General features: G+C 57.7%; 37 protein-coding genes (1 of these 37 cut by a window edge). 11 read left to right on the top strand and 26 right to left on the bottom strand.

Annotation, left to right across the window (positions count from 1 at the left end; genetic code table 11):
- Window positions 1-1,829, bottom strand: partial view of a TonB-dependent receptor gene (locus G547_RS0110515; RefSeq protein WP_027329826.1) — the 5' portion only. Its footprint begins 1,057 nt before the window's first position; the window shows 1,829 of its 2,886 coding nt (coding positions 1-1,829); the start codon lies at window positions 1,827-1,829; its stop codon lies beyond the left edge, outside the window.
- A 167-nt stretch (window positions 1,830-1,996) separates the two neighbouring features.
- Entirely contained in the window at window positions 1,997-4,330 is a 2,334-nt protein-coding gene (locus G547_RS20955) for a glycoside hydrolase family 2 protein (protein WP_051235227.1), read from the bottom strand.
- 531 nt (window positions 4,331-4,861) lie between these two features.
- Between G547_RS20955 and G547_RS20950 the strand changes: the two genes are divergently transcribed.
- Both G547_RS20950 and G547_RS0110495 read left to right on the top strand, forming a co-directional pair.
- Window positions 4,862-6,226 (top strand): MFS transporter, encoded by a 1,365-nt coding sequence (locus G547_RS20950; protein ID WP_051235226.1) that lies wholly within the window; start codon window positions 4,862-4,864, stop codon window positions 6,224-6,226.
- Between the two features lie 2 nt (window positions 6,227-6,228).
- The gene (locus G547_RS0110495) at window positions 6,229-7,266 is read left to right on the top strand and encodes a LacI family DNA-binding transcriptional regulator (RefSeq protein WP_027329825.1); all 1,038 of its coding nucleotides are present in this window, start codon (window positions 6,229-6,231) and stop codon (window positions 7,264-7,266) included.
- A gap of 29 nt (window positions 7,267-7,295) precedes the next feature.
- On the opposite strand, the gene G547_RS0110490 is transcribed toward G547_RS0110495, so the two are convergent.
- The 7 genes from G547_RS0110490 to hemF form a co-directional block, all read right to left on the bottom strand.
- Window positions 7,296-8,192 (bottom strand): SMP-30/gluconolactonase/LRE family protein, encoded by an 897-nt coding sequence (locus G547_RS0110490; RefSeq protein ID WP_027329824.1) that lies wholly within the window; start codon window positions 8,190-8,192, stop codon window positions 7,296-7,298.
- A 4-nt stretch (window positions 8,193-8,196) separates the two neighbouring features.
- A complete protein-coding gene (locus G547_RS0110485; RefSeq protein WP_027329823.1) occupies window positions 8,197-9,771 on the bottom strand; it encodes a sodium/sugar symporter in 1,575 nt (524 codons plus the stop codon).
- 380 nt (window positions 9,772-10,151) lie between these two features.
- On the bottom strand, window positions 10,152-10,922 hold the full coding sequence (locus G547_RS0110480; RefSeq protein WP_027329822.1) for an SDR family NAD(P)-dependent oxidoreductase: 771 nt from the start codon (window positions 10,920-10,922) through the stop codon (window positions 10,152-10,154).
- Window position 10,923: 1 nt separating this feature from the next.
- A complete protein-coding gene (locus G547_RS0110475; RefSeq protein WP_027329821.1) occupies window positions 10,924-12,663 on the bottom strand; it encodes an IlvD/Edd family dehydratase in 1,740 nt (579 codons plus the stop codon).
- Between the two features lie 25 nt (window positions 12,664-12,688).
- Window positions 12,689-13,414 carry a FadR/GntR family transcriptional regulator gene (locus G547_RS0110470; RefSeq protein WP_027329820.1) on the bottom strand — a complete coding sequence of 242 codons (726 nt, stop codon included), beginning with the start codon at window positions 13,412-13,414 and terminating at the stop codon, window positions 12,689-12,691.
- Window positions 13,415-13,524: 110 nt separating this feature from the next.
- Window positions 13,525-14,364, bottom strand: coding sequence for a shikimate dehydrogenase (aroE, locus tag G547_RS0110465; protein WP_027329819.1), 840 nt, complete (start codon window positions 14,362-14,364; stop codon window positions 13,525-13,527).
- A gap of 18 nt (window positions 14,365-14,382) precedes the next feature.
- Window positions 14,383-15,321 (bottom strand): oxygen-dependent coproporphyrinogen oxidase, encoded by a 939-nt coding sequence (hemF, locus tag G547_RS0110460; protein ID WP_027329818.1) that lies wholly within the window; start codon window positions 15,319-15,321, stop codon window positions 14,383-14,385.
- A 385-nt stretch (window positions 15,322-15,706) separates the two neighbouring features.
- Here hemF and G547_RS0110455 point away from each other — a divergent pair, with 385 nt between their 5' ends.
- On the top strand, window positions 15,707-16,810 hold the full coding sequence (locus G547_RS0110455) for a Gfo/Idh/MocA family protein (RefSeq protein WP_027329817.1): 1,104 nt from the start codon (window positions 15,707-15,709) through the stop codon (window positions 16,808-16,810).
- A 255-nt stretch (window positions 16,811-17,065) separates the two neighbouring features.
- On the opposite strand, the gene G547_RS0110450 is transcribed toward G547_RS0110455, so the two are convergent.
- The 5 genes from G547_RS0110450 to G547_RS0110430 form a co-directional block, all read right to left on the bottom strand.
- Window positions 17,066-20,704 (bottom strand): 3-keto-alpha-glucoside-1,2-lyase-like domain-containing protein, encoded by a 3,639-nt coding sequence (locus G547_RS0110450; RefSeq protein ID WP_245573460.1) that lies wholly within the window; start codon window positions 20,702-20,704, stop codon window positions 17,066-17,068.
- Window positions 20,705-20,985: 281 nt separating this feature from the next.
- Window positions 20,986-21,555 carry an L-threonylcarbamoyladenylate synthase type 1 TsaC gene (tsaC, locus tag G547_RS0110445; RefSeq protein ID WP_027329815.1) on the bottom strand — a complete coding sequence of 190 codons (570 nt, stop codon included), beginning with the start codon at window positions 21,553-21,555 and terminating at the stop codon, window positions 20,986-20,988.
- Between the two features lie 94 nt (window positions 21,556-21,649).
- On the bottom strand, window positions 21,650-22,117 hold the full coding sequence (locus tag G547_RS0110440; protein ID WP_027329814.1) for a DUF6174 domain-containing protein: 468 nt from the start codon (window positions 22,115-22,117) through the stop codon (window positions 21,650-21,652).
- A gap of 113 nt (window positions 22,118-22,230) precedes the next feature.
- Window positions 22,231-23,379 carry a DNA-processing protein DprA gene (dprA, locus tag G547_RS0110435; protein WP_027329813.1) on the bottom strand — a complete coding sequence of 383 codons (1,149 nt, stop codon included), beginning with the start codon at window positions 23,377-23,379 and terminating at the stop codon, window positions 22,231-22,233.
- A gap of 125 nt (window positions 23,380-23,504) precedes the next feature.
- Window positions 23,505-24,539, bottom strand: coding sequence for a LysM peptidoglycan-binding domain-containing protein (locus G547_RS0110430; protein ID WP_027329812.1), 1,035 nt, complete (start codon window positions 24,537-24,539; stop codon window positions 23,505-23,507).
- Window positions 24,540-24,808: 269 nt separating this feature from the next.
- On the opposite strand from G547_RS0110430, the gene def reads away from it, so the two are divergent.
- Genes def through G547_RS0110405 form a run of 5 tightly spaced genes read left to right on the top strand, consistent with a single transcriptional unit; the run spans window position 24,809 to window position 30,540 of the window.
- The gene (gene def, locus G547_RS0110425) at window positions 24,809-25,318 is read left to right on the top strand and encodes a peptide deformylase (RefSeq protein WP_027329811.1); all 510 of its coding nucleotides are present in this window, start codon (window positions 24,809-24,811) and stop codon (window positions 25,316-25,318) included.
- Between the two features lie 29 nt (window positions 25,319-25,347).
- A complete protein-coding gene (gene fmt / locus G547_RS0110420; RefSeq protein ID WP_036188017.1) occupies window positions 25,348-26,334 on the top strand; it encodes a methionyl-tRNA formyltransferase in 987 nt (328 codons plus the stop codon).
- Window positions 26,331-27,647, top strand: coding sequence for a 16S rRNA (cytosine(967)-C(5))-methyltransferase RsmB (rsmB, locus tag G547_RS0110415; protein ID WP_027329809.1), 1,317 nt, complete (start codon window positions 26,331-26,333; stop codon window positions 27,645-27,647). Before fmt ends, rsmB begins: the two co-directional genes overlap by 4 nt.
- Before the next feature lie 45 nt (window positions 27,648-27,692).
- On the top strand, window positions 27,693-29,081 hold the full coding sequence (trkA, locus tag G547_RS0110410) for a Trk system potassium transporter TrkA (protein WP_027329808.1): 1,389 nt from the start codon (window positions 27,693-27,695) through the stop codon (window positions 29,079-29,081).
- Between the two features lie 13 nt (window positions 29,082-29,094).
- A complete protein-coding gene (locus G547_RS0110405) occupies window positions 29,095-30,540 on the top strand; it encodes a TrkH family potassium uptake protein (RefSeq protein WP_027329807.1) in 1,446 nt (481 codons plus the stop codon).
- A 44-nt stretch (window positions 30,541-30,584) separates the two neighbouring features.
- Here the strand turns inward: G547_RS0110405 and G547_RS0110400 are convergent, their stop codons facing one another.
- The 4 genes from G547_RS0110400 to G547_RS20940 form a co-directional block, all read right to left on the bottom strand.
- On the bottom strand, window positions 30,585-31,709 hold the full coding sequence (locus G547_RS0110400; protein ID WP_027329806.1) for a pectate lyase family protein: 1,125 nt from the start codon (window positions 31,707-31,709) through the stop codon (window positions 30,585-30,587).
- A 69-nt stretch (window positions 31,710-31,778) separates the two neighbouring features.
- Window positions 31,779-34,280: a pectinesterase family protein gene (locus tag G547_RS20945; protein WP_051235224.1), complete on the bottom strand. Its 2,502-nt coding sequence runs from the start codon at window positions 34,278-34,280 to the stop codon at window positions 31,779-31,781.
- Between the two features lie 251 nt (window positions 34,281-34,531).
- On the bottom strand, window positions 34,532-37,354 hold the full coding sequence (locus G547_RS0110390) for an insulinase family protein (protein ID WP_027329805.1): 2,823 nt from the start codon (window positions 37,352-37,354) through the stop codon (window positions 34,532-34,534).
- A 105-nt stretch (window positions 37,355-37,459) separates the two neighbouring features.
- Window positions 37,460-38,776 carry a GGDEF domain-containing protein gene (locus G547_RS20940; RefSeq protein WP_051235222.1) on the bottom strand — a complete coding sequence of 439 codons (1,317 nt, stop codon included), beginning with the start codon at window positions 38,774-38,776 and terminating at the stop codon, window positions 37,460-37,462.
- Window positions 38,777-39,085: 309 nt separating this feature from the next.
- Here G547_RS20940 and G547_RS0110380 point away from each other — a divergent pair, with 309 nt between their 5' ends.
- Complete coding sequence (locus G547_RS0110380) at window positions 39,086-40,009, top strand: sugar phosphate isomerase/epimerase family protein (RefSeq protein WP_027329804.1); 924 nt, start codon at window positions 39,086-39,088, stop codon at window positions 40,007-40,009.
- A 78-nt stretch (window positions 40,010-40,087) separates the two neighbouring features.
- On the opposite strand, the gene G547_RS0110375 is transcribed toward G547_RS0110380, so the two are convergent.
- The 6 genes from G547_RS0110375 to leuA form a co-directional block, all read right to left on the bottom strand.
- A complete protein-coding gene (locus G547_RS0110375; RefSeq protein ID WP_027329803.1) occupies window positions 40,088-41,158 on the bottom strand; it encodes a M12 family metallo-peptidase in 1,071 nt (356 codons plus the stop codon).
- A gap of 130 nt (window positions 41,159-41,288) precedes the next feature.
- The gene (locus tag G547_RS0110370; protein ID WP_027329802.1) at window positions 41,289-43,388 is read right to left on the bottom strand and encodes a hypothetical protein; all 2,100 of its coding nucleotides are present in this window, start codon (window positions 43,386-43,388) and stop codon (window positions 41,289-41,291) included.
- Between the two features lie 92 nt (window positions 43,389-43,480).
- Window positions 43,481-46,657 (bottom strand): TonB-dependent receptor, encoded by a 3,177-nt coding sequence (locus tag G547_RS0110365; RefSeq protein WP_027329801.1) that lies wholly within the window; start codon window positions 46,655-46,657, stop codon window positions 43,481-43,483.
- A gap of 813 nt (window positions 46,658-47,470) precedes the next feature.
- Window positions 47,471-47,725 (bottom strand): YidH family protein, encoded by a 255-nt coding sequence (locus G547_RS0110355; RefSeq protein ID WP_036188013.1) that lies wholly within the window; start codon window positions 47,723-47,725, stop codon window positions 47,471-47,473.
- A 25-nt stretch (window positions 47,726-47,750) separates the two neighbouring features.
- Entirely contained in the window at window positions 47,751-49,532 is a 1,782-nt protein-coding gene (locus tag G547_RS20935; RefSeq protein WP_084645875.1) for a sensor domain-containing diguanylate cyclase, read from the bottom strand.
- 90 nt (window positions 49,533-49,622) lie between these two features.
- A complete protein-coding gene (gene leuA, locus G547_RS0110345; protein WP_027329798.1) occupies window positions 49,623-51,290 on the bottom strand; it encodes a 2-isopropylmalate synthase in 1,668 nt (555 codons plus the stop codon).
- 283 nt (window positions 51,291-51,573) lie between these two features.
- Here leuA and G547_RS0110340 point away from each other — a divergent pair, with 283 nt between their 5' ends.
- The gene (locus tag G547_RS0110340; RefSeq protein WP_027329797.1) at window positions 51,574-52,044 is read left to right on the top strand and encodes an Lrp/AsnC family transcriptional regulator; all 471 of its coding nucleotides are present in this window, start codon (window positions 51,574-51,576) and stop codon (window positions 52,042-52,044) included.
- An 8-nt stretch (window positions 52,045-52,052) separates the two neighbouring features.
- On the opposite strand, the gene G547_RS0110335 is transcribed toward G547_RS0110340, so the two are convergent.
- Entirely contained in the window at window positions 52,053-53,984 is a 1,932-nt protein-coding gene (locus tag G547_RS0110335; RefSeq protein WP_084645873.1) for a sialate O-acetylesterase, read from the bottom strand.
- A 227-nt stretch (window positions 53,985-54,211) separates the two neighbouring features.
- On the opposite strand from G547_RS0110335, the gene G547_RS22660 reads away from it, so the two are divergent.
- Complete coding sequence (locus G547_RS22660) at window positions 54,212-56,263, top strand: carboxypeptidase-like regulatory domain-containing protein (protein WP_157209837.1); 2,052 nt, start codon at window positions 54,212-54,214, stop codon at window positions 56,261-56,263.
- A gap of 140 nt (window positions 56,264-56,403) precedes the next feature.
- Here the strand turns inward: G547_RS22660 and G547_RS23965 are convergent.
- On the bottom strand, window positions 56,404-57,671 hold a 1,268-nt coding region (locus G547_RS23965), incomplete at its 5' end, for a S8 family serine peptidase (RefSeq protein WP_281167766.1).

The raw sequence follows: 57,671 nt of genomic DNA, 5'->3' as shown, positions 1-57,671 counted from the left end.
ACTTCACCCAGATCGCCTTCGAAATTGGCCATGGCATAGACGGAAAGGTTTTCCTCGCTGTTGGCGTAGGTACCCGCAGCGTCCCGGTTGACGGTATCCCAGCCAGCTTCAACGACAGGCGCGCGGTAGGCCTGGGAGGGGTCGTTGGCAATGAGCTCTTCCAGGTAGGTCTGGGTAGCCTCGCGATACGCCTGATGGTCTGTGAGTTGGACCCACTGGCGGGGAAAGTTACCCCCTTGACCATCCATAAAGTTGCTGTCGCTCAGGGTCAGCACGTTGCTGGGCAATACACCAATGTCGGAGGCGCCGCCCCAAGTGCTGCCATCACCAATCCACATACCGGCACCGTTCCAACTTGCCAGACCGGTTTCCGCATCAAACTCGGTACCGTACCCATTGAAGGCCACAGTGCGATCCTGGTAGGCCACGCCCGCCTTGACCGATTTAACGATCCCGGCGTCAATCTCGTACAGTGCATCCAGTTTCACTTCCGAAATTTCATCCTCAACGTCGCTTGCCGCATAACGCTGCCAGGCGGCGCGTACCTTTGAGATGTCCGTGACATCCAGCCCCCCAGAGGTCGTCATGCCGGGCACGTCGGTACGGTAGTCGAGATGGATTTCACTCGGGACAATGTTGCCGTTGTCGTCGTACATAGTGTAGTGAAGCGCGGTCGTATTGTCCCCTTCCCAATCACTTTCAGCCTTCGAGTAAGCAACATCGAACTCAAGCGTCAGGGCACCTTCGGTGAACACGCTGTTAAAGCCCGCAGCAGAGGTGATCGACTCCGACAACGCATAGTCCACGTTCATCTCAAGGTCGGTATTGGCCACCGTGGCTTCCAACATTGTACCGGCGTCACTGACAACCACGTCGGTATATTTGCTCTCGTGCTGCAGCGGAACCTGCAGACCAGAACCCAAAGCTTCCCGGTCAAGCTTTGTGTAGAGCAAATCCAGTGTGTGTGAGAAATTACTGTTGGGCTCCCATTGAAGTACTGTCGTGAAACCGGTGCGCTCACGTTTCTCATCCAGCATACTGTAAATTGAACGGCCCGGGCCGCGGCTGCCTTCCAAGTCGGTGGGCTGGCCATCTTCGCCCATTACCTGATCGGCGGGCAACGGGAAACCGAAGCCACTACCAGAGTATTCGTTCCAGTGACTGGCGCGATAGAGGTCGATACGCCCCTCTGTCTCCTTATGAGTCACACCCAACAAAACCCCAATCGTGTCATTGGCGAAAGTGTTGCTGATCAGACCGTTGACCTCCGGGCTGATTTCCTCGGACATATCATGGTAGTGAGCTTTGACCGCCCCAACAGCGTTGAAGCCCGGGTCATCCAGCGGGCGGGCGGTACGTACGTTGACATAGGCACCGATACTGCCAGCACTCAGATCTGCGGTGGGAGATTTGATCACGTCGGCACCGCCAATCAGCTCCGATGGCAGTAGCTGGAAGTCGAAGCTGCGACCACCCGTGGTAGTAGCCAGGGTGCGATGGTTGAGCTTCACAATATTGAACTCCGGCCCGAAGCTGCGAACGCTGATCTGGGAGCCTTCACCGCCGGCTCTTGAAATGGTGACACCGGTGATGCGCTGCAGGGATTCGGCGACGTTCTGGTCGGGGAATTTACCGATGTCTTCTGCGACAATGCTATCCTGGATAACATCAGCGTTGCGCTTCAGGTCCGTTGCCTGATTCAGGCTCGCACGGATACCGGTTACCACGATTTCCTCGAGCATGGGCTCTTCTTGGGCGTAGGCGCTCGTGGCTCCGAGCGCGGTGCTCGATGCCAGGATCACGGCAGACAGTGTTTTTTGCTTAAACATATCGTGCTTCCTCGTTCTCTAATGCATTATTGTTAAATTGATTTGAGGAGATGTGCTGCTCCTCCCAACAGCTCTTCTTTTATTATTTTCCACTTCCCTTACGGTCTTTTGATAACTACCAATTACACCCTCAAGCAGACAGACCTCCTTCTGTCAGGCTCTGATCGCTAGAACGTTTTCACAGTACGCTGGGCACTTTGCCCTTTGGTGATCGCCGCCTCGACAGAGAGCGGTGTCGATGTATCGGTGCGTAACAGTATGCTGGCGGTCCCCAACTTGCTGTCGACTGTGGCAGGGCCGACAATTTCGCCACCGTTGACCGTGAAGCTCACCGACACCTGATTTTGGCGCGTGTTGTTTCCCCTCTGATCAACCAGATCCGCGTAAACAAACTGGTAATCCCCGTCGTTGCCGTAATGATGTGTCGGGCTTTTTTCTTTACGCAGACTGAGGGCATGCACCGGACCCGGAGTGGCTACGCGGTGCTCCGCCACCGGATCGCCGTCCACATAAGCCACCGCTTTCAGGGTCCCCGCCTCAAATGCTTCGGCAGTGAAATAGTGCGGCGGGTACTTCAAATGTTCGTAGTGCTCATCGGCGCGCTCACCCTTCAGTTCCCGGCCATTGAGGAACAGCTTCACCTCATCGGCGTTGCTCAACACCGGCACCTCAAGGGCGGACTGCTCCGACCAATGGCTGGCAATGAACACCATGGGCCCGCACTCATTCAGTTCGCCACACTCATCCGGTGCCCGTTGGCTGCGGAAAAAGTGATAGGAAAATTTTGGGCGCCGATCGATGCTCATGACCCCGGAGGCTTCCAGGTCATCGGCGTAGCCCCGGTTGTAGTCGTACATGACCCAGTAGCCATCGCCGATGGCGGGCGTGTTGAAATTGTCGTTGTGCGCTTCCATGACGTTGTGCAGCTGTTGCTGCAGGCGCTTCTCACCGAACTCAAGCAGCTGTCGGCTGGAGCGCTCTTCCTGTAGCAGGTCGGACCAGCTGTCCTGCTCCAGACCGGCGTTCATCGCGTAGTATTCCCAATCACCGTACTCTGAAACGATGTAGGGTTTGCTCGGCGTTTCGTAGTGCTCCAGCCGGTGCTGGCGGGCCTGCAGGAAGATGTCGTAGTCATCCACCCAGCCGGCGGCGTAGACGTTGTCCCCGGGGTACTCCCGGTGAACGGTTTGCTTGAACCGCTCGATCAGCGCCTCTGACATGGCGGACTCGTTGAGCGAGCACTCCCAGGCAAAAATGGAGGCGTGATTTCGGTCCCGACGGATCATGTCTTCACAGGTGTCGAGCACCTGCTCGGTAAAGGCCGGATCCTCCGAGCTGTACTGCCAGCCGAGAATCGCGTCAATCAGTACCAGGCCCAGTTCATCGGCCGCCTCTATAAAGGATTTGGAATGCGGGTAGTGGGAAAGGCGAACGTAATCGAAACCGGCCTGCTTGATCCGTTCCGCATCCCGATAGTTCGCTTCGTCCGATAGCGCATAGCCGATGTAAGGGTATTCCTGGTGGCGATTCACGCCGCGCAAAAAAAGTGGTTCGCCGTTAATGGTCAAAGAACCGGGCTTGGCCTCGAAACGGCGAATGCCGATGCGCGTCGTTTCCTGATCGACAATGGTGTCCTCCACCAGAACGTAAGTGTTCAGGTCATAGAGGTTCGGATGCTCGGGGTGCCACAACGCCGGGTCGCTCACTGACAAGGTGCTTTCGAATTCCCCTTCACGCTGGAGACGTCGGGCGCGGGTTTGGGCGCGGGCAATGACAGTACCGTCGCGTGAGAGCTCATTCACCACCACCACTTTTTCCGTGCCCGCCCGGTTGAAGACATGGGTTTTTACCGTGACCTGCGCCTGTTCCTTGCTGACTTGGGGGTAGGTGATGAAGACACCCCCCGACGCCGGACGATCGGCGGCGACCGCCGGGGCCATGTGAATAGGGTTTTCCACCCGCAACCAGACATTGCGGTAAATACCGCCGTAGGTGCTGAAATCCAGAATTTCCAGAGGCTTGGGACCGGTGACCGGATTGTCGCGATTGTCCAACCGAACCCAAACGGTATTGGCGCCCTTGCGCAGGTGGTCGGTGAGCTCTGCGGTGAACGGCAGGTAACCGCCCAGATGACGCGCCACTTGCTCGCCGTTGATCCAGACGGTGGCGACACGCATGGCGCCTTCGAAGTCGAGGAAAACCAGCTTGTTCTCCCAGGCGGGATCGTAGTTCAACTCATACCGGTACCAGGCATCGCCCTGCCACTGGTCATTTACTAACAGGGGCTCGATATTCGGAGTATGGGGTAGATCGACGGGGGCCCATTCTGTTTGAGCTTTTGCGTCGGCCAATGTGGTATGACTGTCAGTTTTGTAAAACTGCCAGTTCTCATTGAGCTTGACCGGCGCCCGATAATCGCTGGTCAGCACCGCGCTATGGGCAAGCGCCGCCCAGAGAGTGAGGATCGTTACTACGGTGTACTTGGCGCCACTACGGATCATTCGGATGGTTACTCGCTATTATTGGTATTGTCTGTTCCTTCAACCGATCCAATGGCCTCAGAACCGAGGGTCGAGAAGGAAACCGTTTACCCTTATGAGGTTAAAGTTTCCCTGAATCAATGTAAAGTAGATTCTTGCCCCTTCTGATAAGCATTTTTTCTTAAACGGACGTCTGTTATATCTTCGGGTTTCTAATACATCAGCCCAATTTTCTATTTTTACCTTATATTACAATGAGTTACAAAAATATTATTAATGCTATATAAAATGTTTGCGCTTTTCAGCCGGGGCGTTCGCGTACGACCGCAAACCCAAGAAGTCCCCGCCATTTACGACGCAACCTTTGCCCTCAAATTCAGCGAGCGGGTGGCACTTCAAGCGCTTCCGGGGTAAACTGTAGGTAAACGTTTTCCTTTGTTTGGCCCTGGCTGGAACCGCGAGGAGCTCCCGGAGGAACTAAAGACTTGGGGGCAGGCGGGCTTGTTATACTCACGGTGTTCTATCAAAGCAATAACAAGGGCACAGGACTAGATGGTTACCAATCAGAGGGTTGTCCTCGGCGCGGGCTTTTTCGCCATTTTCTTTACCAGCCATGGTATCGGGGCCCTGGCGATTCCCTACTACCAGATGACACTCGGTGTGGATCCGTTTTATCTGGGCATCGTACTCACCCTGCCGGTCTTGCTCTCCGCACTGATCAGCCCCTGGGCCGGCGCGGTAATCGAGCGCTACCAGATCAGCGGGGTTCGACGGAAGCTGTTCATCCTCATATCGGCCTGGTTGTGTGCCTTCAGTTTTGGCGCCATATGGATGGCACCGCGAAGCTGGAACAGCGACCTGATTGTGCTCTACCTTTTGTTGTCGTCCGCGTTGTTTTTTGTGGCCGCCACGTTTTTAACCATCAGCGTGCGCTGCCTGGCGTACGAGGCCAGTAGTGACAGCCGGGAAATTACCCACGTCATGGGGTACACCACGGTGTTTGAAAAGCTTGGGTCCATTTTCTACTACTGGATGTTTCCCATCGCCCAATGGTCGTTGTTCCAGAACGTGCATCAGGGTATTCGCTACGTGGGTTGGATCGTCGCGATCGGGCTGATCGGCGGTCTGGCCAGCATTGCCGGACTGTTCGGGCGCGCCCCTCTGAGCCAAAGCAAACCCTCTCAGCTACCACCTGAAAAAAGCAGCTCCGAGCCGGTCACCCGGCCACTTCTGCCGGTGTATCAACGCCAGTTGAACTTGTTGCTGGTGCTGGTCGGTTTGCAGTTCGGTGTGGTCGGGTTGTGCGTCAGCATGGACTTTTATGTACTGGTTTATTATGTGGGCGCCGGCGACATTGCCTCCGGCGCAAACTGGAAGGGAGTGCTCTCCACCGCCTACGCCCTGGTCGGCCTGTTGACCATACCGGTACTGGTCAAAGCCAGTGACCATTTTGGCAAAAAGAGAACGCTGGCCGCGGTGTATTTGATCAGCGCAATTGGCGGCGGCGCCAAGTGGTTTATTTATCAGCCCGGCAACGAATACTGGTTGGTGCTCGATGCCTTTCTCGGCGCCTGGATATGGACCGCCATGAGTACCATCGTGCCATCTCTGCTGGCCGATCTGTGTTATCTTAATCGGCAGAAAACCGGCGAGTTTCACGACGGTGTGGTGGTGGCCCGACACAATTGGGCGATGAATTTAAGCCTGGTGTTTGCCTTTCTTTTATCCGGCTTGGTGCTGAAAGCCATCGGGTTTGAGTCCACCGAGCGTGGGGATCAACCGGAAGGCACACTGTACTTTATGCGTGCTCTACTCTCGGTCGGCAGCGTGGTGTTCAGCCTGCTTCCGCTGTGGATCATGCGCCACATCGACGTGACGAGAACCGAAACGCCTTCACACGGCGTCCAGAGGGTATGACTGTGGTTACCATTAAAGATGTCGCAAAAGTCGCAGGCGTGTCCACCGCCACGGTCTCCCGTGTGGTGAACGGTCAGGGAAAAGTCGGCGAGCAGTGTCGCAAGCGCGTTCAGAAAGTGATCGAACAGCTGGGCTACCGGCCCAACGGTTCCGCGCAGGCCCTGGTAAGGCGCGAACTCAAAATGGTGGGTGTCATCACGCCAAAGCTGTCCATGACGTTTTTTGGGACCCTGGCCGCCGGCGCGGAAGAGATGGCGCGGGAACAGGGTTACAGCCTGATCATGTGCAACTCACTGTATGAAACCCAATCCGAACTGGATGCCATTGATTCCCTGAGGCGTCAGGGCTGCCAATCGATCATTCTGCACAGCGAGTATTCCGACGACGCGCAGCTGATCGCACTGGCCGAGGAGATTTCCGGTCTGGTGCTCATTAACCGGTTTATCCCCCAGATCGCGCAACGCTGTGTGTGGTTTGATAACTTGTCCGCCTCACAGCAGGCAACCCGCTATCTGGTCGAGCGGGGCCACACCGAGATCGCGGTCATCAGCAGTATTTATCAAAACGGGGACCCGGCCGACCGGGTGGTCGGCACCCGTCAGGCGTTGCAACAACATGGGCTGGAGCTCAACAGCAACAAGGTGATCGAGTCCACCGCCAATATCGATGGTGGCAAAGAAGCCACTGAGCAACTGATCGCCTCGGGACAACACTTTACCGCCATTGTGGCCTACAACGACCTGATGGCCATCGGCGCCATGCAGGCGTTGCATCAACATGGCATCCGGGTGCCTCACGATGTATCGATCATCGGGTTTGATAACCTGCCGATCGCCCGGGCCTGTATTCCCAGCCTCACCACCATGAACTACCCGGTGGAGGAGATGGCGCGTTACGCCGTTGAGCTCTCGCTGATTCTCGCACGCAAAGAGCATCCCCATACCAAACAGACCCACCTGTTCATCTCTGAACTGATTGAGCGGGAAACCGTCAGGAACCTTCGTGTCGTGCAATCCGAAGATAAATCCGTGGGAGAATAAGCTGAAAGCGCATCCGCCTTTACAGAACGCTATCCCTCAAAGAAATCCACGGGCAACCCTTTCGCACCGGTCTGGTAAATCAGCAGGTTCCCCGCTTCCGGTTCCAGGGCCAACTGTTCGTCCGAGAGGTTTTCTCTGGCTGTGCTGACAAATAGCCAGGAGAGGTCCGGCCCTCCGAAGGCAACGCAGGTGGGCTGGCTGACCGGCACCGTCAATTCCAGCAATATCTCTCCTTCGGGCGAGTAACAGACAACCTTGCCGCCCCCAAAGCGGGCATTCCAGAGATTGCCGTCGGCATCGACGCAACTGCCATCATGTCCCGTCCCCTCGTCGGCCAGCGCGAACACCCGACGGTTACTGAAGCTGCCACTGTGGGGGTCGAAATCGTATGCGTAATAAACGCCCCGGGCGGAGTCGGAAAGATAAGCGGTGCGGCCGTCGGGACTCCAACACAGGCCATTGCTGATACCGATGCCTTTGAGCTGGGGTTCGACGTGAGCGTCGCCCTTCCAACAATAAAGTGACCCCCCCGCCTCATCCGATAGTGGATCACCCGCCTCTACCATGGTACCCGCCCAGAACCGGCCCTGACGATCGACCTTGCCGTCGTTGAAGCGGTTGGCGGGCCGGTGAATCTCCGGTTGTGCCAGCCAGTGGCAGGCGTCGGTATCGGGCGTATAGAGGGCGAAGCCTTTGTCGAAGGCCGCGATCAAGGTTTGAGGGGAGGTGTCTTTCACAAAACCGAAGGTGGCCAACCGCTCGGGGGTTGGCCACTGGGTCAAGGTCTCGCTTTCAAGGTGATAGCGGTACAGCCGGCAGCCGTGAATATCCGTCCACCAGAGGGCCTGCTGGTGAGGGTGCCACAAAACCCCCTCCCCCAGCTCGTTGCCCACCGGCAGGCTTTTTATCCATTCCGGCTGCCGCATGGGGTTACCACCAAACGCTGTACAGAACGATCAGGATCAACACCACACCCAGGCTCAGGATGTTGAAGCTGGTGCGGGTACTGAAGTCGATATTGTCCAGGTGGATCGCATTGCTCTGCTCTTTAGCGCCGCTGATCAAGGTCACGATCACCGCCAATACGACACAGGCGATAAAGACGATACCGACCCGGTCAATAAACGGCAGGCCGGGCCAGAACTTCCAGAACAGCGCAGACAGCACTACCGAGGCAATCGCCGCCACCAAGGCGGAGGTCGCGGTCGCGCGCTTCCAGAAGAAGCCGAGCAGGAAGATGGTCACGATGCCCGGGGTAAAGAAGCCGGTGAATTCCTGAATAAACTGGAACGCCTGGGGGAAGTTACCCAGCAGCGGACGGGCGATGATCACGGCGATCAGCATGGCCAGGCAGGCCACGGTACGACCGACAATGACCTTCTTATGCTCCGTGGCATTCTGGTTGATCATCTTGCTATAGATGTCCATGGTGAAGATGGTGGAGATACTGTTCACCATGGAGCCCAGAGACGAGGCAATGGCCGCCACCAGGGCCGCGAAGGTAATCCCCAGCAAACCCTGGGGAACCAGCTTCATCATTTCCGGGTAGGCCTGGTCCGGCTGAGCCAGATCCGGCTTGAGCATCGCCGCCGCCATACCGGGCAATACCACAATCAGGGGCATCAGGATTTTCAGGTAAGCGGCGAAGGCGATACCTTTCTGCGCTTCCGCCAGGCTCTTGGCGGCCAGAGTGCGCTGGGTGATGTACTGGTTAAAGCCCCAATAGGACAGGTTCATGATCCAGAGGCCGCCGACCAGCACGGAAATACCCGGCAGGCTGATGTAGTGGGGGCTGCTCGGATCCAGAATCATATCGAACTTCTCGGGAATCTCCGCCAGCATGATGGAGAAGCCCTGGAAGGCACCGGCGCCGCCGGCGTTCTCGGCAATCTGGTCCAGTGCCAGATACGACACCAAGAGACCGCCAATGATCAGTAGCACCACCTGGATGATATCGGTCAGCGCCACGGCTTTCAGACCACCGTAGATGGAGTAGCCGATGGAGAACACCGCCAGGAACGTCAAACCGTAGACCAGATCCAGCCCGGTGATGGCATTGATCGCCAGCGCGCCCAGCCAGAGGATGGAGGTGAGGTTGACGAAGGTGTACAACGCCAGCCAGAAGATGGCCATGACCGTGCGCACCCGGCTGTCGTAGCGCTGCTCCAGGAACTGGGGCATGGTGCTGATGCCTTTCTCCAGAAAGATCGGCAGGAAGTATTTGCCGATAATCAGCAGGGTGACGGCCGCCATCCATTCATAGGAGGCGATGCCCAGGCCGATGGCAAAGCCGGAGCCGGACATGCCGATGATCTGTTCGGCGGAGATGTTGGCGGCGATCAACGAGGCGCCGATGGCCCACCAGGGCAGGGACTTACTGGCGAGGAAGTAGTCCTCGGAGTTTTTCTCATGCCCGGCTTTTTCCCGGGAGACCCACCAGGCGATGCCGACAAGCAGCACGCAGTAGATGGCGAACGTGGTGATATCAAGTGGTGACAGACTCATGTTGCACTCCATGTTATGTGATTATTATCCGGGGGATGCGAATGGGCGCCCTTTCCTCGCCCCTCGGTCTCTGTTTGTTGTTGGGTGAGTACCGAGTTGGTATTGCCGATGTTGCACGGGTCCCGCCGGAGTTTTTGGCGTGCCTATTATGCGTAGAAATACCTTGGACTGCGAGTGCCGATAGTGGTTTTCAGGCGGGAAAAGTGGGAATTCGAACGTTTTTTCAGTGCTTCGAGTCCGGTCCGCTGTGAGGTGCACTATCCCCGGACACGCCGTGAATACATCCCTGTAGGCTCGAATCGCGGGTCCCCCGCTCCACGGTCCGGGGATAGTGCACCTCACATCGGCCCTCAGTGCCACTAACAACAACGGAAAATCGACTAAAGCCGCCCGCCATCGATCACAAATTTCTGGCCGGTGATCATGCGGGCATCATCCGAGGCGAGGAACAGTGTCAGCTTGGCCACGTCCTCAGGAAGAATGCGCTCTTTCAGGCAGACCTGATCCATCCACCAGGCCTCCGCCTCCGGCGTGAGCCACTTGTTCAACTGACGCTCGGTAATCACCCAGCCCGGCACAATCGCATTCACCCGGATCTTGTCCGTACCGTAATCCCGCGCCAGAGACTTCGTCAGACCCAGCAGCGCCGCCTTGGCCGTATTGTAACTGGGCAGTTTGCTCGGCCCGAACAGCGCGTTGATTGAGCTGAAATTGATGATCACCCCGCCCCCCTGGCGGGCCATCAAAGGCTGAACCGTCTGAGCAGCGAAAAACGCCGGATGCAGGTTCACCGCCAGGCTGTTGTACCAGGCCTGCTCTGACAAGTAGCGAGGATCGTAGCGCTGGTCGTTGGCGACGTTATTGATCAGGACGGTGAAATCCCCGCAGGTTTCCGCCAGGGAGCGGATCGCCGAGCGCAGCTCATCGATACGGGTGACGTCGCAGGGTTTGAACGCCGCTTTGCAGTCGTAGCGGGCCTCGACCCGTTTGACCAGCTCATAGCCGGCGTCTTCATTGATATCCACGAATGCCACGGAGCTGCCTTGGGAGGCGAACGCCTCCACCAGGCAAGCGCCGATCCCGGTCGCGCCGCCGGTGATAAATACCGAACGGTGCGCGAGGCTGGCATAACGGGTGTAGTCTGAGTTCATATCAATGCGATTCCCGATCCACCTGGTCGCCGCTGGCGCCCCTGAGAAAGTCCAGGTCGACACCCTCGTCGGCCTGGAGCACGGTATCAATGTAGAGCTTCGCGTAGCCGCGAGTGTAGGTCGGCTTCGGTCGCTCTTGTTGCCACTGGTCCAATCGTTGAGCCAGTTCGGCGTCGCTGATGTTCAATGACAGCGTGCGCTGGCGGCCACTGAACACGATTTCGTCGCCGTCGCGTACCACCGCCAGCGGGCCGCCGGCGCTCGATTCCGGCGCCACGTGCAGTATGACCGAACCGAAAGCGGTGCCGCTCATGCGCGCATCGGAAATGCGCAGCATATCCCGCACACCACGTTCCAACAGTTTCTTGGGGAGTGCCATATTGCCCACCTCCGGCATCCCCGGATAGCCCTTGGGGCCGCAGCCCTTGAGTACCAGCACCGAGTGTTCGTCGACGTCCAGCGTGGGGTCGTCGATACGCTCTTTATAGTCCTCAATGCTTTCAAATACCACCGCCCGGCCGGTGTGCTCCATCAGCTCGGGGCTGGCCGCACTGGGTTTTATAAGCGCCCCGCGCGGACAGAGGTTGCCTTTGAGCACCCAAATGCCCGAATGGTCGTTCACCGGCCGGTCCAGGGGGCGAATGACTTCATCATTGTAGCATTCCCCCTCGCCGATCTGGTCTCCCAGAGTGACGCCGGAGACCGTGACCGCCCCGGTATGCAGGCGCTCGCGCAGCCGGCCCATCACCGCGGGCAGCCCCCCGGCATAGTGGAAATCTTCCATCAGGAAACGCCCCGAGGGCATTAAGTCTACGAGCAACGGGACGTTTCGGCTCAGTCGATCGAAGTCATCCAGCGTCAGGTCGATGCCCAGGCGCCCGGCGATGGCCAGCAAATGGACCACCGCATTGGTGGAACCGCCGATGGCGGCGTTGACCACAATGGCGTTTTCCAGCGCCTCACGGGTGAGGATATCCGCCAGGCGCACATCCTGCCGCACCAGCTCGACGATGCGACCACCGGTCAGGTGCGAGAGTGCCTGGCGGCGGGCGTCCACGGCGGGCAGCGAGCCGTTGTAGGGCAGGCACAGGCCCATGGCTTCGGTCAGGTTGGAGACAGTGGAGGCCGTGCCCATAGTCATGCACACCCCCCGGCTGCGGGACATGCCGCCCTCGGCCGCAATGAAATTCTCGATGCTCATCTCGCCGGCGCGCACCGCCTCGGAGTATTTCCAGACGTCGGTGCCGGAACCGATGTTCCGGCCCTGGAACTTGCCGTTGAGCATCGGGCCGGAGGAGACCACCATGGTGGGCAGGTTGACGCTGGCCGCGCCCATGATCTGGGCCGGCGTGGTCTTGTCACAGCCCCCGAGCAGCACCACCCCGTCGATGGGGTTGGCGCGAATGGACTCTTCCACCTCCATGGCCAGCAGGTTGCGAAACAGCATCGCGGTGGGCCGCATCTGGGTTTCGCCCAGACTCATGGCGGGAAATTCCAGCGGCAGGCCACCGGCTTCCCAGACGCCGCGCTTGACGTATTCCGCCAATTCCCGAAGGTTACCGTTGCAGGGGGTGATTTCTGACCAGGTATTACAGATGCCGATGACCGGACGACCGTCGAAGACATGGTCCGGCAGGCCCTGGTTCTTCATCCAGGAGCGGTGGATAAAGCCGTCTTTATCACGCTTGCCGTAACTATTGGCGCTGCGAAGCGGGCGCCTGGGCTGCTTGGGGTCAGACATAGGGAAAACTCGAATGAAGCCGGGCTCAGGCCGTCGCGGCCCGCCGGGCTTTCATGGATGCCTCGATCAGCGTCAGCGCCTCTTCCAACAACGCCACCACCGCCTTGCGCGCGCCCTCGCCATCACCGGCGGCTATCGCCTCGTACACGGTGCGGTGGTCCGCTTCACTGGCCACGTCCACTCCCTTGAGCTGGTTGGTGGAGGTAATGCTCACCCGCAGCGCGGTCTGGATGAAGCTGCGCAGTTGAATGAAAAAACGGTTTTCGCTGGCGAGCAATACCGCCGTGTGGAAGGCGATGTCCGCCTCCAGGGGGTCATCATTGCCGCGCTCGGCGGCATCCATGCGCAGCAGCGCTTTTTCGATGTCGGCGATGCGCTCACGGTTCTGCTTGCGGGCCGCCAGGATGGCGGCTTCGGGCTCAATGCCCATGCGCAACTCGGTGAACTCGCGCAGCAGCTCCAGAGAGGGTCGGCTGCTCAGCGTCCACTCGAGCACGTCCTCATCGAACATGTTCCAGCGGTTGTTGGGCTGGACCCGGATACCCTGGCGCGGACGCGAAGAAATCAGCCCTTTGGCGGTGAGCATTTTCACCGCTTCGCGGATGACGCTGCGGCTGATGTCGAACGCTTCGCACAGTTCGGCTTCGGTCGGCAGGGGATCGTTGATGCCGTACTCCCCGCGCACGATCGCAGCCCCCAGCTGGTAGGTGACCTGATGGGTCAGGTTGCGACCACCCTCTAGTCTGCTCATTGCATTGCTCGCGATGGTATGAATGTTCGTTATCACTGGCGGGCCTGGCCGATGTTTCTAAAACCACCCCGCCTTATATGTTATTTATCTTACATCAAAGAAGGGGTTGATTACGCGCCTTTTTTCGCACTCAAAGTGTGCCGCATGGCGGTAATGACCGGTATCACTTCGGGGCGAACCTGACGCCAGACATAAAAGGATTCCGCCGCCTGCCCCACCAGCATACCCAACCCGTCGGCCCTTTGTTCGGCGCCGTGGGATTCGGCCCAGGCCAGAAAGGGAGTGGGTTCGGCGGCATACATCATGTCGTAACAGGCCGCGCCCTCGGCGAGCAGGTCATCCGGCAGCGGCGGCAGCTCACCCGAGAGGCTGGCGGAGGTGCCATTAATGACCAGATCAAACGGCTCTTTCTGGCTCAGGTTCTCGTAGCCCACCGGTTCAATGACGCCCAGATCGGCGAAGCCCTTGGACAGCTGCTCCGCTTTGTGCACCGTGCGGTTGGCGATGGTGACCGAGGCGGGTTCCTGCTCCATCAGCGGCTGCAGAACGCCTCGCACCGCACCGCCAGCGCCCAGCAACAACACCCGCTTGCCGGCGATTTCCCAACCCAGGTTGTGCATGTCGTTGACCATGCCGATGCCGTCGGTGTTGTCCCCCAGCAAGGTGCCGTCGGGCTGCTTGGCCAGGGTGTTGACCGCGCCGGCCCGGCGCGCCCGGGGAGTCAGGCGGGCCGCATAGCCGTAGGCGTCCAGCTTGAAGGGCACGGTGACGTTCAGGCCCTTGCCGCCGCCAGCGAAAAAGGCGTCCGCGGCCTGTTCGAATTCGCCTTCGTTCACCTGCTGTTTGGTGTAGGCCAGCTCCTGCCCGGTCTGCTCAGCGAACTGGCGGTGAATATAGGGGGATTTGCTGTGCGCAATAGGGTTGCCAAACACGGCGTAAGAATCAGTCATAAAACCATCCAGCTATTGTTATTCGATCCAGTCCCGGGGCTGCAGGTAGTACTCGGTGAGCACCGCTTCTGCGCTGCCCGGCTCCGGATGCCAGTCGTAATCCCAGCGCACCAGAGGCGGCAGGGACATCAGAATGGACTCGGTGCGCCCCCCGGTCTGCAGGCCAAAGAGCGTGCCGCGATCATACACCAAATTGAATTCGACATAACGCCCGCGCCGGTAGAGCTGGAAGTCACGCTCCCGCTGACCGTAGTCGGCGCTCTTGCGCCGCGCCAGGATCGGGCGGTAGGCGGGCACATAACTGTCGCCCACCGCGCGCATCAGGGCGAAGCTGCGCTCGAAGCCCAGTTCATTGAAATCGTCGAAGAATAACCCCCCCACACCCCGGGGCTCCTGGCGGTGCTTGAGGTAGAAGTAGTCGTCGCACCACTGTTTGAAGAAGGGGTAGATGTTCTCGCCAAAGGGGGCGCAGGCGTCCCGGGCGGTGCGGTGCCAGTGGCGGCAGTCGTCTTCATTCCCGTAGTAGGGGGTCAGGTCGTAGCCGCCGCCGAACCACCAGACGGGGTCGGCGCCGGGCTTTTCGGCGATGAAGAAGCGCACGTTGGCGTGGCTGGTGGGGGCGTGGGGGTTGTTGGGGTGGATGACCAGAGAGACGCCCATGGCTTCGAAGGAGCGCCCGGCCAGCTCGGGCCGGTGGGCGGTGGCGGAGGCGGGCATTTGCTCGCCGAAGACGTGGGAGAAGTTGACGCCGCCTTTTTCGATGGCGTTGCCTTCGGTGAGTACGCGGGAGCGCCCGCCCCCGCCCTGTTCGCGGTCCCAGGCGTCTTCAATGAATTCGGCGCCGCCATCTTCTGCCTGGAGTTGTTGGCAGATGTGGTCCTGGAGGTTTAGGAGGTAGTCTTTGACGGCCTGTTTGTCGGCTTGGGTGTCCTGGGGCCCTGGGTTGTCTTGGGGCATTGGGGGGTTCCTCTGGGCTCGACGTTGGGTTTTGGGGGATTGCGGGTATTGTACTCGCCCTGTGTAAATGAGGCGAAATTCATAGAGCTGTGATCCAAATTCCGTTATGGTCGAATGATACTTAACGAATCGATTTAGTCTGTTGGGTCGGCAGGTCCGGGCGGGAGCGGGGCCTAGCCTTTCAAGACACGCCGTTAACCCATCCATGGGGGCTCGAATCGCGGGTCCCCCGCTCCACGGTCTTGAAAGGCTAGGCCCCGCTCCCGCCCTCAGTGCCACAACTGGACCTGCGTAGGGTTGGTAAGCTCGCGAAGCGAGCGCCACCTACCAAACCCAACGCCAATATGACCACCCAACACTGTTTCTCAACCCGGAGGCCCAAACCATGCCCACCCCACACTTCAACCGCCGTCGCTTTCTCCAGGCCATGGGCGCCTCCACCGCCCTACTCTCTTCCAGCTGGGCCTCTCATGCGTTCGGCAAACCGCCCCGCAAGATCGGGGTGGCGCTATTGGGGCTCGGGGGTTATTCCTCCGGCCAGCTGGCGCCGGGTTTGCAGTTGACGCAGTATTGCGAGTTGAGAGGCATTGTGACCGGAAGCCCGGAGAAGGTTCCGGTGTGGCAGGAGAAGTACGGCATCAAGGATGCCAATGTGTATAACTACGAGAATCTGCACACGATTGCGGATAACCCGGATATTGATGTGGTGTATGTGGTGACGCCGACGTCGTTGCATAAGAAGTTTTCGGTGATTGCGGCGAACGCCGGTAAGCATGTGTGGTGTGAAAAGCCGATGGCGATGGATGAGGCGGAGTGTCAGGAAATTATTGATGCCTGCACTAAGAATAAGGTGAAGTTGAGTATCGGCTACCGCATGCAGCATGAGCCGAATACCCAGACGGTGATGCGTTTTGCGAAGGAGAAGCCGTTTGGGGCGATTGAGAAGGTGGAGTCGATTGCGGCTTATTCCGGTGGGGAGAATCGCTCGCCGGATAATTGGCGGATGCAGAGGGAGATGGGCGGCGGTGCGCTCTACGATATGGGGGTTTATCCCATTAACGGGTCGCGTTATGCGATGGGGATTGAACCGGTGGCGGTGAGTGGCCGTCATGAGGTGACGCATCCGGAGGTGTTTACGCAGGTGGATTCAACCACGCATTTTCAGTTGGAGTTTCCTAACGGGGCCACGGCGGATTGCATGACGAGTTTTGTGAAGCCGGGGAATAAGTTGGATGTGACCTGTGAGGATGGTTGGTATTATTTGCGGCCGATGTCGAATTATACGGGTGTGCAGGGGAAGACGAGTGATGGGCGTTTGTTGAATAAGCCGATTGCGGATCAGCAGGCGCAGCAGATGGATGATGATGCGTTGGCGATTTTGCAGGATAAGCCGGTGATGGTGCCAGGCGAGGAGGGCCTGCGGGATATTCATATTGTGCAGTCGATTTTTAAATCGGCTTCGGAGAATGGAAAGCGGATTGAATTGTAGTTAGGTCATTGCATCACGTCCGGTGAGGTGTGGGGACCATCATTCCAAGACACGCCGTAAATACATCCCTGTAGGCTCGAATCGCGGGTCCCCCGCTCCACGGTCTTGGAATGATGGTCCCCACACCTCACCTCAGTGCCATCTTCACCGATGTTTACGTAGGTCATGGTAAGCGCGAAGCGCGCCACCTGACATAAGCAGCTAGCGGACGCGATTAGTTACGTATAATGAGGCCGCATCCGCCACCACCCAACGCTAACGCAACTTCCGCAGCTTAATATTCCGAAACCACACCGCGTCCCCATGATCCTGTAATACGATGTGCCCTTCCTGCGTCGCGGCGAAGGCGTCCCATTGGGCGAATTTGCTGTTGGCGATCAAGGTGTTCCATTCGTCTGAACCCATTTGGATGTCGACGAGTTTGTAGCCGTTGAGCCAGTGTTGGATGTGGCCGTCGTTGACGACCAAGCGGGTGCGGTTCCATTCGCCGACGGGGTTGACGGTGACGGGTGTGCCGGCGATGAGGTCGTAGAGGTCGCCCGCTCTGTGGGTATAAATTTCGCTGTCGGGATGGCCGATGTTGTCGAGCAGTTGGTATTCCGGGCCGCTCATGTAGGCGTGCTCGTGACCTTCGTCGACGCTGCAGAGGATGCCGCTGTTGCCGTTTTGGGAGAGTTTCCATTCGAGGTAGAGCTCGAAGTCTTTCACCGGGGCTTCGGTCAACACCAGGTCGCCGCCCTGTTCGGATTTCCACCCTTCACCGTCGCTGGCGTCGCGGCCCTGGAAGTGTAGGGTGCCGTTGTCGACGGTCCAACGTTTGCCCAGGGTCTGGGCGTTGTAGTTGCGCAGCCCTTCCAGGGTTTCACCGTTGAACAATCGTTGCCAGCCGTCCGCTTTTTCCATCTCGGTCAGTTCGTTGTGTTGGGGGGTGTGCCCTTCCAGCTTCACCGGTTTGTTCTCGGGGATGGCGTTCAACGTGTACCAGGCTTCGGTGCTCCACAGGCTGCTGTCGGTGGCGCTCACGAAGGGGTGTTTGATGCGGAAGTAGACCACGTGGTCCGGTTTGAGGCCGCCCAGTTTGAAGCGCACCTGGGTGCGGTCTTCAGACAGCGCGAAGCCTTCGATCGGGAGTTCTTCGAGGTCCTTTTTCGGGCCGCCGTATTCTTCGGTGGGCTCGTAGTACCACTGTTGAATCTGGAAGTCGTCCGGGCCGATGTGCTGGCCGGCTTTGATGGGTTGGGTGAACTCAGCAACAAAGCCGTCGGAGCGGGCGCTGACGCTGAGCATTTCGAACGCGGTTTCACCGTTGTAGACCAGGCGCTGCAGACCGTACCACTGTTTATCTTCGTCGGCCCAGTTGCCCGGGTTGCCCACGCCGCCGACGATCAGGGAGCCGTCCGGTGCCCAGTCCAGGCGGTTAACGCCGGCTTCCAGTCCCTGCATGAAGCGGAACACCGCGCCCTGCAGGCGGCCATTGATCCGCTCGGCGAATACCCGCTTGATACCGCCGTGGGTGACTTCGCCGTGAATCATCTGATTCTGGTAGGGGCCGACATTGAGCGGCGCCGGCTCACTCGGAGAGTTGCCGATTTCGTCCTGGGGCAGCCAGACCACCGGTTTGGTTTCGGTCAGGTCGGCGGTGCCTTCGTAATCCACGGAGCGGGAGCCGTACCAGGCACCCGGCGTGAGTTCGACGATTTTGCTGGCGGGTAGCCAGTCACCTTGGTTGTCGGCGATAAACAGCTGATCATCGATGCCATAACCGATGCCATTGGGTGTGCGCAGGCCGTGGGCGACGAAGGTTACCTTGCCGTCGGACGCGCGGATTTTGATGGCCTTGCCCCGGTCCGGTGCCTGGGGCTGGGCGCTGGCACCGCCGGCGAGAATGGCGGTGGCGAGGGCGCCGTAGAAGTGGCCGTCTTCGTATTCGAGCCCGAAGGCGAATTCGTGGAAGTTGTCGGTCACGGTCCAGTCGGCGGAAACGGTGCGGTAGACGTCGATCACCTCGTCGCCGTTCAGATCCCGCAGGTGGGTCAGCTCCTGTTTCTGGAGCACGTAGATTTCGCCGTCGACCACCTGAACGCCGAGTGGCTCAGCCAGGCCTCGGGCGATACGCTTGACCTCAATCTGATCCGGGTTTTCAGTGTAATTGCTTACGAGGTAAACGGAGCCTTCCGGGTCCCAGGTGGAGACCACCATGCGACCATCGGGCAGAAAATCGATGCCGCCCACCATGGGTTCAAACGCTTCGGGGCGGGCCTGGTGCAGATCGAACGCGGGGTGAATGCCGGCGACCTTGTGCTGATCTCCGGGAATGGTTTTGATCCGCTTCGGGTCGGTGACAACTGGCGTTACCGCCAGACGATCCTCCGGCTCAATGCGCAACATAGACTCAGGGAGAATTTCGAACTCGCCGGTTTCGGGGTTGCGCCACTGCAGCGACAGGGACGCGCCCGCACTGCTCTGGAAATAGAAGATATCCAGTGGGTAGAGCCCCGGTGACAAAGATACCTCGGCGTCCACCGGTTGGGGACCGTGGAAGCCCCAATTGTCGATCAGCGGTTCACCGTTCAGGTAAAGAAAGCCGCCGTCATCGCTCACCAGTCGCAGTTCGGTTTCCAGCGGTTTTTCAACCTGCAAGTGAGCTTTCACTTGCATGGCAAAGCGGGTATTGAGCGGGGCAAAGGCGGCTTTGGTCGGCAGATGGACGCGGGCCACTCGGGCGGCATCGACCGGGTCCGACGCGCGCATGGCATCGATATTGGGCTGGTCTCCGCTGTATTGATACAGGTAGAGCATCGCCCCACTGCCGGCCGCCATGGAGGGTTCCTCCACCACTTCGTAGGCCTCGGCGGGTTGGTCCAGCAACCAACGAGTTTCCTCGGCACCCTCTTCTTCCACTAAAGAGAAGATATAACCGACCATTTGCGCGGCATCGTCTTCGCTCAGATCGGGGTGGGGGCTCATGGGAACCTGGCCCCAATTACCCGCACCGCCCCGGATGATTTTGTCGGCAAGCTGCGCGACCACCTCCGGCGTATTCTCATAGCGTTGGGCAATATCGATATAGGCGGGGCCCACGGTTTGAGTCTCAGGGTTGTGACAGGCGGCGCAATCACTGTTGGCCACCAGCGCCTCTCCCGGGTGTTGGTCCGGGTCGACTTCCTCTTCCACTTCAATGGGTTCGGCATCGGTATAGGTGAGGGCCAGAGTCGAGGAGCCATTGCTCAGGGCCAATCCCCCCGCCTCGGTCCACTGGGCGGCACCCTCCAAGCTTTTTTCGTCGGGCCACACCTGGCCGGTCAGAGTCAGACCGGCGCCGTCGGGCAGGCCATGCACGAGAAACTCGCGACGCAGTGTCACCACATCGCCATTACGATTTGTTCGGGGCGTTTCCGAGACGTAGGCCGTCCAGTCGTCGCCTCGCACCTCGTACAGAAGCACGACCTGTTCGCCTTCAAAACGGTGGCCAGCGTAGCGCCAGTCGGCGCCCTGAACCTGCCACTCGGCATCAGGCTGGGTGACATACACGGCGCCTTTACTGGTGGGCTGAGGACCGTGGCGAGTATCGAACACCGCCCCTTTGAGGTCGACATCGCCACGCCACAGACGATAGAGGTTGCCGCTTTCGGTGTCATAGGCCACGCGAATGTCGCTGCCCATCTGCAGGGTGAGAATCCGGGCCCTGCCATCGAGGACCGAGCGGAACGCCGTCATCTCACCGGTCAGCACCTCGGCGCTGGCGGGTGTAACGGGAGCCGGCTCTTCGCCGCAGCCGGTCAGAACCCCCAGCGGCAATAGCACCCACGTAGTGATCCGACGAACCCGTCGGGTGACCCCCTTGAAACCGCAAAGGCCTCTCAACCTACCCATCACCCTCAGCGCATCAACCATAGCCTTCTCCACTTATTATTCGGGCTCAGCGCACACGACGCCACCAAACCGCTTCAACTCATTCATGAACGTTAGCACAAGAACCGTATTTTGCAATCGTTTGCAGACTGCTGTTTATTCCCTGAAGGCGAACAGGCATGGCCAATTCGCACCGACGAGTCATTGCCGGCAAACCAGGGAAGGTGCCTACGCTAGCAGAAAGGCTGGGCCTGCGCGGTTGAATACGTATGCAATAAGGACGGTCAAAAACTCGAGTAACCTGTGCCAGAACAGGAGACGAATTAACGCAAAACCTTTCCTGACACCAAGTCGCGGATTTGCGAGGGTTGAGCGCGCCCACCGACGCGTCCGGGGGTAATCTCGTCGAGATGGTCGCGGAAGTAGCGACGCACTTCCAGCGCGGTGCGCGCCTCAGGCTTGCCTGCGGGATTGGCGGAGGTAGAGACGATTGGGCCGCCGAAGGCTCGGCTCAAACCCGCCGCGAGCGGATGATCCGTGACCCGCAACGCCACCGTCTCAAACCGACCGCGAATCCACTCCGGCACCAGGTCCGCCGCCGGTACCAGCCAGGTCACCGGGCCGGGCCAGCTTTCCTGCAGGCGCTGACGTAGCCCCGAATCCAGCCGATCCACCAAGGGCGCGAAGTCGGAAATATCAGCCGCCAGCAGAATCAGCCCCTTCTGCCAGGGGCGCTGCTTGAGGGAGAGGATACGACCGACCGCTTCCGGGTTGTTAGGATCACACCCCAGACCCCAGACCGCTTCGGTGGGATACGCCACCACACCGCCACGGGCCATAACGCGCGCGGCCCGGCGAATACGGGGATTGAAGGAAACCGAGGAACTGGGCATAGGTATCACTCACAACGACCGACGTAGGGGCGCAAAATAACGGATACCGAAGAGCCCGACAATACCCGAAGGTTGTTGTCGGACAAAGCCACGTCTATTGAAGCGAGCTCGCATAATGAGTGATTTCTTCATCGACCATTTGTTCGTCTCGATCAATCGCTATGCGGGTGGGGTAGCCCAGAGTGGGGTCGTACTCAACGTCCAGGGAAAAGACCCTGTCATTGATGGCATCCTGAACAATATCGAACAGTTCGTTGGTGGTATAAAGTTGTTCGAGCTGCTTGTCGGAAAGGTAGGTGCCGTCCTCCTTGTAAAAGGCCTCGGTGACCTCCCCGCCCTGAACAGTGACGACGGTCTTTAGCAGATCGGGGCAATAACAGGAGCGGCGATACTCGTACTCATAACGACTGATATCCGCGTTTTCCCAACGACTGAGGTTCTGATTGAGTCGGGCCTGTTCTTCGGAGAGCACGATGGTCGGCGTGCCGTCTCCACCGCACCCTGAAAGTGACATCAGTGTGAGAGCGGCGCTCAGGGCGCCAAAAGTCCTGCGGTAGCTCATAGTGGTGTTTCCTTCTAGCCAACTAATTGCGAGGGACTTCTACTCTACGTCAAGCATCACCTTTCATGTTTTATAAAAACGTGAAACGCTGTAAAAATTGGTAGCCCTTTTTGTCAGGCGCCCACGCTCTGGTTGGCCAGAGTCGTCCGCTCAAACCCCGCCGCAGTTTCTGCCACGGCGCCTTTGAGTTGCAGGCTGATCAGGCAGGCGGAGAGTTCTCCCACGTCCATCTCGCTGTGGTCGGCAAGGCTGTCCAGGTCCATGGGGTCGTGACCGAGGGCTTGGAGTACGCGCTGCTCGCCGTTGGTCAGGTCCATCTCCGGTTGTTGGTCGGCCCCGGTCTCGAACAGGGACTCCTGGTAGCCCAGGTAGCCGCCGAGTTGCTCGACAATATCCCGCGCGGTTTCCACCAGAGTCGCTCCTTCGCGAATCAGGCGGTGACAGCCGCGGGCGAGCGGATTGTGGATGGAGCCGGGGATGGCAAACACTTCGCGGTTTTGCTGCAACGCATAGCGGGCGGTGATGAGTGAACCGCTTTTAAGGGCCGCTTCCACCACCAGAGTGCCGCCACTCAGACCGCTGATAATCCGGTTGCGCTGAGGGAAATTGGCCGGTTGAGGGCTGGTATTGATGGGAAACTCCGAGACCAGGGCGCCGCCATTGTCGAGTATCTGCTGAGCCAGTCGTTTATGGCGGGCGGGGTAGAGCCGATCAATACCGGTGCCCAATACGCCGATGGTGATGCCACTCGCATCCAATGCACCGTTGTGGGCATAGCCGTCCACGCCCAATGCCAGGCCACTGGTAATGGCAAACCCTCGCCCTGCCAGAAAGGCGGCGAATTGGCGGGCATTGTCGCGCCCGCCGGTCGAGGGATTACGGCTGCCCACCATGGCGATCTGGGGCATGCTCAGAGCGGTGACCGAGCCGCGCACGAACAGCAATGGCGGCGCCCGGCGGATTTCCTTGAGCAAAGGAGGATAGTCTTCGTCTTCCACACTGATCACGGAGACTTCCGGGTGCTCCATCAGCCAGTCCAGGTCTTTCTGGGCGCGCTGGTAAAGCCGGCTGGTTTTGGGAGCCTGTTGATATTCGAAGAGCGCGGAGAGGGCTTCGGGGTTGAGCCAGGGTTGGAGCATGTCCCGGGTCTGACGGAAAACGGCGGATGCATTTCCGAACCGTTCCAGCAATCGGGCCCGTCGGGCGGCGCCGGCGCCGGGGAGGTGTTGCAGTAAAAGATGAAAATAATGGTGTTTTTCCATAAACGCCTCGTTCGTCCTTAAATGCTGTAAAACACGTTACGTTGCTTAGGTTACAAACTGAAGGATCACAGAAGATCCTGTCACCGTCGTTCGGTGGAGATCACCACCGAACGACGGTGAGTTTATCAAGGATTGAGCAGCTTGTCGTTGACCGCCAGGGGCCGCTCGGCTTCCAGCACCAGCGCCAGGCTCATCTTCTCAAAGGTACGGAAGACCATGACCAGGCCCGCCCGCTCGTCGGGCAGGGTGACGCTCTCACCGGTGACCGGGTCACGGGTGGTTTCGCCGCGCTTGTAGACCGCCAGCACATTGCCCACCAGCAGGCCTTCGCGCTCGCCCTTGTTGACCATGATCACGTCGAGCTTGCCCACCTGGCTGACGCCGCCTTCCACCGCCATGATCAGCCCGTTGATTTCATCGTCCGGGGCGCTGGGGTAGAAGTTGGGTTCGATGGTGCGTTCTTCACTCGGTAGCAGACGGTCGCCCATGCGCAGCTCTTCGCGCGAGCGCAGCACCTGGACCTTGGTGATGTCCCCCTCAACCGTACCGGTATTGACGGTGCCGATGTTCATGGCGTGAGTACCGAGGTACTCGCCGGTGACGGGGTCCGTATAAGCCTCCTCCCGGCGATAGACGCCGTAGTTGGCGACATCTTCGTCGATGTCCCCGCGGGCGTAGGCATAGTCCCCTTCCGCAACAATCAGGCGCTTTTCAGGGCCCGCCAACATATAGGGGGCCGCTTCCAGCGCCTCATCGGTGACGATGCGACTGCGAGACAGGAAGGCATTGACGCGGTCCAGGGGAATAGTGCTGATAGCCTCGTCTTCGGGCAGTACGCGCACACTGGGGCTGAGTTTGGTGGTACCCGGCGCCAGCTTGACCGGCCGATCCATGGTCAGACGGGGCTCACCGTCGACGTACACCAGATAAATCACATCCCCCGGGTAGATCAGGTGAGGGTTTTCGATCTGCTGGTTAACGTGCCAGATTTCGGGCCAGAGCCAGGGGCTGTTCAGGAAGGTATTGGAGATATCCCAGAGGGTATCGCCTTTTTCCACAATGTACTCATCCGGGTGGTCGCTCCGGAAGGCGGCATCTTCCGCCCAGCTCCACACGGCGAGCAGCGGGGCCAGGAGTAGCCCCAGCATCAACTTTTTCATAGAAACCGATCCTGTATTGTTAGGCCCGGAGGTGCGTGCGACCTGTTTACCGCAATACAATGGCCGCCGCGTCACAAAGCGGCCATTGCATTAGGGTAAACAGGCCCTAACCGGTTATAATCCTGTCTCAGTGCTAACAGCGAGCGCGACCAATGCCCCCAAGGGATTGGAAATAGAGCGCTAAGCCCCAAGCATAGCAAGTAAACGCTGTGTGATCATCATGTTAGCAACGGTTTTTCTTCTTTTACTAGAGGTTTGTCACAAAGATTATGGCGAAACTCGAGATTCTGGAATTCCCCGATCCCCGCCTCAGGACTGTCGCCAAGCCTGTCGCCGAGGTCGACGAGCGAATTCGCCAGCTCGTGGATGATATGTTCGAGACCATGTATGCCGCGCCCGGCGTGGGCCTGGCGGCCACTCAGGTGAATGTGCACGAGCGCATCGTGGTGATCGACGTCAGCGACGATCAGAGCGAGCCGATGGTGTTCATTAACCCGGAAGTGACCGTGCTGGACGAAGAGACCCTGCGCCCCTACGACGAAGGCTGTCTGTCCGTACCCGGCTTCTACGAAACCGTGGAGCGGCCCGAAAACGTGCGCGTTGAGGCCCTCGGACGGGACGGCAAGCCCTTCACTCTGGAGCCCGACGGCCTGTTGGCCGTGTGTATTCAGCACGAGCTGGACCACCTGAACGGCAAGCTGTTCGTGGATTACATCTCCCCGATGAAGCGCTCGCGCATTCGCAAGAAGCTGGAAAAACAACACCGATTGCAGGCCTGAACCCGGGCCCGCCCAGACAGACGGATACCATGCCGCACCCCGATTCCCGCAAACGCCTGCGAATAGTCTTCGCGGGCACGCCCAATTTTGCCGCCCATCACCTGAAAGCCCTGTTGGCCAGTGATCACCAGTTGGTGGGCGTTTACACACAGCCCGACCGGCCCGCTGGTCGGGGCAAGAAATTGCAAGCCAGCCCGGTCAAGCAGCTGGCCCTGGACGCCGGCTTGCCTGTGTATCAGCCAGACAGTCTCAAGTCCGAAGCGGCGCAAGCCGAGCTGGCGACGCTCGACGCCGATTTGATGGTGGTGGTGGCCTATGGCCTGCTGCTACCCAAGGCCGTTCTGGACACCCCCAGGCTGGGCTGTATCAACGTGCATGCGTCACTGCTACCTCGCTGGCGCGGCGCGGCGCCCATTCAACGAGCCATCGAAGCCGGCGACACCGAATCCGGCGTGACCATCATGCAGATGGATGTGGGGCTGGATACCGGGGCTATGCTGGTCAAGGCCCGCTGCCCGATTGAGGCGACCGACACGGCCGGTGACCTGCACGACCGCCTGATCGAGCTGGGTGGTCCCGCCCTGCTGGAAGCGGTGACGCAGCTCGCCACCGGCACCGCCCAACCGGAGCCGCAGGACGACAACCTGAGCAATTACGCCCCCAAGATCACCAAGGCCGAAGCGGCCCTGGACTGGCAGCGGCCCGCGACCGAGCTTGAGAGACAGGTTCGAGCTTTCACACCGTTTCCGATTTGCCACACCCGACTGAATGATCAGAAAGACCCGATTCGGGTTTGGCAGGCAAGCACCCTCCCCCACCGCAACGACCAGACTCCGGGTGAGGTGGCTGAGGTCACCAAAGACGCCGTGGTGGTCGCCTGCGGCGAAGGCGCTCTGGCCCTGAAAAAGCTGCAGTTACCCGGCAAAAAAGCCATGCCGGTGGCGGACCTGCTGCGTGGCCGCGCCGATCTATTCCAGGTGGGTGATCGCTTTACCTTGCCGGAGCCCCAAGCGTGAAGGTTCGCACAGCGGCCGCGAAGCTGTTGGCGGATTTGCTGCGCGACCGAGGTTCGCTTGCCAGCCTGCTATCGGATTATCAGGGCCGAATTCCCGAGCGGGACGGTCCGCTGCTGCAGGAGCTGAGCTACGGCACCAGCCGCTGGTACCCCCGTCTGAACGCCTACCTCGGTGTTTTGTTGGACAAACCCCTGAAGACCAAAGACAGCGATGTCCAGGCGCTACTGTTGCTCGGCCTTTACCAGCTGCTGTTTACCCGCATTCCCGATCACGCCGCCATCGGCGCCACGGTGGAGTCGGCCCGCGAGCTGAAAAAACCCTGGGCGAAAGGACTGATCAACGGCGTCTTGCGCCGCTTTCAACGCGAGAAGGAGTCGCTGGAGGCCCAATTGGCCGATGATCCCGAGTTTGCGAGCGCTCACCCCGAATGGTTGCTGGCACGGCTGAAAAAACACTGGCCCGAGCAGTATGAGGCCATTATCGAGGCCAACAACGCCCACCCGCCCCTGACCATGCGGATCAACCCGGCCCATCAACAGCCGGAAGAGTACCTCGCGACTTTGCACGAGCACGGGATTCAAGCACGCCCCACACCCTTCAGCAGTGTCGGCTTTACCATCGAGACCCCCTGTGATGTCACAACACTGCCGCTGTTTGAAGCCGGTGGCGTGAGCGTGCAGGACGAGGCGGCCCAACTGAGCGCCCGGCTGCTGGAGCTTGCGCCGGGGCAACGGGTACTGGATGCCTGCGCCGCCCCCGGCGGGAAAACCGGACACATACTGGAGACCGAGCCCGGCCTGAAACAGGTCATCGCGCTGGACAGTGAAGCCCGCCGCCTCGACCGGGTGCGGGAGAACCTCGCGCGCCTGGGCCTTTCCGCCGACGTGGTCTGCGGTGACGGTACCCGCCCGTCCGACTGGTGGGACGGCGAGCCCTTCGACCGGATTCTGCTCGATGCGCCCTGCTCCGCCACCGGTATTCTGCGCCGCCAACCGGACATCAAGCTGCTGCGTTCGGCGGCTGACATTGAGCGCCTGAGTGAATTGCAAGGGCGCCTACTTGACGCTTTGTGGTCGACGTTGGCCCCCGGCGGCGTGTTGGTCTACGCCACCTGCTCGGTGTTGCCGGAAGAAAACACCCAGGTGGTGGAAGCATTTTTGCAGCGGGAGGCGAGCGCCCGCAACGATACCCTCGATGCCGACTGGGGCTTGCCTCAGCCCTGTGGCCGACAGTTGTTACCGCAGTTGGGCGGCCACGACGGCTTTTACTACGCGCGACTGCGTAAGATCGGGAAGAAAAATCCCGACAATTGAGGCAGAATACCGCTTTGCAGTCGCACAGCCTGAAATAGCGAGCCTATGAAAATCATTATTCTCGGCGCCGGACAAGTGGGCGGCAGCCTGGCCGAACATTTGGCCAGCGAAGCGAACGACATCACTGTGATCGACACCGACGAAGTGCGCCTGCGCGAGCTGCGTGATCGCATCGATATCGGCGTGGTCACCGGCGAGGGCTCCCACCCGGACATACTGGTACAGGCCGGCATCGAGGACGCGGACTTGCTGGTGGCGGTGACCAGCAACGATGAAATCAACATGGTCGCCTGCCAGGTCGCTCACAGTCTGTTCCGGACCCCCACCAAAATCGCGCGAGTACGTTCCAACGCCTACCTGACCTACGACAAGCTCTTCACCGACAGCGCCATTCCGGTCGACGTACTGATCAGCCCGGAACAGCTAGTGTCCGACTATATCTATCGGCTGATTGAACAACCCGGTGCACTACAGGTACTGGATTTTGCCCAGGGCAAGGCGCAGCTGGTGGCGGTAAAGGCCTATCACGGCGGGCCGCTGGTGGGCCAGGAGCTGCGCTTTCTGCGCCAGCACATGCCCAACGTCGATACCCGTGTGGCGGCCATCTACCGGCGCAACCGCGCCATCATGCCCCACGGTTCCACCGTGATCGAGGCGGACGATGAAGTGTTTTTCATCGCCGCGAAGAATGACATTCGCGCAGTCATGAGCGAGTTGCGCCGCCTGGAAACGGCCTACAAGCGCATCATTATTGCCGGCGGTGGCAATATCGGCCTGCGCCTGGCCAAGAAACTCGAAGGCAAATACAACGTGCGGGTGCTCGAGCACAATAAGCATCGCTGCGGGCAGTTGTCCGAGCAGCTCGAGCGCAGCATCGTCCTCCAGGGCAATGCCTCGGACCAGGACCTGCTGCTGGAGGAGAACATTGAGGACACCGACGTCTTCCTCGCGCTGACCAATGACGATGAAGCCAACATCATGTCTTCAATGCTCGCCAAGCGCCTGGGCGCACGCAAGGTGATGGCGCTGATCAACAACCCGGCCTATGTGGATCTGGTCCAGGGCGGTGAGATCGATATCGCGATCTCCCCCCAGACCACGACCATCGGCAGCCTGCTCACCCACGTGCGCCGGGGGGATATGGTCAACGTCCACTCCCTGCGCCGCGGCGCCGCCGAGGCCATCGAGCTGATCGCCCACGGGGACCAGAGCTCCTCCAAAGTCGTCGGACGGGCACTGGAGGATATCGACCTGCCCGAAGGCGCCAACATCGGGGCCATCGTGCGGGAAAAGGATGAGAACACCAGCGAGGTACTGATCGCTCACGACCACCTGGTAGTGGAGCCGGGCGATCACGTGATCGTTTTCCTGCTCAAGAAACAGCACATTCGCGATCTGGAGAAACTCTTCCAGGTAGGCTTCACCTTCTTCTAGCTCCGGGACGCTTATGCAGTTTGCCACTATTGCACGGGTACTGGGCGTACTGCTGATGCTGTTCAGCCTGACGCTGCTGGTGCCCATCAGCGTCTCGCTCTGGTTTCACGATCAAAATTACCTGACTTTTCTGATCGGGTTCGTGCTGACCTTCGGCGCCGGCGTCGGCATCTGGTTTCCGGTGCGCGGGCGCCGGCACGACTTGCGCACGCGGGACGGCTTCCTGATTACCGCCCTCTTCTGGTTCGTACTGGGGCTGTTCGGGGCCCTGCCGCTGTATTTCTCCATGGGGCTGAACCTGTCGGTGACCGATGCGATTTTCGAATCGCTCTCCGGGCTGACCACCACCGGGGCGACGGTCATCAGTGGGCTGGATCAGTTGCCCCCGTCAATTCTGTATTACCGTCACCAACTCCAATGGCTCGGCGGCATCGGGATTATTGTGATCGCCGTGGCCATTCTGCCGCTGCTGGGTATCGGGGGGATGCAGCTTTACCGCGCCGAAGCCCCGGGACCGGTAAAGGACAACAAACTCACGCCCCGCATTACCGAAACCGCCAAAGCGCTGTTCCTGCTGTACGTGATGTTCACTGTCACCTGTTTCGCCGCTTATAAGCTCGCGGGGATGAACTGGTTTGAAGCGCTCGGGCACAGCTTTTCGACCGTTGCCAACGGTGGCTTTTCCAGCCATGACCAAAGCCTTCGCTACTATGACAGCTCCTCTATTCTGCTGATCTGTAGTGTGTTCATGTTGATCGCCGGTGCCAACTTCGCCCTGCACTTTGTCGCCTGGCAGGAAAAGAGCCTGCGCCACTACCTGGCGGATGCGGAGTTCCGCTTCTATTCGGGCTGGGTAATCTTCGGCACCATCGTTACCGTCAGTGTGCTCTATTTCACCCGGGAATACGGCATCACGGACAGTCTGGTATTGGGCTTCTACAACCTGGCCTCGACATTGACCACGGCGGGCTTCGCCTCGGACTTCAATTACTGGCCCTCTTTCCTACCCTATATGCTGTTTATTCTCGCTTTTCTGGGTGGGTGTGCCAGCTCCACCGGCGGCGGTATGAAGATGATTCGTGTACTGCTGCTTTATAAACAGGGCGTGCGGGAAATCAATCGGCTGATTCACCCCAATGCCATCATTCCCGTCAAGATTGGCAAAATCACCGTGCCGGATCGAGTGATTGAAGCGGTATGGGGCTTTTTTGCCATGTACGTGGTGATGTACATCGCCATGTTTCTGATGCTGCTGATGACCGGTCTCGATCTGGAAACCTCCTTTTCCGCCGTCGGTGCCTGCATTACCAACCTGGGTCCGGGCATGGGCAATGTAGCGAGCAACTACGGCTCCATCAGCGACCCCGCCAAGTGGATTCTGACCTTTGCCATGCTGTTGGGCCGCCTCGAGGTGTTCACCTTGTTGGTGTTGTTCAGCCCCATGTTCTGGCGGCGCTGAAAGGTGCGCCGGGCTCGCCTTGAGCGCGAGCCCCGGCGTTCGAGCTACAGGCAGTCGGTGATAACACCGGCGCCTGCATTGTTCAATACATGCGCCTTGGTATCTTCCGCGGACAGTTTGTCGTAGTCGTAGGCGGGCGTATAGCTGACGGTTGACTCAGGGTTAGGGCCGGCGGTCACACCATCACCCTCCGTCCAGGTAACGTCGATAAACAGGTTGTCTTCCAGATCCCAGTAACCAACCTCCTCGCTGTAAAATGCCACAATGGGATTTTGCACATCCTCGAAGACATTGCCTTCAATTCTTATGGTCGCCCCCATTCGTGAATTAATGGCGGTACTCAATACGGTTTGATAATAGTTATTGAAGATGTGCGCCTGGCCAAAACGGAACAGTGGCAAACGGGAATTTACGTTGCTCCAATGGTTACCGTAAAAGGTAATACGGCGTTCGAAATTATCCGAGTCGCTACTACCCCATAGGGAGGTTTTCCAGCTGTCTCTCAGAATGTTGTAGGAGATAGTGACATTGTCCACGGATCTTTTGCCACTGACCAATTCATCGTAAAAGTCCTTTTCCGAATCCAGACTGTTATAGAAAGTGTTGTGATCAATCCAGATGTGCGTGGCCGGCCCTTCCAGACTGATGTGGTCTTTGTCGCCTATGTTGACATAACGCATGGTGACATTGCGAATAATGACGTTGTGCGCACGAGTGATTTTAATGCCGATGCCATCGAACAAGGCCCTGTCTTCCACACCAATAATAGACACATCGTTCATATCTTTTATATTGAACTTACCATCTGATACACCGTCCGGCGTAATCGTACCGTCCACATAAATGGTGAGCGGTTCGCTGCCTTTATTCGACAACGCGGCTACCAGTTCCTGGCCCGAGGTAACCGTCACTTCGGTTCCCCCGGCGCCGCCCGTGGTGCCGTCTCCCATGGCGGCAAAGCCCTGAATGCGGTTAGCGTTCTCGCAGCTCAAGATCCCCGTGGTAGGCTCAGAGCCGGCGCTGCTCTGTGACGAGCCGCTGCTTTCGGAGCTGGACGCCTCACTGCTGGACAAGCTGGAGGATGAATTGTCTCCACCGGAAGAAGAGCCGCCGCAGGCGGTCAGAACCGCACTCATGGCGGTCACCAATGCTAGTTTATTCAAAGTCATGGTTCATTACTCTCGTTCTGATAGTGCGTTTTTATGAAATAGGCGGGGCCAGAAATGACCCCACTTGCCTTACGGCATAGGCTCCCAGCCTTCGGTGCCGAAATCTTCAAAGATCTGCGCCCGGGTCGACAGCTCGGCATTCATTTCACTGTCATTCAGGATATACACGCTGTCGTGGCGAGCGGACAGATCGATGGGCTGGCCTTCCACGGTGATGCTGCCGTACTCGCGCCAGCCCATGGTGGCGGTGGCCGGGTCCGGATTGGGCGCGGGCTGATCGTTGATGCCCTCACCGGCCCAACCGATATCAGCGATGTGATCGCCCATTTCACAGTTAATAAAGGCGATGGTGTCGTAGTAGCTTTCACTGCCTCCGCTGCGCGCCAGGTAGGTGGAGCCGTCTGCGACGGTATTACCCGCCGGGCCCGGGCCATTGGTCAGACGACTGTTGAGGAAAACAAAACCTTTGCCACTCTCCCCAGCGCGCGCCTGTAGCACATAACCTCCGCCACTGCCGCCTCGGCTGTCGCCGATGGTGCGAATTTCACTCTCTTCAAACAGAGCGGCCTGTGGATACCCCCAGATAAAATCGACGTTGCCGGCCACCAGTGTTTGGTAGAACCAGCTGTAGCCTTTGATCAGTAAAGTGTCTTGCTCGCTATAGAATGCCGCGTTCTTGGCCACCAGGCGGCCGTCGTCGCTATTGAAGTAGAGGGTCTCCGCCTGCGCACCGTCCGGATCGGACCTCAGAATGGTGTTGCGCAAGGTAAGATTTTCCAACGTCAGCATGTCGGCACTTTCGACCAGAAAGACATTGCGGTTGCTGGTGCCACCGTTGATTGCATCGGAATTGCGGTATTGCAGTACAGTGCCGTCTCGGCTCTCGCCACTGAGCGTCACATTGTTTTTGTTACGCAGATACAAAGGCTGGTGATAGACCCCGTTCATGATGCTGATGGTGGTGGCGTCGTCTTTGGCCAGGTATTCCATGACGTGATTGAGGGCACCTTGCACCGTGCGGAAATCGGCGGCGCCATCATCGTCCACAGTGAAGTTCGGCCCCTCGGGGAGAGTGGCCCGGGTAGTAAAGGTCCATTGCGCGGCTTTACCCAAGCCGACAAAGTTGGCGCCACCGAGCTGGGCATCATTCAGGACGCCATCGCCAATGGCCACATAGTATTCGGTGCCCGGTTCGAGAACACCGGTGTGCAGGGAAGCCGTAACGGTGTCGCCCTTCACAAAGAAGGGCTGAACGTTCATCTCGCGCCGTCGGTCCTGCCCTTCGTAACCGAGCTGGTCGGTTTCATCGGACAGACGCACGGTATCCACCAGGGTGTCGTCGTCCGCACGGAATATGCGCAGTGAACCCACCTCGCCCAACGTCGGTTCGCTGTTAAACTGCAGGCGCAGTGGCGTATCCAAGGGCACATCGGTGGCACCCGGGACGGGCATGGTCCGATCGCTCAGAGCGCTGTAGGTTGCCTCAGGCTGGATGAAGGCGGGCGCGACTTCGGCGCTGATGGTGCGCATCACGCTGGGGTCGGAGCCGCTGGTAAAAGTGATCTGCGCCGTGCCCTCCGCTACCGGGGTCAAACTTACGGTGGTGCCCTCCACCGCCACACTGACCACCGCGGCGTTGCTGGAGGTAACGGTAAAGGTGTCCGCGGTTTCTCCATCATTCTGCCTGGCGGTGACTTCTATGACGTAATTCGGGTCACCCGCTTCGGCCGACCAACTGATTTCCGAGGGGACAAAGGTCAACTGCACAGGTTTGATCACCGGGTCGCCGACTTTCAAATCATCCAGCTCGAAGGACTTGTTGTAGGTATAGAGGCCGATCCGCCCCTTGTCGGTAAAGGCAGTATCGGTAGTGGTGCCGATTTTCTCACCATCGAGGTAAACGGTCAGCTCCGGGCCAATCAACTCAAAGCGAACGGTGTACCACTGCCCGTCAAGCTCATCGCGTGCACCCTGAACAATGGGGCGGCCCATCTGAACCGGACGGTCAATGGTGCCATCTTCCATCACCGCCACTTCCACTTTGGTGCTGGTCAGAGCGTTTTGCACGTTCAGTCCGCCACCGTACCAATCATCCTTGTCCTGATAGCGGGCGAGCAAAAACAGAAACTTGTTGCTGGTGGTGCTGTTTTCCCGGGGCCGTATTCGCGCTTCTACGAAGTAATCCGCACCGGGGATTTCGGCCATGGCCTCCTCGGTCAGCAGCGCCAGCACCCCGCCTTGATTGTTGGCCGTAAACTGCAGCACCTGATTTCCCCCGTCGGTCACGACGGCAAAGCTGCCGTCCGGCCCGTCGACGTTGGCGGGTTCCGACAGAATTTCCCACAGTGCGGTATCGCCCCTGGAGAAGTCATCACACAGGTAGAGGGTTTCATCGCACGGGCTGGCTGGCTCGGAAGAGGAGGCGCTGCTGTCGGAAGAGACACTGGTTTCGGAAGAAACGCTTTGGCTTGAAGAGGAAGAAGCATTTGTGTCGCCGTCGGATGAGGAGCTGCCACAGGCGGACAACAGCCCCGCCACCATCCCGGCAACGATCAGGCGGTAGATTGTCATGGTTGATTCTCTCTGTTGGTTGGCCCCCGGATCATTGCCCGGTGAGTCCTTATTATTGGCTATCGTTATTGGGCAGCCGGGAATACGTGCCCGACCACGTTCTGAATATGGAAGCTTGCAGACGGGGCGTCAAGGGGCCTTTATGAGGGTCTGAAGGCCAATGTAACCGATAATCACCACGAATTTGTGGTTCATCAGGTCACACTGGCCGTCAAAGGAAGAGAGCGAATTAATTCAGGTGTAACCGGTTTCTAGTCGTCAATGTCGGCAAATCCCGCCTCGGTAAATCCCGTACCTTTGGCCTGCAGCGTAATGAGCCCGCTGTGGTCACCCAACACCCACTGCTCGAACGCCCGTTTGATCTGTTCCGGCGTGACCATTTTCAAGGCCTCCACGAGGCGTTCCCGGGTGTCGAAGTCGGTGTTGTTGCGATAGAAGTCACCCCGATATCGACTCGCTTCCTGAGCAAAATCATTCGGCGGTTGAGTCAGTTGGGCCACCAGGGACTCGCGCAGGGGATTGAGCTGGGCATCATCCAGCTCGGACAGCGTCGCCTCATAATCCGTCAAGAACCGTTCGACTCGTTCCTGAATGGCGGGCAGTGTTTTTTCCGAACTCTGGACCAGCAGCACCAGCGCCGGCTGCTCCCCAAGGCGGGTCACCCCGGCGTTGACCACATAACCCCACTGCTCTTCGGTACGCAATTGGGTGTACATGGGGTTATTGATCAACATGTTGAGCAGTAACAGGCGGGCGAAGGGCTCCATCTTCGAGCCCGGCGCCACATAGGCGCGCATCCAACCCACATCGTTGTGCTCTACCGTGCGCTCAATGTTCCAATGTTCGTCCGGTTCGGGCGTTTCAGTTTCGGTGATATACAAGGGCCCGGGGTGGCGGTCCGGACCCAAGGCCTGTTCTGCATTTCGGGCCATGGCGCGAACCTGCTCCGGTCGATAGTGGCCATAGGCATACAAGCGTAGGGTGACCTGATCCCGCCACTGGCGGTAATAGGCCCTCAGATCTTCGGGCGTAATCTGTTTGCTGGCTTCCAGGATGGCGGACACATCCCATTCGAAGCGCTGGGTGCGACGGTCGAGCCAGCGGTACAGCTGGTGCATCGGGGCATCGGTGTCTTCACCGCTCAGCCACTCCTGCAGGCGGTTTCGCTGACGCTCGAACTCGGCGTCGGTAAAGCTCAGGTGAGCCACGTCACCCATCAGTTCATTCACCAACTCTTCGTGGTTCCCCACGGGCCCGTGCAAGGTCAGGTTTTGCATGTTGCTCTCGGAACGGTCAAAGCCGATGTCGATGCCGGCCCTTCCGGCCCGATCTGCCAGGCTCATGTTCTGCTCGCCCAACAGACCATTCATGATCGCGCCCAGCGCGAAGTGCTTTGCGTTCTCAACCCCCAGGTCCGTGTTCCAGACAAAGTGCAGGTAGCCTTTTCCATCCCGGTGATACTCGGCATGCCGGAACCAGACGTCCAGCCCCGGCTCGGCAATCAATTGGGTAAATGACTGTACCGAGTGTTCAATGGCCTCGGCATCGCCACCGCTGGCCAGAGTATTGGCGGGCGGCAGATTCAATTCGATGTTTTGAGCCATGGACTGCCAGCGTGCCAAAGTTTCCGGCTCAATGTCAGCCACGGCGTAACGGCCGTCATAGTATGGAATGTCGGTATCCACCGGCTCGCTCTGGCTGACTTGCCAGACACGCAACCGCTCGGGCCGCAACTGTTCGAGCACAGCGTTGATCGCCGCCGGATCAAAGGCTTCAAAATACGCGTTGGCCGAGTTTACGTAGGCCGGGGGCAGTTCGTGCATCAGGGCGCTGATGTGGACCGCCTGCTGCATCGGCTGGGGTGGAGACTGTTCATTGAAGGTTCTCTGTGCCAGGGTCCGGTACTCGTCGTAATAACGCTGCTTTACCCCTTTCTGGCGCACTTGTTCAATGTAGGCAAGGGTGGCGGCAATCACTTGGTCCCGCTGCGCCATCCCCTGTTCGGTGGCATCGACGAAAATTCGGACAAAACCGTCCCGACCAAAGAAGTCAGATTGAATACCCGCTCCCATGCTGTTGGCGAGGTTTTGCTCGCGCAGATAGTGCCCCAGAGTACCCGGCTCTTCAGAGCTTAAAATATTGCTCAAGTAGGCGTTGGGTTTCACTCGCCACTGATCGCTGTTGTCCTCAATGGGAAATTCCAGAATCAGCTGCTTCAGATCTTTTTGGGGGCGGTAGTAAATGTGCTTGCCCCAGGCACTGGGCGGGAGGCCGGGTTGGGTGATTTCGGCGGAGGGAGCCTCCTCCTCCGGCAGGGCCGCGAAGTGCTCTCGCACCAGCGCTTCCTGCTCGGCAAGGGGTCGCTGGCTCACCAGCGTCAGGGTCATCAGTTCCGCGACGTAGTAGCGCTGGTAAAAATCCAGCATCGCTTCGTACAGACCGCTGTCCTCGCCACCGGGGAGGGTCTCCCGGTTGCCCACGCTCAGCCGCGCCGCCGGGTGTTCCGGGTTGCCGGTCAGGCCCAGCAGCTGGAACATGATCCGAGGGTCCTGGCTCTTGCCCATGGACCACTCGTTGTGCACCGCGGTGCGCTCCTTGTCACTGTATTCCCGATCAAACAACGGCGCCTTGAAGTAGTCGCTGAACCGGTCCAGCGAAGAATCGAGCAGCTCGTTAGGCGTTTGAAAATAATAATTGGTGTGGTCACTACTGGTATAAGCGTTGGCAAAGCCGGCATTTTCTTCCAGGTACTTTTGCAACGCATTGGGCTCGGGATAATCCTCAGTGCCCAAGAACAGCATATGTTCGAGGTAGTGGGCCAACCCCGGGAACTGCTGCGGATTGTGAAAACTGCCGACTCCGACCGCCAGGGCCACGGCGGTCATTTCCGTCTCGGGGGCGTGCACCAGCATGACTTTCAGGCCATTATCAAGCTGCAGGTAACGGTACTCGCGCGGGTCATTCTGGCTTTTTGCCACCTCTACAGGCACCTGATGGGCACAGGCCACCAACAATGATGTCAGAAGCGCGAAGAAGACGGTGAACGCGGGGGATTTCAAGGAAAAACGATGCATGCGGAGTCCTTTTTGCCGATAGACGATTCATGGTGGCAAGACAACGGCGGTCCCGCCATTGTTCCGCTAAAGCCTATGCGAGGACACGGCTTCGGTCAACTGAACTCAGTGTGACTGAGACGCGTCCGCCGGAACCACCCGATTGCGCCCCTGGTGTTTGGCACTGTAGAGCGCCCGGTCCGCACGCACGAAAGCATCCACGTAAGACTCGCCCTCTGCCAACTGGCAGACGCCGAAACTGGCGGTCAGGCTGATTTCGATATCCTCTTCTTTCAGGCCCTCTTCGGCAATCAGCGAACGGAGCTTTTCCGCCAGACAAGCGGCGTTCTCCACCGTAGTCGCCGGGCACAGCAGTAGGAACTCTTCACCGCCCCAGCGGCAGAGCACATCCTGCTGACGGGTATGTCGATCGAGCAGGTTCACCAAGTGGCGCAGGACTTTATCTCCTACATCATGGCCATAGGTGTCATTGAATTGCTTGAAATGGTCCACATCCAGCAAAATCAGGGCCAGGGGGTGAAACTCTTCACTATGAAGCAACTCTGACAACCGTTGCTCGAAGCCATAGCGGTTATAGGCACCGGTGAGCGGATCCCGAGATGAAAGATGCTTATAACGCTCGCTTTCCTCTTTCAGGCTTTCATTGCGATTGGTGAGAAGGTCCAGGCTGCGCCTCTGACGCCGGGCTTTGACCGCCAACAGGCGCAGCCGGCGAAGTGCCCAGATCATCAGCCCTGCCAGCCAGAACAACAGAATGCTCAAATACCACAACTCGGCCGAAATCCAGTCGCCCACGAAGGATATGCGCTCGATCTTTACGTCATAGTTTCCCGGGGTCATCGCGTCGGAGTAGCCAATACCAATAGCGATCACGTTGTGAAAGGCCGGACGACGCAACTCGCGGGGCAACAAACGCTCACGGCTCCACCAATCAGCGAGGTTCAGCTCCTCGAAATGCAGATGAATCGACCCATCAAGCTCGCCCGGCAAAAAATCAAACTTGTTGAACTGAGCACTATTGTTGTCGTCGGGGTTGGAATAGCGCTCGTCGTAGTGGCGCATAAAGAACTGGACTTTCTTGTCATGACCGTCGGCGTGCAGGCGCAGATCCACAGCGTGGTAGGCAGTCAGATCCAGCCCTTTGAGCGGGTCGTGCGAGAGAATAATGTTCATGCCGCAATAGACGGGGGTGCCCTCCTCCTCAACCCGACAGCGCCAGAGCCGATCCTCCTCGGGGCCCACCCACTCTGAATGGCTCGGCCCGCCTTCGACACTGTCGCCGTATAGGGCAAAAATGACGTCCAGGTCCGGCTCCGGAACGATCGAGAGCTCTCTGTCGGGAACCAGAGGATGCGCTACGATCGCGATCAACGTCCCGATGATCGCGGCCAGTAGAAACAGCAGAGAGCGATTATGTGCCATAAAGGTCACTTTGTTGAATATTGCGCCATTGTAACAAGCTTAACGCACTTCACCGCTCCTGCAATCGTCTTCATTCAGAATATTACGCTATGAATAGTCCCGATTTATAACCAAAAGTAACTACAAAACATTCGTTTGATAACAGTTATTGATTACAAGCACAAACGGCCCAGTCATCCTCCCCAAATCACAGCAAAATTCGGGGTACAATGCTGAGTTGCGAGCTCGTTTTGTGACCGGTTACTCCGGCAGCAGCGGGCTTCCACACTGATACCGAACCCACACAATTCACAATAAAGTGAGGCCCCTATGGACCGGATACACCTCGGAAGACGGCAATTTCTCAAGCAGGCGGCCACAGCCTCCGCAGCCCTGGCGGCAGTCAGTACCCTGCCCGGCTGCATGAACCTGATCGGCAAACAGAACACCTACGACATCTCCCTGGCCCAGTGGTCCCTGCACCGGCGATTTTTCAGCGGCGAGGCGGACCCGATGAATTTCGCCCAGATCGCCCGCCAGGAGTTCAACATCGGTGGGATCGAGTACGTCAATCAGTTCTACAAGGACAAGCTGTCCGACACGCTGGTCCAGGATCTTCGCTCCCGTGCCGAGAATGAGAACGTTCAGAGCCTGTTGATCATGGTCGATGGCGAAGGTGCCCTGGGTGCGCCCACCGAGGCCGGGCGGCTGGAAACCGTGAACAACCACAAAAAATGGGCCGACGCCGCCCACGGACTGGGTTGCCACTCAATTCGGGTGAACGCTCAAAGCGCGGGCTCCTGGGATGAACAGCGCGAGCGGGCCGCTGACGGCCTGGTGAAGCTCGCCGAGTATTGCGAGCCTCTGGGTCTGAATGTACTGGTGGAAAACCACGGAGGCCTCTCCTCCAACGCCCGTTGGTTGAGCCAGGTGATGGAAACCGCTAACCACCCGCGTGTGGGCACCCTGCCGGATTTCGGTAACTTCACCATCAACCGGGAAACCGGGGAGAGCTATGACCGCTACCAGGGTGTGCGTGAGCTGATGCCCTACGCCAAGGCGGTTAGCGCCAAGAGCTATGCCTTCAATGAGCAGGGAGCGGAAACAACGATCAACTTCGAACGTATGATCGACATCGTGATGGCGGTGGGTTATAGCGGTTGGATCGGTGTGGAGTACGAGGGGGACAAACACTCGGAAGCCGAAGGTATTCGGTTGACTCGGGATTTGTTGTTGTCGTTGAAAAACAGGTGATCTGCGCTGCCTAAGCAAACCCTGAAAGTAGAAACCTTTTCAGGGTTTGCTTAGCTTGAACAAGCACTACAGCTTAAATCATTGGGCTTCAAATTTCACTTGGCCCTGTGTGTAGCAAAATGCTGGGCCCCACGTATCCTCGCAATGCTGAACAACTACCGTATAGGACCCCTCTTGGTATGTGAAAGAATAGTTGTTTTGATAAGTATATTCGTCAACAATCGTATTGCTATCTTTTACAACCATCACTCTTGAGATTTCGGTATATTCATCATGGCTTGGGTAACTGATTGTTACAGTTTTAGGGCTATTAAACGTATAGGCGTCCATATCATAACCGGAAACAAAAACAGAACTCGGTATCTCTCGACGAAACTTCGATAAATCTTCTTTTGAATTGTTTAGAGCTCTTGCCGAATCCGCTTCTCCTTCTTCTCCACAAGGCGATTGTGCGTAGGGCTCCGCATCTAATGGACACATAATATCGGGATTGGAATAGACATACTCTTTATCATAGTGGTCTCCAATACCAAACTCACTTGTATATGCCATAATAGTAGCGAAAGCGGCCTTGGATCCACTTCCCTCAAAACCGTGGCCTTTCCCATAATCGTATGTCCAGCCATCCATTGTACTGTGAGTCAATCCCATTGTATGTCCCAACTCGTGGGCTAACACCATGGCGTTATCGCATCCTGACCAAGTCCAGCAAGCGTTCCAGCGAATAAGAGTATACGCACCTTCCGGAGAACCACTCCCAAGAGCATTACCTAGTGAGGCGTACTCATCACTCATATTCCATGTCGCGAAATAAACTACAAAATCGGCGTAATATTCGTTTCGTAAAGCTTTAATATCAGTATCGCTCTGATAATTAAGAACTAGTTCTTCATAATCGTCGAAATCAATTTCATAATCATCAAAATGTACTATTTCCAACTCCATATCTATTTGCGAATTTTCATAGATTTGATTAATAGTCTGAACTTGTTGTGATACCTCAGAAATGATGGATTGGTGGGTTTCTAGTTGGAGTACTTCAGGATGGTAGAGAACCAATAGTGTGATTGTCTCCGTCTCTGATAGGGCTTTAGGAGGAAGGACAATAAAACTTAACAACAGAATAGCTTTTAGGTGTGTGCTTTTCATAAGTGACATCCTATCTAATACTGGTGAACCTCCCGTCGACTTCTTACGACGTTACAATACCTCATGTAAAAGAGCTCGAAGTTGATAACTCCCCCGGCTTCCGCCGGGGGAGTTATGGATTTACATAAGCTTACATCGGTTCGACGATCAGGTTGTCAATATCGATGGCACAACCGGATTCGCAACGAAACTGCAGGAACGATTCAGTGGTACCAAGCTCTTCGGTAATCTCGTATGTGTAGGTTTGCCCTACCTCATAGGAACGAGAGTCTACATTTACAATACGAGAGTCAAAGTCATGCAAGGAATTCGAAGAGCTAGTCGTATTGTTGTCCAGGTAAATAAAGAAGTTAGCTGTCGCATCCTCTTCAACCGGTACGGTGTTTACCGCAACCACATCAAACTGAATACGGAACGGCTGGCTCAGATCCATATCACCTTGAGGCTCAGTTGTTTCGGACGTAGTAGCGGCACGAGTCCGATCACCCGCTGTGAAGCGAGACGAATCAAAGCTCAGAACACCATCTACTACTGCGGTGGTACCGCCTGTCTCGTAATAGAAGGAGGTGCTGGCATCCGTGGATACGTGGCGATATTCAGTGCTGTAGAAGTCCTCTGAAGTGATACCTTCAAACGCTTCATTGATCAGACCGGTGTCACCACCATTGCCACCCTGATACTGGATCACGATGTCGCTCAGAGTAATACCCAGCTCTGAATCCGGACCCTCTGGTTGCCCGCAGCCAGAATCACAGCGGAACTGGAAGAAGGACGTTGCCGTACCGACATCGGATTCGATGACCACCTCTTGACCGTCTGTAAGCGTGTCCAGAGTTGTGGAGTAAATACTGGTTGCATCTTCATGCACAGAGTTCCAACCATCTTCCGCACTACCCGTGCCGGACTCGGTATTGTCTACATATATCATGAAGTTGCCGCCCGCATCGTTCGCCTTGTTAACCGTGAAGCTGACGGTATACGGCTGGCTCAAGTCAATGCCACCCACGGCGTCGAGACCGGTGCCTTCATCATGACCAACATAGAAGCGACCGTCGCCCCAGGTAATAGCATTGTTCGCAACATACATGCGAGAGGAGCCAGCACGCGGGTTGTAGAACGGCTTGGTCAGGTCATCTGGAAACGCCAGGAATAGTTCGTTTTCTTCACCGAAGAATTCTTCAAAGCTCATATCCAGATTCACACTCAGCGGCAGACCTTCAAAAGCAACACCTTCAAACTGCGGCGGCTGCACATACTCCTCGTTCACTTCACAAGTGGCGTATTCCACGGCGTCACCTGCCTGATGCTCTACCACCAGGTTGCTGATGACCGCGTAACCACCGCTGCTCACCCGCAACTGCAAGTAAGAAGTGGAAGTACCGACAGGCATGCTGTCACCGTCCAGTGCCGGAATAACAGCGATGGTGTCTCCAACACGGTTACCTTCGTTATCCATCATGTAAGCGTCACCGGGAACGTCTACGACGACGCGATTACCGGCCTGGAAGGTGCCGATTTCTTCACGCAGCAGCAAAGAAGCGGTGCTCCACAGTGAGTCTGCCTGACGGCCACCACTGTTGTTATCGACATAAAGCTCCAGGTTACTGAAGCCGGAGCCCCAGGGGCCATTGTCGTTCAAACAGAATGAGACTCGGTAGGGTTCACTCAGATCCAGCTCACCCCAGCTTCCCAACTCAGCAGTCGCGCCTTCAGCGCCATCACTAGTATCACTCTTTCTGTCGTTGGCGTTCTCGTCAGTCAAATCAGACAGGATTTGACCGATGCTCATCCGCGCACTATCGATCAGGGCCAGATGACCATTGCCTGCCATCCAGCTAGTGGATTCCGGATCGACTTCACCAATGGACACTTCACCGGTGTCTGGATCTTCTGCCCACAGGCAGCAGGTCGGATAGTAGAAAGACGGATGCGGGTCAGTCAGGGTGGACTCATTGCCGTCTTCATCCGCAATGGTATTGGATGCAGGGGTATTCAGTGCTTTATAAGACTCACTGTAGAAATCAAGGGTGGAGGTCGCCTCGAAGTTCTCTACCAGAGGTAAGGTCTCATTCTGAATCTCAATCTGAGTGCCTTCCTCGGGCGGATCATCTTGCGGAATGTCATCGGGGTCGTCATTGCCGCCCCCACCACCACCGCCGCCGCCGCTGCTACCGCCGCAAGCGACAAGGGTGCTGCCCAGCATTAATGCTGCGAGTAATTTAAGTTTCATACGGTTGATCTCCTACGTTTTTATCTAATGATATCTCTCTACACCCTAGTTGATCACTCTGCTCGAAGCAGGGTGATCAACCACGAGTTCTTTTACCAGAAGCGAATGGTCGCCCCCACCTGGAAGGTTCGGCCCAGCCCTTCTGATTTATACATCACCGGTCCGTTGGAGTAGTCATTTCCACGGAAATAGAAGACATCTACATCCTCTGTCACATTCAGGACGTCGAAGTAGAACTTAATGTCTTCGTTCAGGTTATATGTGGCCTTGAAGTCCAGACCGAAAATCTCATCGTGAAACACGTCTGCCCAGCGCCGGCAATTTTCAGGATAAACCACACCTGAGCCAGCAGCGCCTTCAAGAGCGTCAGGATTGCTGGCATCGTTCAGCGCCGCCCACTCTCTATCGGTCTGGATATCGGCTGCGGAGCAGGAACCGATCTGCTTGAGAACTTCACCGCGATAATTCTGGATCAGACGCGCAGAGAACATCTCGTTTTCCCAACCCAAAGTCAGGTTGGCCGTCAGATCTGCTTGGTTAGGCAGTCTGATATCATCCGCACGAACTGTTTCCCCCGCATCAGCGGTACTGCTAAGCAGGGTCATATTGCCGTTGACAAAGAAGTTGTTCTCAAAGTAGCGCGAGTAGCTGATTTCCGCACCGTACACGGATGATGTGTCCCCGTTGAGCGTTGTGTTTACATCCTGGAAAACATAGTCTTCCTCTATACGAAACACATTTTCCGTAATAGACGGCTCGCCGCCATCTGAAGAATCGATACGATCCAACGCCACCCGAACCGATCCTGGAAGATCATTTCTCGAGACGTCAATGCCCCTCACTTCAACAATGAAGTCATCGATCTGTTTATAGAAAACCGCCAATTCAGCGAAATGTCCGTTGGGTCCATACCAGCTTACCGATGCATCGAAGTTAGTGGCTTCCATGGCCTTCAAATCGGTGTTGCCCAACTCCAGAGCGTTGCCTTCGCACAGGGTGAAATTCTGTGATATGAACTCTACATAACCATCGTTGGGGGCACCCAGATCGTCCTGCAGGTTGTCGCTACAGTTGTCCCGACCCTCTATCGGATCCGCTGCGCTCATGAAGACCCGGCCGTCAAACCCTGCATCGGCACTGGCGTCATCATAATCAGGACGGTTGTAGTTGGTCCAAAGGGAGCTTCTTACCAACAGGTCGTCTGTCGGCTCCCAACGCAAATGCAGACCCGGATAGACACCATCGTACTCATTGACGACAAATCCGCCGGTAGCAGGATCGCCCAGGGGCATTACAATATCCCGAACCACACCGTCTTCCCGTTGGAAGCGATCGTGGCGAAGCGTAAACCAACCCGTGGAACCGAATTCCGTCTCGACATAGCGAGCACCGGCAATCAGCCACATGTTGTCCATCAGGTTGAATTCACCCATCAGGTAAGCTTCATTACTCTCTTCATAAATAGAGTAGTTATCGCTTTTGCTTGCGTGGCCACTCCGGTTTGGATCCAGATTCAGTGGAATTTGACGCGTAATATCGAGTAGATTTTCGGCATCTGCTGTTGTGATAAAGTCGTGGTCAAAGCGAGGATTTCGAGGTGTATAGGTTTCGAAGTCGCCACGACCAATCCCCGTGTTTGCCCAGGTCAGACACTCTTCGTCACCTTCACAGGCGAAGGGGTAATCACTTGGGTTGACACTCCAACGGGCCCGATCTCGACTCCGCGTACGTTCTTTGGCGAGAATACCGGCCTTGAAATAATTGATGAAGCCGCCTTCAAAATCACGACGAACATTCAGTTTGTATTGTTCCACCTCATCTTCCCGGAAACCGTCCTCCAAGTAGATTCCGTCATACACAAAGGCTTCCTGTCGACGCTCGTCGAGCTCATACCCGGGGAACCCCGCATAGCCCCCGGTTCCGGGAACACCGGATGTTGGAATGACCGCGCCTGATTGTTCGGCCAATGCGCGAATCTGTGTGCGCGACAGTACTTGGGCCTCAATGTCGTCTTGGAAAGACCGGGCATACATCGGCAGAGACTGGATTCGGAACTGTACCCGTCGATCATCCGGGTTGGTTTGCTCCCCCACCGAATTATGGAACTCGTAATCCACAGTCCAGAGGTCGATATTGTTTTCGCCGCCCAACGCGAACGTCGTCGTCTGATCTTCAGCTTCCTGAATAAACACATGCTGCTGCAAATCCGTATCAGAAACAGCAAAACTGTTATTCTCAGGATTCACATAGGACACATAACGCGCGTCACCCTGACCAAATCGGAAGTACTCGCGCAAGGTCAACTCTTCATCGGTGAAGGTGGAGTGGTCATAGCGAACGAAGTACTCACTGTTGTCAGTCGGTCGCCATTCAAGATTGAAGGTACCTGCAGTGGTTGTCCGTACGCTTTCATCCTGGCGTACTTCGAACTCCCAGGGAGCCAGGATTCGGGGCTCATCAATGTAGGGGTCAACCACACCTTCCTGAAGATATTCCAGCGAGCTTCTTGCGTTGTTCTCGCGATTGTTGCTGTCATCGCCCAACTGAGGTTGGGAGACACGCAAAAAGCGGAGATCGTTACTGGTGCTATGGAAGATCTGGTTGACTTCAGTGGCGCGCTCTTCATGCGAGAGTGAAACCGCAATGCCGATCGTCTCATCGGCCAGAAGTTTGGTGGCTTGCAAGGTCGCTTTCGGCGAGAATTCACCACGTTGCTCATGCATGGCGCCTTGAAGGCTAAGACGAACGCTGTCTTCTCCGCGCGAGAATGCGGTTACAGAATTCACGTTGACACGACCACCAATGGAGTTGAGATCCATATCCGGTGTCAGTGACTTGAAGACCTCGATCGATCCCATCAAGTCGGCCGGTATTGAATTGAGCGCTACCGATCGATTGTCGGTACTGGAAGAGGCGAGTTCAGAGTTGTTTAGACTGACGCCGACAAAGCTCGGCCCCAAACCACGTACGTTAACGAACTCGCCTTGACCGTCGTTCTTTTGGAGAGTGACGCCAGGCAAACGCTGCAATGCCTCTGCAACGTTTTGGTCAGCAAAGTTGCCGGCATCGTCTTGGGAGATTACGGAACTGAAAATATCTTTGTTCCGCTCAATCTCACGCGCATTGAGTTCCGCCGCACGGACCCCCTGAACGACGATTTCTTCGAGCGGTTTATCCTCTTGTGAGGAGGCTTGATCTTGAGAAAAGGCGGGCAGAGAGCCACACGCCACCAGCGACACCGCCAGTGACAGCATACGTTTCTGAAACATTTTGTCTCCCTCGACTGACTTCTTTTTTGTTAATTCAAGTCTGAGTTTTTCAAGCGCCGTTGTAGCGCTCAATGGTTGAGTCGTTTTTTATTTTGCTATCTCAGAAAGCCCGTTTTTTGGTTGATTGTGATAGGAATAACGGTTTTTCTGGCAGCAATTTTTATTGATACTTGCACAGGCCGAGACACAATTCAAGCGCAAGGTGGCGGTTTTTTGGCTTAATTTCAAACGGTTTTTACTGCTATTATTTTTAATAGCTGACAGGTCTAGTTGCCTACAAAGGTCCTAGAAAATAGCGGTATTTGCGGAACATCTTCCTGCTGCCAATCTGAAGCATCATAGGACAGTATGACTTACGAAGTGGAATTTTTATGACGACAAAATACTCATTGGCGCACACGATCTTTCTGGCAACGGCATTAGCAACGGGGAGCTTCTCTACCATTGAAGCACCCCAAGAACCGTCTCACTGGAAGGCTTTTCGGACGCTATTAACCACTGGTACAACAAGACCGAGCGGCTTGATGCGCCCCTTTACAAAAGGCCACTAGCACTACAGCCATTGCGGATAACATTCTTCTGCATCAACGTCGCAGCGGAGGCCGGCGGGAAAACATTCATCCTCAAAGAGTCCTGAGTTCGGAGGAGGAAGGGGCTGCTACCGCTTTGAAGGACAATGTGGACGCCAGTTTTGATAAGCGGAATATCTATCCTCAAACTACCTGCCTGTCCCATGCCTACCAGCGAACCGGTGACGTGCGTTGCTCCAGGATCAGTATCCCGACTGGAAACAGCGCATCGAGTGATGGCCAACTAACTTTGAACCTTGGGAATTTCACTTCTGACTTTCAAAAAACGATAGACCCCGATAACGGCAATACCAGCTCCACCGATAATACCGACCCAGGCCAAAACACTGAGAAAGGGTTGTTCCGGGAGGAACTTCAGTACAACAGCGCCACCAATCTCCAACGACAGTGCCGTTCGGATATAGGAAAGCAAGGTGCGCTCATTGGAGAGGTGTGTCCGCTCCACCGCCAGATGGTCGCGCAGGTCGGTATCGCTCATTATTCTTACTCCTTTGCTCGATTCATTAAGGCCTGACCGGTGTGGCGGTGGGTCGGGTCCATTCATTGTCCCGAGCAACAACGGTACAATTGCGCCCCGCCGCCTTACCCTCATATAGGGCCTGATCCGCATGCTTCATCATATCGGTGACCGACATGGATTCACCGTGTCGTTGCACGGCGGTAATACCACAACTCAAGGTGTGAATAATCGGCTGGCCCCGATAGATCGTGGGATGTTGAGCAAACTCTTCGCGGATACGCTCGGCCACGACCGTGGCCATATCGATTGAGTCGGCTTTGATCAACAACGCGAATTCCTCACCGCCATAACGAATGCAGACGTCGGTGTCACGACTGTGTTGGCGCAGCAGTCGGGCCACTTCTTTCAGCACTTTATCACCCGCGTCATGACCGTAACGGTCATTGATCTGTTTGAAATGGTCCAGGTCAATCATGATGAGGAACAAGTGCTTCCCATCCGTTGAGTGTCGATGGCGAAAACGTTCGTACTCCAGTTGTAGTAACCGGCGGTTGCCCAAACCGGTCAGCGGATCCTGTTGCGCCAGATTTAGGGCATGACGTCGCTCGGTCTCCAGGTTGAGCAGCCGTTCAGTGAGGGCGACGGCAAGACAGACAGTTTCCAGCAGACTGCCCACCTGCAATACCGTAAGCCACTGCATGCCCCACGGCATCACGCTCCAGTAAGCGCTGGTCAACACGATTAACAGACTGAAGGAGTAGATCAACCAGGCCAGAAAGTACCAGCGGGCATAACGCAGCCCCTGCCACCATGCCATGGCGCTGAGCACAGGCAATAGGATGGCGACCGCTGCCAAGAGCGCAAATGAGAGATGCAGTATCGGACCATACCAGCCAAGCAGTCGCAGCCCGACGCCAAGAATGCACAGCACCTGAAGCAGGAGCAACACTTTGTGGCCCCTTGGAAATCGCTTGGCGGTGCCCAGGAAGTGCTTGGAGAACTCAAAGGCAAAAAGGGCGAACCCGAGGTACACAATGTGGAAGCCTTCATTCTGCCAGTAGGGCAGTGACGCCCACAGGTACTGAAAGCCGTAGCCATTCAGTAACAGCCACATGGTGCCCGTCGCCAACAACAGCGCAGCGTAGCTCAACACACTCAGCCGGCGCAGTAGCAAACCGATCATCAGAGAAATCAGAATCATGACCCCGAGCGCCCCATAGTAGGCACCAAATATCAGATTCTCCCGAGCGCGTACTACATTGAAATGGGCTTGCTCATAGAGGCTGAACTGCAAACTGACCGAGTCAGGTTTTTCGTACCAGGCTTTGATGTATAACTCAGTTTGGCTGTTCGCCGGAACACGACCACTGAACGCCAGGGTACGATAGTTGACCGGCCGGGCGTCGAAAGGAGCGCGGTCGGTCAGGGCCCGGTGCAGGAATCGATCCTCTTCGGCGCTTCGATAGTAGATTTCCAGGTGGTCCAGATAACTGGTCTCGTGTACCAGGACCCACTCCCGGGCCATGTCGGAGGGGTTTACCAGGCGCGTGCGCACCCAGAAGGCGTGGCCCGAAATTCCCTGGTTCACCTCGGCCGCGGCCAGTGGTTTATATTCCCCCGCAATCGCGTCAGCCAGCTGGGACTCGGGGCTTGCCGACCAGAGTTCCGCCCGACCGGTCAATGACACTCGCTTCACATTTCCCACATTCACGGTGGCGTCGGGGGTGGTCTGCGCCATCAGTGATGAGCCGCACAGGCCGATGGCCAGAACAGCAAGCACTCCGAGCACGATGACTCGATAATCAGGCAGAAATGAGAGGGGCATCGGAAGGCCAAATAGTGAAACACATATGACCGAAGTATAGGTGAAAAGAAAGCGCCTACCCAGATGGTTGACGCTTTTTTCAACGAAAGGTCAGTGCGCCTGGGCAATATCCCGGTTGACCCCATTGATCAGGGCCTTGATGGCGGCGGCGACAATGTTCTTGTCCTGCCCGACACCGAACACGGGCTTGTGCTCGCCCACTTTGACTTCCACATAGCAGACGGCGGCTACGTCAGAACCGGCGCCCAGACCGTGTTCGTGGTAGTCCACCACGGTGATGGTCTGCCCGGCATGCTCCCCCAGGGCCTTGGCGGCGGCGTCGATCGGCCCGTTACCGGAGCCGGTCAACTCGACTTCGCTGCCTTGGTACTTGCCGAGAATCAGGGTCTTCACCACGCCGTCTTCCCCGTCGCTGACCCGACTGCTGACGTAGCCATAGGGCGCAGTGACCTGCAGGTATTCCTGATCAAACAGCTTGTAGATGTCGCCGCTATTGACCTCTTTGCTGCTGGCGTCGCTGATTTTCTGTACGGCAGCACTGAACTCGATCTGCAACCGGCGCGGCAGTTCATAGCCGGCCTGTTGCTGAAGCAGGAAGCTGACGCCGCCTTTACCGGACTGGCTGTTGACCCGTACCACCGCGTCGTAGCTGCGATTGAGGTCAGCCGGATCGATGGGCAGATAGGGGACTTCCCAAATACCGTTCGGGTCCTGAACCGCGAAACCTTTTTTGATGGCGTCCTGGTGCGAACCGGAGAAGGCGGTAAAGACCAGCTCACCGGCGTAGGGGTGACGCGGATGCACCGGTAACTGAGTGCACTCTTCCGCCAGCTGACGGACCTGGTCGATATCCGTGAAGTCCAGTTCGGGGTCGACGCCCTGAGAGTAGAGGTTCATGGCCAGGGTCACCAGATCCACATTGCCTGTGCGTTCGCCGTTTCCGAACAGGCAGCCTTCTACCCGATCGGCACCCGCCATGACCGACAGTTCAGCCGCCGCCACCGCCGTGCCCCGGTCATTGTGCGGATGCACGCTCAGGATGACGCTTTCCCGATTGTTCAGATTACGGTGCATCCATTCGATCTGGTCGGCATAGGTATTGGGCGTGGACATTTCCACGGTCGCCGGCAGGTTGAAAATCATCTTGCGCTCGGGCGTGGGCTGCCAGACGGCGGAGACCGCGTCGCACACCTCTTTGGCGAACTCCACTTCGGTACTGGAGAACACTTCCGGGGAGTACTGGTACACCCATTCGGTTTCCGGCTGGGCTTCGGTCATTTCCTTAACCCAACGGGTGCCGCGCTCAGCGATTTCTTTCACGCCCGCCTTGTCGGTTTTGTACACGATCCGCCGAAAAGCCGGTGCGACAGGATTGTACATATGCACGATGGCCCGGCGCGCGCCTTTCAGTGATTCGACCGTGCGCTGGATCAGATCCTGCCGCGCCTGGGTCAGCACTTCGATGGTGACGTCCCCGGGAATATGGTCCTCTTCGATCAGACGCCGGACGAAGTTGAAATCGGTGTCCGAAGCGGACGGGAAGCCCACTTCGATTTCCTTGAAGCCAATAGCCACCAATGCTTTGAACATTTTCATTTTGGTGTCGACATTCATCGGGTCGATCAGCGCCTGATTGCCGTCGCGCAGGTCGGTACTCATCCAGATGGGGGCTTTATCCAGCACCTTGTTGGGCCATTGACGGTCCGGGAGCTGGATCGGCTCAAAGCGGCGGTATTTTTTGGACGGGTCGGCAATCATGGCTCGGCTCCATTGGGCTCAGGCGTTTTACGGGTATCAGGCGTGCCCACGGGAGAGCGGAAGATCCCGGCCGGGTAGGCGTCGGGCGTTGGACTCAGGGCACCGCTTGTGGCGATGCCCTGAGTCCAGAGGGCCGGGCTTGTGGCCCGCCGCTCCTCCTCTGTCAGGCATGGAGATAGTATATGGCTTACAACGCGATGATAAATTGCTAAGATGTTGCTTCAGGCATTCGTTTTGGAATTATATTCCAATATTTACCTTTTAATAGGAATATTCTGCTGCCATGACAGAAGAACTGGATCGTTACGACCGTTTAATCCTGGAAACGCTGCAAAAGCGCGGCCGCATTACCAACCAGGAGCTGGCCGAAGCCATCAGCCTATCGCCCTCCCCTTGTTTGCGGCGGGTCAAACAGATGGAAGAAGCGGGGTTGATCGATGGCTATGTCGCGCTGCTCAATGCCCGAAAGCTCGGGCTGCATCTGATGGCGTTTATCGAAATCAGCATGGACAAGCACACCCCGGACCGCTTCAGTGCCTTTGAAGACACCATTGCCGGCTACCCGGAAGTGCTGGAATGTCATTTGATTACCGGTCAGTCGGCCGACTATCTGCTGAAGGTGATCGTCCGGGATATGGACGCCTACCAGCAATTCCTGCTGCAGAAACTGACCCGGATTGAGGGGGTGAGCGGTGTGCACTCCTCCTTCGTGCTGAAAAGTCCTATTAACAGCACCGCTCTTCCGGTCAGTTAGTACTCACGTTAATCCCGGTCGGTCCGGAACGGGGCAGCGGGCAACCCTTCGGCGTTACAGAGATTGGCCTCGTCCGGATTGTCGGCCCAGGCGTAACGAACCGCCGTCGGATTGTCGATGGCGTCACTGGAGACCACCACGGTTTTGCCTTTGATTCGGGCATCGGCCCAGACAAATTCGCCCTCTTCCCCCGCAATAGCAAACTCCGCCAGTGGTTCGCCGTTGCAGGACTCAAGGCCATCCCCCACCGAATCAAAGCGAATGATCACTCGCTCGTCTTTAACCCGATGCGACCGATAGCGCGGGCCGAACGCCACCAGACCTTTCTCGTCGTAAGCCACCGCCCGCGCGGCCAGTGCCAGACGCGAACCGACCGCCTCTTTGTTCAGGGGGTGAATATCGTTCCACTCGCCCACGTCGATGGCCACCGCCATACCGGTTTCGGGCAATGCCAGCGCTTTATCCTGGGCTTCGCGCAGTCGGGCCCAATCACTATCACCCGGGGCGTCTTTCGCTTTCAGGTAGTTGGCCAGCTGCACAAACAGGAAGGGTTGCTTGGGCTGATCCCACTGATGGCGCCAGTCTTCAATGACCGCCGGGAACAGCTCGGCGTACTCCTGTGCACGCCCAACGTTGGATTCGCCCTGGTACCAGATCACCCCTTTCACCGGATAATCGGTCAAGGGCGCGATCATGGCGCTGTACAAGCCCATGGGTTTCCAGCGGATAAAGGTCTGGGGGGCCAGGCTCTCCAACTGAGCGCCCTGCTTGACGCGCCATTCACCAGTCAGATCAATCGTCTCGTCCTTCCAGCTCAATTCGTAGGGTTTGTCTTCCACAAACCCCGGTCGGCCACTTTGGCTGGTCAACCGCACCGCCAGCGTATTTTCGCCACCTTTGAGTAGCCCCTCGGGGAGGGGATACCAGCGCGGGGGGTATTGGTAACCGGTCTGCCCCACCTGTTCACCATTGAGGTAAGCCACGTCGGCATCCACCAACCGGCCCAACTCCAAAAAGGCGGGCTTACCGGCCCAGCTTTCAGGCACTTCGATGGTTCTGCGCAACCACCAGACGCCGTTGGCCTCTGCCGGGTCTCCCCAGAAGCCCGGCAGATTGACCGTTTCCCAGTCGCTGTCATCCACATCCGGTTGAGCCCAGAGGGCTTTGCCATTTTTGTAGCCCGGGTCCTGTTCGTCCCGGCGTTTGTACCAGGCCGCTGCCCGCTCTTGATCGGCCGCCCGGGTCTTTTCAATCAGGTCCTCGTCGCGCCAGCGCCGAGCTTCTTTCAGATGGGCAGGAAAGGCCTCCAGTGCTTCTTCACTCAACCAGGCTTCCGCTGGCGAGCCGCCGAGCGCGGCATTGATCACACCCACGGGCACATCCAGTTCCCGGTGCAGATCCCGCGCAAAGAAGTAGCTGACGGCCGATATCCCAGGCAGACTCTCGGGGGTGACGGTCTGCCACTCGCCACCGTCCAGAGTTTGTTGGGGGGCGTTAAAGTCAAAGCGGTCGGGCACCTCGAAATAGCGAATCTTCGGGTAGTTGGCTTGGGCCATTTCGGCTTCATACAGAGGCCGGACACGAGCCATAGTGAGCTCCATATTGGACTGACCCGAAGCGAGCCAGACGTCCCCCACCAGCACGTCCTTTACCCGGATCTCATTGTTTCCCCGAATCACCAACTCGTGAGGCCCCCCGGCGGGCACTTGTTTGAGCGTCAGTTCCCAGCGACCCTCGTCGTTGGCGGTGGTCCCCAGACGCCTATCAAGAAAGTGAACGCTCACTTCTTCTCCAGCGTCGGCCCATCCCCACAGCGTAATGGGAGTATCGCGCTGTAGCACCATGCCGTCGTCAATCAGGCGTGGCAGGCGCACATCCGCCGTGGCGGCGACGCTGGCACACAACAACGCCAGAGCGCTGATCCAAGGGGTCTTATTCATTGCTTATACCTCTGGTGATTCTCCGAAAATTGTCTCTCCCTCTCAGCGTAGCCATAGAAGCCAAGGAGGAAAAACCACTTTCTTATAGTCTATATGATCATATGTGGAACAGGAACCAGACCAGGGCGCATTTGCCTTTTTCACTATCGCTTTGAACCCGATTGGCACTCGCGGCGACTACCTCATCGGACATGCTGTTCTCACACATCACCGAAGAGGCAATTATTATGAATCAGCTCCCCTCCAAAACCCCAAGCGGCCTGAAGGCCTTATCCGTCGCCCTGTTGGCCGGCAGTCTGTTCGCCTGTGGCGGAAGCAATAACCCACTACCCACCAACCCGGTGGACGATAACGACCCATCCGAACCCTCGCCGGAGATCATCGACCTGAGTTTTATGGTGCAAACCCATAACGGCGCCCGGCTGTCGGATGTCACCGTGACTCTGGGCGAGGACAATACCGCCCAGACCGACGCCTCCGGCCAGGTTCAATTCAGCCCCGAGAGTCAGGACTCTTACCGGGTGCGGGCGGAAGCCGAGGGGTATATTCCCCAGACGTTGAACGTTGATGGCGAGGACGACAGTGTGATGTCAATTCGCCTGACGCCCATCAAACAAACTCTGAGCCTGGAGGACATTGAAGCGGCGCGGACCCTGAGCACCGTCGATTTGGGCGCACGGATCACCTTCCCCGCCAATGCCTTCGTCACACCCGATGGCGAGCTCGCCTCCGGTGAAGCCACCATACAGATTACCCCCTGGGACATCACCAGTGACGAACTCAACGCCATGCCCGGCAATGGCCAGGCCCTGGACGCCGGAGGCGACTCGGCGGAGCTGATCAGCGCCGGGATGATCACGGTGGATGTACACAACGCCGAGGGCGAGTACCTGCAGCTTGCCCCCAGCGCGACGGCCGAGATTCAAATGGACTTGCCAGTCGATAGTATCAACAATGAAGCGCTCTCAATCGGCAGCACCATCCCCATGTGGCACTTCGACGAAGATCAGGGCTTGTGGGTAGAAGACGACACCATCACCGGCACTGTTGTCGCCTCGGCCACTTCGCCGGTGGGGCTGGCGGTCCACGCCGAGGTAAGCCATTTCTCCACGTGGAACTGGGACTTCAAGTTCGACAATGGCGGCAGCATTAACGTCGAGTGTCGGCTGGGCGACAGCAGTGCCGTCCCCTGTGGCATCAATGCCGAAGTTCAACTGGACGACGGCTCTGTGTTTACGCGCGCAGGACAACTGCCCGCCGGCGGCGCCACCATCATCAATATGCCCAACAGCGCCACCATCGACTGGTACGCCGTTTCCGAGTTCGGCCTGATTGGCGAAAAAACCACGGACATGTCCGGGGATGTCATCATCGACCTGGGCGAGCCGAGCAGCGAAAACCTCGTGCGCTGTGAACTGCCTGACGGCTCCTCGGTGGGTTGCTCGGTCACGCTCACCGACGGTACCCAAACCGTTACACATTCGGTTCCGACCGAGGGCGCAACCATCGTTACCGGATGGCCCGACCTGGATGAAAACACTCAGCTGAGCTGGAGCGCGGATACGCCCTACCCGATCACCGTTGACGGTCAGCAAGTCGTGGCAGACGGCACGGCCACCTCGACAATCACTGGGGACGTCACCGTGTCACTGGCAATCACCCCGATCGAAGAAGTGAACGTCCAGTGCCTGGCCGAATCCGGAACCAGCATCCCTTGCATTGTTGATGTGGTCGCGACCCTATCGGACGGCACCGTGTTTACCGACAGTGATGTCACGATTCAGGACACTCAGACTTTGACCGTTCCGGCGGAAGCCACCTTGATCCAATGGTCCGCTCAGTCCAACGGCGCTTACAGCCAGAATGGTCAATTCGTTGAACTCTCCGGCGCCATGGAAACCGGTCTGGTTAGCAGTGTCTCGGTAATTCTGGACGAAGAAACGGTACTGGGCGCGGCGGCGCAGAGTATCAACCTCTCTTGCATCAACGGGCCGGAAAGCTCCGCCAGCAGCTGTGACATTGAAGTGTTCGTGGAAGGCAACCGAGTGGGCTACCTGGAGATCGGCAACTTCCCGGCCGTCGCCTTGGGTGACTCGGTCACCCTGGATTTTCCGGAGGGCATGTCCGCCGAAGGCGAATGGGTCCAGATCATGGCCACCGGAGACGACGGCTCAATGACCTACGCGTTTGATCCCTACGAGACTTTCACTCAGGGCCAGAACGTTGAGCTGGAGCTCCAGTGTGCAGATGCTAACGGTGGTGCCGCCTGCCCCGAGTAAGTCAATCAACCTACCGCTTAAGCCGGCTGTTCCCAGCCGGCTTTTTTTATGAACCAACTCCAATGAAACCTTTGAACCTTGGCTCAATAGAACGCGACTTACGATCAAAGCGTCCTACCTCTTTGCGTGAAAAGGTCTTTTCAATGACACCAATCACCAACCTGCACCAAGCCCCAACCAAAGGCGTCATCCCGCCCTTGAGCACCCAGGTCCTTGGCCGTTGCCATCAGGTCCACACCCTGTTTCTCGGCAAGCAACCACGCCGCCGTAACCAGAGGCGCCGCAAAGGAAGTGCCGGTGTGGTAGCGGCCGGCGCTTCCGCCATTGGCGGCCCAGACATCCACGCCCGGTGCGGCCAGATCAACGTAATCGCCCCGGTTGGCTTCGCTGTACAGACGTTCGGCGGCATCGACCGCCGTCACGGCAATCACCCCGCGCTGGGCGGCCGGGTAACTCGGTGGTGCACCCGGCCCCTGATTGCCTGCGGCTGCCAACAGCACAATGTCTTTCTCAAGCAGATTCTCCAACGCGAGCTCAAACACCCGGTTGCGCTCCCCCCCCAAGCTGAGATTGATGGCCTGAACCCGCTGGCTGACCAACCAGTCCAGCGCCGACAACAGAATCTCGGTACTGGTGTCGGTGTGATCGCCGCGTTGCCGGAAAACCTCCGCCGCCCAGAGCTCACTGGCCGGCAACAACCCCGGCGTTTCCGACTCGGCCGTTCCCACGAGCAAGCTGGCCACGGCGGTGCCGTGTACGGGCTCGGCGGACTCACCGCGGACAAAATCCCGACGTGTCAGATTGGCGTCCACCAACGCCGGATGCCGGTCGTTCACGGCGGTGTCCAACATGCCGATGCGGAAGGCTCCCCGGCAAACGCCGGCCGACTCCGGCCACGCCATCAGCCGCTGTGCGTAGCGACGCCGGTCACTGAGCAACTGGTAGCGTTGGTTGGTGTCCAGGTCCAGATCGGGAAGGTCCTGGCGCACGCGAGCCACCAGTGCCGGAGTGTTTGCACCGGGAGGCAGGCGAAACACACTGATCACCAACCCCAGGTTATCGAGGCGCTGGCGGGATTTGATGCGCAACTCATAGCGCTGAAGTTGCCGCGCCGCCGACTGGGCACCCGCCATATCGGCACTGACCAACAACAATTCGCCCGGTTCGTAAGGCAGCGAATCCGGGTCGGCGCTCTCATCATCTGAGCGATCAGTCGGTGGTGGCGGCACGGGCGGTGGTGGTGGCGGTGAACGCCCCAACAAACTGCCGCCGCGCTGGATCGCCGGGCGGGTGGACGCCGGTTCGGCGACCTCCGGTTCGTCCGGTGACGTTGCGGGCGATTCCGTTTCCTCAACATCGCGGCTTAGTTCGGGTTCGGGTTCGGGTTCGGGTTCGGGTTCGGGTTCGG

It is taken from the genome of Marinimicrobium agarilyticum DSM 16975 (assembly GCF_000423345.1).
In the GTDB taxonomy this organism is placed as follows: Bacteria; Pseudomonadota; Gammaproteobacteria; order Pseudomonadales; family Cellvibrionaceae; genus Marinimicrobium; species Marinimicrobium agarilyticum.
This window is presented reverse-complemented; position numbering and strand designations above follow the sequence as displayed.

What these genes read in the sequence shown, in the direction of transcription:
- G547_RS20950 (WP_051235226.1), top strand. Translation starts at nt 4,862, where the DNA reads ATGGTTACCAATCAGAGGGTTGTCCTCGGCGCGGGCTTTTTCGCCATT.
- dprA (WP_027329813.1), bottom strand. Translation starts at nt 23,379, where the DNA reads ATGGAAAAACACCATTATTTTCATCTTTTACTGCAACACCTCCCCGGC.
- tsaC (WP_027329815.1), bottom strand. Translation starts at nt 21,555, where the DNA reads ATGCCCAGTTCCTCGGTTTCCTTCAATCCCCGTATTCGCCGGGCCGCG.
- G547_RS20955 (WP_051235227.1), bottom strand. Translation starts at nt 4,330, where the DNA reads ATGATCCGTAGTGGCGCCAAGTACACCGTAGTAACGATCCTCACTCTC.
- G547_RS0110365 (WP_027329801.1), bottom strand. Translation starts at nt 46,657, where the DNA reads ATGTTTCAGAAACGTATGCTGTCACTGGCGGTGTCGCTGGTGGCGTGT.
- G547_RS0110405 (WP_027329807.1), top strand. Translation starts at nt 29,095, where the DNA reads ATGCAGTTTGCCACTATTGCACGGGTACTGGGCGTACTGCTGATGCTG.
- G547_RS0110380 (WP_027329804.1), top strand. Translation starts at nt 39,086, where the DNA reads ATGGACCGGATACACCTCGGAAGACGGCAATTTCTCAAGCAGGCGGCC.
- G547_RS0110450 (WP_245573460.1), bottom strand. Translation starts at nt 20,704, where the DNA reads ATGGTTGATGCGCTGAGGGTGATGGGTAGGTTGAGAGGCCTTTGCGGT.
- hemF (WP_027329818.1), bottom strand. Translation starts at nt 15,321, where the DNA reads ATGCCCCAAGACAACCCAGGGCCCCAGGACACCCAAGCCGACAAACAG.
- G547_RS20940 (WP_051235222.1), bottom strand. Translation starts at nt 38,776, where the DNA reads ATGGCACATAATCGCTCTCTGCTGTTTCTACTGGCCGCGATCATCGGG.
- fmt (WP_036188017.1), top strand. Translation starts at nt 25,348, where the DNA reads ATGCCGCACCCCGATTCCCGCAAACGCCTGCGAATAGTCTTCGCGGGC.
- G547_RS0110430 (WP_027329812.1), bottom strand. Translation starts at nt 24,539, where the DNA reads ATGAAAAAGTTGATGCTGGGGCTACTCCTGGCCCCGCTGCTCGCCGTG.
- aroE (WP_027329819.1), bottom strand. Translation starts at nt 14,364, where the DNA reads ATGACTGATTCTTACGCCGTGTTTGGCAACCCTATTGCGCACAGCAAA.
- G547_RS20935 (WP_084645875.1), bottom strand. Translation starts at nt 49,532, where the DNA reads ATGCCCCTCTCATTTCTGCCTGATTATCGAGTCATCGTGCTCGGAGTG.
- G547_RS0110490 (WP_027329824.1), bottom strand. Translation starts at nt 8,192, where the DNA reads ATGCGGCAGCCGGAATGGATAAAAAGCCTGCCGGTGGGCAACGAGCTG.
- G547_RS0110355 (WP_036188013.1), bottom strand. Translation starts at nt 47,725, where the DNA reads ATGAGCGATACCGACCTGCGCGACCATCTGGCGGTGGAGCGGACACAC.
- G547_RS0110440 (WP_027329814.1), bottom strand. Translation starts at nt 22,117, where the DNA reads ATGAGCTACCGCAGGACTTTTGGCGCCCTGAGCGCCGCTCTCACACTG.
- G547_RS0110335 (WP_084645873.1), bottom strand. Translation starts at nt 53,984, where the DNA reads ATGAATAAGACCCCTTGGATCAGCGCTCTGGCGTTGTTGTGTGCCAGC.
- trkA (WP_027329808.1), top strand. Translation starts at nt 27,693, where the DNA reads ATGAAAATCATTATTCTCGGCGCCGGACAAGTGGGCGGCAGCCTGGCC.
- leuA (WP_027329798.1), bottom strand. Translation starts at nt 51,290, where the DNA reads ATGATTGCCGACCCGTCCAAAAAATACCGCCGCTTTGAGCCGATCCAG.
- G547_RS0110370 (WP_027329802.1), bottom strand. Translation starts at nt 43,388, where the DNA reads ATGAAACTTAAATTACTCGCAGCATTAATGCTGGGCAGCACCCTTGTC.
- G547_RS0110340 (WP_027329797.1), top strand. Translation starts at nt 51,574, where the DNA reads ATGACAGAAGAACTGGATCGTTACGACCGTTTAATCCTGGAAACGCTG.
- G547_RS0110400 (WP_027329806.1), bottom strand. Translation starts at nt 31,709, where the DNA reads ATGACTTTGAATAAACTAGCATTGGTGACCGCCATGAGTGCGGTTCTG.
- G547_RS0110375 (WP_027329803.1), bottom strand. Translation starts at nt 41,158, where the DNA reads ATGAAAAGCACACACCTAAAAGCTATTCTGTTGTTAAGTTTTATTGTC.
- G547_RS0110475 (WP_027329821.1), bottom strand. Translation starts at nt 12,663, where the DNA reads ATGTCTGACCCCAAGCAGCCCAGGCGCCCGCTTCGCAGCGCCAATAGT.
- G547_RS0110390 (WP_027329805.1), bottom strand. Translation starts at nt 37,354, where the DNA reads ATGCATCGTTTTTCCTTGAAATCCCCCGCGTTCACCGTCTTCTTCGCG.
- G547_RS22660 (WP_157209837.1), top strand. Translation starts at nt 54,212, where the DNA reads ATGAATCAGCTCCCCTCCAAAACCCCAAGCGGCCTGAAGGCCTTATCC.
- G547_RS0110480 (WP_027329822.1), bottom strand. Translation starts at nt 10,922, where the DNA reads ATGAACTCAGACTACACCCGTTATGCCAGCCTCGCGCACCGTTCGGTA.
- G547_RS20945 (WP_051235224.1), bottom strand. Translation starts at nt 34,280, where the DNA reads ATGACAATCTACCGCCTGATCGTTGCCGGGATGGTGGCGGGGCTGTTG.
- G547_RS0110485 (WP_027329823.1), bottom strand. Translation starts at nt 9,771, where the DNA reads ATGAGTCTGTCACCACTTGATATCACCACGTTCGCCATCTACTGCGTG.
- G547_RS0110455 (WP_027329817.1), top strand. Translation starts at nt 15,707, where the DNA reads ATGCCCACCCCACACTTCAACCGCCGTCGCTTTCTCCAGGCCATGGGC.
- G547_RS0110470 (WP_027329820.1), bottom strand. Translation starts at nt 13,414, where the DNA reads ATGAGCAGACTAGAGGGTGGTCGCAACCTGACCCATCAGGTCACCTAC.
- def (WP_027329811.1), top strand. Translation starts at nt 24,809, where the DNA reads ATGGCGAAACTCGAGATTCTGGAATTCCCCGATCCCCGCCTCAGGACT.